This is a genomic window from Prosthecobacter sp., from assembly GCF_034366625.1.
In the GTDB taxonomy this organism is placed as follows: Bacteria; Verrucomicrobiota; Verrucomicrobiia; order Verrucomicrobiales; family Verrucomicrobiaceae; genus Prosthecobacter.
Map to the genome: position 1 here is coordinate 57,672 of NZ_JAXMIH010000012.1, position 57,671 is coordinate 115,342.

Annotated in this window: 46 protein-coding genes and 1 tRNA gene (2 of these 47 cut by a window edge); 24 read left to right on the forward strand and 23 right to left on the reverse strand. The window is 60.2% G+C overall.

Annotated elements, in window-relative coordinates:
• The 5 genes from sucC to U1A53_RS15365 form a co-directional block, all read left to right on the forward strand.
• Positions 1 to 1,172 carry the 3' portion of an ADP-forming succinate--CoA ligase subunit beta gene (sucC, locus tag U1A53_RS15345; protein WP_322282269.1) on the forward strand. 13 nt of this gene lie to the left of the window's left edge, so 1,172 of the gene's 1,185 nt are visible here — the last part of the coding sequence; the start codon falls outside the window, past its left edge; it ends in the stop codon at positions 1,170 to 1,172.
• A gap of 94 nt (positions 1,173 to 1,266) precedes the next feature.
• Positions 1,267 to 1,737 carry a pentapeptide repeat-containing protein gene (locus U1A53_RS15350; protein ID WP_322282270.1) on the forward strand — a complete coding sequence of 157 codons (471 nt, stop codon included), beginning with the start codon at positions 1,267 to 1,269 and terminating at the stop codon, positions 1,735 to 1,737.
• Positions 1,738 to 1,792: 55 nt separating this feature from the next.
• A complete protein-coding gene (locus tag U1A53_RS15355; RefSeq protein ID WP_322282272.1) occupies positions 1,793 to 2,722 on the forward strand; it encodes an amidohydrolase family protein in 930 nt (309 codons plus the stop codon).
• Positions 2,723 to 2,907: 185 nt separating this feature from the next.
• Complete coding sequence (locus tag U1A53_RS15360) at positions 2,908 to 5,970, forward strand: DUF1553 domain-containing protein (RefSeq protein WP_322282273.1); 3,063 nt, start codon at positions 2,908 to 2,910, stop codon at positions 5,968 to 5,970.
• Positions 5,967 to 7,373 (forward strand): DUF1501 domain-containing protein, encoded by a 1,407-nt coding sequence (locus U1A53_RS15365; RefSeq protein WP_322282275.1) that lies wholly within the window; start codon positions 5,967 to 5,969, stop codon positions 7,371 to 7,373. The genes U1A53_RS15360 and U1A53_RS15365 overlap by 4 nt, the downstream gene beginning before the upstream one ends.
• Positions 7,374 to 7,463: 90 nt before the next feature.
• On the opposite strand, the gene U1A53_RS15370 is transcribed toward U1A53_RS15365, so the two are convergent.
• From U1A53_RS15370 to U1A53_RS15380, 3 genes are all read right to left on the reverse strand, one after another.
• Entirely contained in the window at positions 7,464 to 12,065 is a 4,602-nt protein-coding gene (locus tag U1A53_RS15370; RefSeq protein WP_322282277.1) for a discoidin domain-containing protein, read from the reverse strand.
• A gap of 65 nt (positions 12,066 to 12,130) precedes the next feature.
• Positions 12,131 to 12,979, reverse strand: a complete 849-nt coding sequence (locus U1A53_RS15375; RefSeq protein WP_322282279.1) for a squalene/phytoene synthase family protein — start codon at positions 12,977 to 12,979, stop codon at positions 12,131 to 12,133.
• Positions 12,976 to 14,052, reverse strand: a complete 1,077-nt coding sequence (locus U1A53_RS15380) for a hypothetical protein (RefSeq protein WP_322282281.1) — start codon at positions 14,050 to 14,052, stop codon at positions 12,976 to 12,978. The genes U1A53_RS15375 and U1A53_RS15380 overlap by 4 nt, the downstream gene beginning before the upstream one ends.
• Positions 14,053 to 14,119: 67 nt before the next feature.
• On the opposite strand from U1A53_RS15380, the gene U1A53_RS15385 reads away from it, so the two are divergent.
• Together U1A53_RS15385 and U1A53_RS15390 are read left to right on the forward strand one after the other, a co-directional pair.
• Positions 14,120 to 15,469, forward strand: a complete 1,350-nt coding sequence (locus U1A53_RS15385; RefSeq protein WP_322282282.1) for a PQQ-binding-like beta-propeller repeat protein — start codon at positions 14,120 to 14,122, stop codon at positions 15,467 to 15,469.
• Positions 15,470 to 15,486: 17 nt separating this feature from the next.
• Positions 15,487 to 16,854: an alkaline phosphatase family protein gene (locus U1A53_RS15390; RefSeq protein ID WP_322282283.1), complete on the forward strand. Its 1,368-nt coding sequence runs from the start codon at positions 15,487 to 15,489 to the stop codon at positions 16,852 to 16,854.
• Positions 16,855 to 16,863: 9 nt separating this feature from the next.
• Here the strand turns inward: U1A53_RS15390 and U1A53_RS15395 are convergent, their stop codons facing one another.
• Complete coding sequence (locus U1A53_RS15395; protein WP_322282285.1) at positions 16,864 to 17,490, reverse strand: hypothetical protein; 627 nt, start codon at positions 17,488 to 17,490, stop codon at positions 16,864 to 16,866.
• Positions 17,491 to 17,705: 215 nt separating this feature from the next.
• On the opposite strand from U1A53_RS15395, the gene U1A53_RS15400 reads away from it, so the two are divergent.
• Positions 17,706 to 18,440: a L,D-transpeptidase family protein gene (locus U1A53_RS15400; protein ID WP_322282286.1), complete on the forward strand. Its 735-nt coding sequence runs from the start codon at positions 17,706 to 17,708 to the stop codon at positions 18,438 to 18,440.
• A 17-nt stretch (positions 18,441 to 18,457) separates the two neighbouring features.
• Here the strand turns inward: U1A53_RS15400 and U1A53_RS15405 are convergent, their stop codons facing one another.
• Complete coding sequence (locus U1A53_RS15405) at positions 18,458 to 20,158, reverse strand: 4-alpha-glucanotransferase (RefSeq protein WP_322282287.1); 1,701 nt, start codon at positions 20,156 to 20,158, stop codon at positions 18,458 to 18,460.
• An 89-nt stretch (positions 20,159 to 20,247) separates the two neighbouring features.
• On the opposite strand from U1A53_RS15405, the gene U1A53_RS15410 reads away from it, so the two are divergent.
• Positions 20,248 to 21,504 carry a hypothetical protein gene (locus tag U1A53_RS15410; protein WP_322282288.1) on the forward strand — a complete coding sequence of 419 codons (1,257 nt, stop codon included), beginning with the start codon at positions 20,248 to 20,250 and terminating at the stop codon, positions 21,502 to 21,504.
• A gap of 3 nt (positions 21,505 to 21,507) precedes the next feature.
• On the opposite strand, the gene nadA is transcribed toward U1A53_RS15410, so the two are convergent.
• A complete protein-coding gene (gene nadA, locus U1A53_RS15415) occupies positions 21,508 to 22,449 on the reverse strand; it encodes a quinolinate synthase NadA (RefSeq protein ID WP_322282290.1) in 942 nt (313 codons plus the stop codon).
• A 164-nt stretch (positions 22,450 to 22,613) separates the two neighbouring features.
• On the opposite strand from nadA, the gene U1A53_RS15420 reads away from it, so the two are divergent.
• Positions 22,614 to 23,333, forward strand: coding sequence for a VC0807 family protein (locus U1A53_RS15420; protein WP_322282291.1), 720 nt, complete (start codon positions 22,614 to 22,616; stop codon positions 23,331 to 23,333).
• Positions 23,334 to 23,396: 63 nt separating this feature from the next.
• A tRNA-Val gene (locus tag U1A53_RS15425) sits at positions 23,397 to 23,471 on the forward strand.
• Here U1A53_RS15425 and U1A53_RS15430 read toward each other — a convergent pair.
• From U1A53_RS15430 to U1A53_RS15470, 9 genes are all read right to left on the reverse strand, one after another.
• Positions 23,422 to 24,576 carry a Fic family protein gene (locus U1A53_RS15430; protein WP_322282373.1) on the reverse strand — a complete coding sequence of 385 codons (1,155 nt, stop codon included), beginning with the start codon at positions 24,574 to 24,576 and terminating at the stop codon, positions 23,422 to 23,424. The genes U1A53_RS15425 and U1A53_RS15430 overlap by 50 nt on opposite strands.
• 319 nt (positions 24,577 to 24,895) lie before the next feature.
• Positions 24,896 to 26,332 (reverse strand): DUF1501 domain-containing protein, encoded by a 1,437-nt coding sequence (locus U1A53_RS15435; RefSeq protein ID WP_322282292.1) that lies wholly within the window; start codon positions 26,330 to 26,332, stop codon positions 24,896 to 24,898.
• Between the two features lie 40 nt (positions 26,333 to 26,372).
• Positions 26,373 to 27,716 carry an exodeoxyribonuclease VII large subunit gene (gene xseA / locus U1A53_RS15440; protein WP_322282294.1) on the reverse strand — a complete coding sequence of 448 codons (1,344 nt, stop codon included), beginning with the start codon at positions 27,714 to 27,716 and terminating at the stop codon, positions 26,373 to 26,375.
• A gap of 43 nt (positions 27,717 to 27,759) precedes the next feature.
• Positions 27,760 to 28,572 (reverse strand): hypothetical protein, encoded by an 813-nt coding sequence (locus U1A53_RS15445; protein WP_322282296.1) that lies wholly within the window; start codon positions 28,570 to 28,572, stop codon positions 27,760 to 27,762.
• A 79-nt stretch (positions 28,573 to 28,651) separates the two neighbouring features.
• Positions 28,652 to 28,906 carry a hypothetical protein gene (locus tag U1A53_RS15450; RefSeq protein WP_322282297.1) on the reverse strand — a complete coding sequence of 85 codons (255 nt, stop codon included), beginning with the start codon at positions 28,904 to 28,906 and terminating at the stop codon, positions 28,652 to 28,654.
• Between the two features lie 21 nt (positions 28,907 to 28,927).
• Positions 28,928 to 29,272 carry a DMT family protein gene (locus tag U1A53_RS15455; RefSeq protein WP_322282298.1) on the reverse strand — a complete coding sequence of 115 codons (345 nt, stop codon included), beginning with the start codon at positions 29,270 to 29,272 and terminating at the stop codon, positions 28,928 to 28,930.
• A 19-nt stretch (positions 29,273 to 29,291) separates the two neighbouring features.
• Entirely contained in the window at positions 29,292 to 30,203 is a 912-nt protein-coding gene (locus U1A53_RS15460) for a DUF58 domain-containing protein (protein ID WP_322282300.1), read from the reverse strand.
• Positions 30,204 to 30,223: 20 nt separating this feature from the next.
• A complete protein-coding gene (locus U1A53_RS15465; protein ID WP_322282301.1) occupies positions 30,224 to 31,213 on the reverse strand; it encodes a MoxR family ATPase in 990 nt (329 codons plus the stop codon).
• Between the two features lie 40 nt (positions 31,214 to 31,253).
• Positions 31,254 to 33,833, reverse strand: coding sequence for a DNA translocase FtsK (locus U1A53_RS15470; RefSeq protein WP_322282302.1), 2,580 nt, complete (start codon positions 33,831 to 33,833; stop codon positions 31,254 to 31,256).
• Between the two features lie 159 nt (positions 33,834 to 33,992).
• Here U1A53_RS15470 and U1A53_RS15475 point away from each other — a divergent pair, with 159 nt between their 5' ends.
• The 4 genes from U1A53_RS15475 (at position 33,993) to purH (ending at position 37,708) form a co-directional block, all read left to right on the forward strand.
• Positions 33,993 to 34,427 (forward strand): c-type cytochrome domain-containing protein, encoded by a 435-nt coding sequence (locus tag U1A53_RS15475; protein ID WP_322282304.1) that lies wholly within the window; start codon positions 33,993 to 33,995, stop codon positions 34,425 to 34,427.
• A gap of 64 nt (positions 34,428 to 34,491) precedes the next feature.
• Positions 34,492 to 35,532 carry an SAM-dependent methyltransferase gene (locus U1A53_RS15480; protein ID WP_322282306.1) on the forward strand — a complete coding sequence of 347 codons (1,041 nt, stop codon included), beginning with the start codon at positions 34,492 to 34,494 and terminating at the stop codon, positions 35,530 to 35,532.
• A 112-nt stretch (positions 35,533 to 35,644) separates the two neighbouring features.
• Positions 35,645 to 36,079 carry a hypothetical protein gene (locus U1A53_RS15485; RefSeq protein WP_322282307.1) on the forward strand — a complete coding sequence of 145 codons (435 nt, stop codon included), beginning with the start codon at positions 35,645 to 35,647 and terminating at the stop codon, positions 36,077 to 36,079.
• A gap of 90 nt (positions 36,080 to 36,169) precedes the next feature.
• Positions 36,170 to 37,708: a bifunctional phosphoribosylaminoimidazolecarboxamide formyltransferase/IMP cyclohydrolase gene (gene purH, locus U1A53_RS15490; RefSeq protein WP_322282308.1), complete on the forward strand. Its 1,539-nt coding sequence runs from the start codon at positions 36,170 to 36,172 to the stop codon at positions 37,706 to 37,708.
• A 37-nt stretch (positions 37,709 to 37,745) separates the two neighbouring features.
• Here purH and U1A53_RS15495 read toward each other — a convergent pair whose 3' ends face one another.
• Positions 37,746 to 38,486, reverse strand: a complete 741-nt coding sequence (locus U1A53_RS15495) for a dienelactone hydrolase family protein (protein ID WP_322282309.1) — start codon at positions 38,484 to 38,486, stop codon at positions 37,746 to 37,748.
• A 175-nt stretch (positions 38,487 to 38,661) separates the two neighbouring features.
• On the opposite strand from U1A53_RS15495, the gene U1A53_RS15500 reads away from it, so the two are divergent.
• A complete protein-coding gene (locus U1A53_RS15500; protein ID WP_322282310.1) occupies positions 38,662 to 38,880 on the forward strand; it encodes a hypothetical protein in 219 nt (72 codons plus the stop codon).
• A gap of 42 nt (positions 38,881 to 38,922) precedes the next feature.
• On the opposite strand, the gene U1A53_RS15505 is transcribed toward U1A53_RS15500, so the two are convergent.
• A complete protein-coding gene (locus U1A53_RS15505) occupies positions 38,923 to 39,114 on the reverse strand; it encodes a hypothetical protein (protein WP_322282311.1) in 192 nt (63 codons plus the stop codon).
• 529 nt (positions 39,115 to 39,643) lie between these two features.
• Positions 39,644 to 42,427 (reverse strand): protein kinase, encoded by a 2,784-nt coding sequence (locus U1A53_RS15510; RefSeq protein WP_322282312.1) that lies wholly within the window; start codon positions 42,425 to 42,427, stop codon positions 39,644 to 39,646.
• 141 nt (positions 42,428 to 42,568) lie between these two features.
• Between U1A53_RS15510 and lgt the strand changes: the two genes are divergently transcribed.
• The 4 genes from lgt (at position 42,569) to U1A53_RS15530 (ending at position 45,754) form a co-directional block, all read left to right on the forward strand.
• Positions 42,569 to 43,513, forward strand: coding sequence for a prolipoprotein diacylglyceryl transferase (lgt, locus tag U1A53_RS15515; RefSeq protein ID WP_322282314.1), 945 nt, complete (start codon positions 42,569 to 42,571; stop codon positions 43,511 to 43,513).
• A 69-nt stretch (positions 43,514 to 43,582) separates the two neighbouring features.
• On the forward strand, positions 43,583 to 44,158 hold the full coding sequence (locus U1A53_RS15520) for an RNA polymerase sigma factor (protein WP_322282315.1): 576 nt from the start codon (positions 43,583 to 43,585) through the stop codon (positions 44,156 to 44,158).
• Entirely contained in the window at positions 44,155 to 44,619 is a 465-nt protein-coding gene (locus U1A53_RS15525; protein WP_322282317.1) for a hypothetical protein, read from the forward strand. The genes U1A53_RS15520 and U1A53_RS15525 overlap by 4 nt, the downstream gene beginning before the upstream one ends.
• A gap of 31 nt (positions 44,620 to 44,650) precedes the next feature.
• Positions 44,651 to 45,754 carry a PDZ domain-containing protein gene (locus U1A53_RS15530; protein ID WP_322282319.1) on the forward strand — a complete coding sequence of 368 codons (1,104 nt, stop codon included), beginning with the start codon at positions 44,651 to 44,653 and terminating at the stop codon, positions 45,752 to 45,754.
• Between the two features lie 79 nt (positions 45,755 to 45,833).
• On the opposite strand, the gene U1A53_RS15535 is transcribed toward U1A53_RS15530, so the two are convergent.
• From U1A53_RS15535 to U1A53_RS15555, 5 genes are all read right to left on the reverse strand, one after another.
• On the reverse strand, positions 45,834 to 46,385 hold the full coding sequence (locus U1A53_RS15535) for a glutathione peroxidase (protein WP_322282321.1): 552 nt from the start codon (positions 46,383 to 46,385) through the stop codon (positions 45,834 to 45,836).
• A 47-nt stretch (positions 46,386 to 46,432) separates the two neighbouring features.
• The gene (glgB, locus tag U1A53_RS15540; protein ID WP_322282322.1) at positions 46,433 to 48,604 is read right to left on the reverse strand and encodes a 1,4-alpha-glucan branching protein GlgB; all 2,172 of its coding nucleotides are present in this window, start codon (positions 48,602 to 48,604) and stop codon (positions 46,433 to 46,435) included.
• 9 nt (positions 48,605 to 48,613) lie between these two features.
• Entirely contained in the window at positions 48,614 to 49,594 is a 981-nt protein-coding gene (locus tag U1A53_RS15545; RefSeq protein ID WP_322282323.1) for a glycosyltransferase family 4 protein, read from the reverse strand.
• A 64-nt stretch (positions 49,595 to 49,658) separates the two neighbouring features.
• Positions 49,659 to 52,343 carry a class I tRNA ligase family protein gene (locus tag U1A53_RS15550; protein WP_322282324.1) on the reverse strand — a complete coding sequence of 895 codons (2,685 nt, stop codon included), beginning with the start codon at positions 52,341 to 52,343 and terminating at the stop codon, positions 49,659 to 49,661.
• 128 nt (positions 52,344 to 52,471) lie between these two features.
• Positions 52,472 to 53,473, reverse strand: coding sequence for a M28 family peptidase (locus U1A53_RS15555; RefSeq protein WP_322282326.1), 1,002 nt, complete (start codon positions 53,471 to 53,473; stop codon positions 52,472 to 52,474).
• Between the two features lie 40 nt (positions 53,474 to 53,513).
• On the opposite strand from U1A53_RS15555, the gene U1A53_RS15560 reads away from it, so the two are divergent.
• The 4 genes from U1A53_RS15560 to U1A53_RS15575 all read left to right on the forward strand — a co-directional run.
• Positions 53,514 to 54,488, forward strand: coding sequence for a lysophospholipid acyltransferase family protein (locus tag U1A53_RS15560; RefSeq protein WP_322282327.1), 975 nt, complete (start codon positions 53,514 to 53,516; stop codon positions 54,486 to 54,488).
• Positions 54,489 to 54,623: 135 nt separating this feature from the next.
• The gene (locus U1A53_RS15565; RefSeq protein ID WP_322282328.1) at positions 54,624 to 55,610 is read left to right on the forward strand and encodes a lysophospholipid acyltransferase family protein; all 987 of its coding nucleotides are present in this window, start codon (positions 54,624 to 54,626) and stop codon (positions 55,608 to 55,610) included.
• A 105-nt stretch (positions 55,611 to 55,715) separates the two neighbouring features.
• Positions 55,716 to 57,146, forward strand: a complete 1,431-nt coding sequence (locus U1A53_RS15570; protein WP_322282330.1) for an aldehyde dehydrogenase family protein — start codon at positions 55,716 to 55,718, stop codon at positions 57,144 to 57,146.
• Positions 57,147 to 57,167: 21 nt separating this feature from the next.
• Positions 57,168 to 57,671, forward strand: the start of a protein-coding gene (locus U1A53_RS15575; RefSeq protein WP_322282332.1) for an iron-containing alcohol dehydrogenase. 615 nt of this gene lie beyond the right edge of the window; the window shows 504 of its 1,119 coding nt (coding positions 1-504); the start codon lies at positions 57,168 to 57,170; its stop codon lies off the right edge, out of view.

The following is a 57,671-nucleotide window of genomic DNA, read 5'->3' on the forward strand; positions in this document are numbered from 1 at the left end:
AGTATCAAGCCAAGCAACTGTTTGAAAAATTCGGCGTCGCCAGCCCCAAAGGCATCGTCGCCAGCACGGCGGAGGAAGCAGGAGCCGCAGCTCGCGAGATCGGTGGCACAGGACTGGTGGTCAAAGCCCAGGTGCATGCCGGCGGTCGCGGCAAAGGCACGTTCAAGAACGGCTTCAAAGGCGGCGTGCATCTCGTGAACACGCCCGAAGAAGCGCAGGACATCGCCGGCAAGATGCTTGGCCAGACGCTCGTCACCCATCAGACCGGCCCGGAAGGCAAGCTTGTGAGCAAGGTGCTCATCGCGAAGTCGGTGGACATCACGAAGGAATACTACTTCGCCATCCTGTTTGATCGCGGCACCAGCAGCCACGCCATCATCGCCTCCACCGAAGGCGGCATGAACATTGAAGAAGTCGCTGAGAAGACTCCGGAGAAGATCAGCAAGGAGTTCGTTCACCCGACCCTCGGCTTGCAGGCCTACCAGTGCCGCAAGATCGCCGCGTCACTCGGTTTGCGCGGTGCGCTGATGAACCAGGCCGTGAAGCTCTTCACCGCGCTGTGGAATCTCTACCTGAAGGCCGACTGCTCCCTCGTGGAGATCAATCCGCTCGCCATCACGACCGACAATCAGGTCGTGGCCCTCGATGCGAAATTCAACTTCGACGACAATGCGCTTTACCGTCAGAAGGAAGTCACCGCCATGCGTGACACCACCGAAGAAGACCCGCGCGAGGTCGCCGCAAGCGAGTTTGGCCTCAACTACATCGGCCTCGACGGCAACATCGCCTGTCTCGTCAACGGTGCTGGCCTCGCGATGAGCACGATGGACATCATCAAGTTCCACGGCGGCGAACCCGCCAACTTCCTCGACGTCGGCGGCGGCGCGACGAAGGAACAGGTCACCGCGGCCTTCAAAATCATCCTCGGCGATCCCAAGGTCGAAGGCATTCTCGTCAACATCTTCGGCGGCATCATGGACTGCAACATCATCGCCACCGGCATCATTGCCGCCGCACAAGAGACGCATTTGAATATCCCGCTCGTCGTCCGCCTCGAAGGCAACAACGTCGAAGCCGGTAAAGCCACGCTCGCCTCCAGCGGCCTCAAAATCACCAGCGCCAGCGATTTGACCGACGCCGCGAAGAAGATCGTGGCTGCGGTGAACGCATGATGAGGCACGCCAGACGCCGGGTTCTGCCCTGAACCCCGCAAACAAGTTTGAAAACCCGATTTACGGCAGCGTGAATCGGGTTTTCATTTGCAGCATGGCCAGCATCACCACCGAAGAACTCCTCGCTCATACCCAATGGCTTGAAAGCGGGGGCAAGAATGGACGCAAGATCGATGAGACCGGCATGAACCTCGCCGGTGCCACTCTCAATGATCTCAATCTCGCCAAAGGGCAGTTTGTCGGCACCACTTTCACCAAGGCGAACCTCGCGGGCACCAATCTGTCCGGTGGTGATTTCAGCGGGGCCAATCTCGACAACGCCAACCTCAGCGGAGCTGACCTGAGCGGTGCTGATCTCGGCGGTGTGTCGCTGCGCCATGCCAATCTCAGCCATGCCAACGTGCGTGGCGCGGATCTCTCCGGCGCGAACCTGGAAGGCGCTGATTTGACGAACTCCGACTTCACCGATGCCGATCTCATCGCCGCAAATCTGACCGGAGCCATCCAGACGGGCATGCGCCGCTCCGGTGCCAAGCTGGCGGACACACGCGGACTGATAGGGTGAGTGTGTATTGGAGTTGCAGACCGCAACATCGCTCCAGCATCGGCGTAATTCGTTCATGACTTCACGCCGCACTTTTTTGACCACCGGTATCAGCGCTCTCGCAGCGCGCAGTTTTGCTCAAACGGAAGCCGCCGCCGTGCCGGTCATCGACATCCACCAGCACATGAACTACCACCTGCGCACGGATGAGCATCTGGTGCTGCATCAGAAGGCGATGGGCGTGACGAAAACGATCATCCTGCCCGCCGGAACCATGGTGAACCGGCCCTCGACGCATGAAGGCCGCTCCAACGGCCTCGCTGCAAAGTGTGTCGGAACCGCGTGGGCACGCGACTTCGCCCAGGCGCGTCCCGATGCTTATCTTTGGGCCTGCAACGAGGTGACAGATCTCAATTCCGCCCCGGCTGAGATCGAGATGTGGCTCAAGCAAGGTGCCTGCATGATCGCCGAGCAAAAGTTCAAGGTGGAGTGTGATTCAGCCGAGAGCCAGAAGCTCTACGAACTCGCCGCCGCCTACAAGGTGCCCATCCTCTTGCACTTCCAGCATCAGACCTACAACCTCGGCTACGAGCGCTTTCACACAATGCTGGCGAAGTTCCCCAACACGAACTTCATCGGCCATGCCCAGGCGTTTTGGGGAAATATCGACAAGAATCATGATCAGAAGGTGAACTACCCGAAGGGCAAGATCACTCCCGGCGGCCTGACGGATCGCTACCTCGCCGATTACCCGAACATGTTCGCCGACATGTCCGCTGGCAGCGGCCTGCTGGCCCTCACCCGCGATGAGGAGCACACCACCGCCTTCTTTCAGCGCCATCAGGACAAAGTCCTCTACGGCAGCGATTGCGCCGACCACTTGGGCCGCGGCCCCGGCTGCCAGGGCGCCGCCACCCTCGCCGCCATCCGCAAACTCGCCCCCAGCAAGGCCGTTGAGCGCAAAATCCTCTTCGAGAATTCCAAGAAGTTGTTCCGGCTGGCGTGATGACCTGCCCCTGAGCCGGGCGTGCTGAACCTGTTCCAAGGTGATGAAAAGGCCAAGCACATGCCACCCATTGCTGGAACCCTCCTCCCTGCGTGGTCTGTTGCCGCTTCATCTTTTCCACAACCTGAGACGTTCGCCAGCGGCAAGACTCCTCTTCTGATTCGCGTCTCCCTGCATGCCCCCTCATGCGCCGCTCTGATTCCATCTGCGTTTTCGTCCTCATGCTCTTCGGCATGAGCGTGACACAGGCGGTGGAGGCAAAGGTTCAGTTCAATCGCGACGTTCGTTCCATCCTCTCGAACAAGTGTTTTCGCTGCCACGGCTTCGATGAAAAGAGCCGCAAGGCGGACCTGCGGCTCGATCAACGTGAAGGAGCCATCGCGAATCACGATGGCAAACAGGCTGTGGCCCCCGGAAAGCCGCAGCAGAGCGAATTGATTCATCGCATCAACACCACCGAGGCCGATGATCTCATGCCTCCGCCGGAGTCAAAACAATCGCTGACCTCCGCGGAAAAGAACATCCTGCGGCGCTGGATCGCCGAAGGCGCGGAATACGAAGCCCACTGGTCCTTGATTCCTCCCAAACCGTCTTCCCCACCGCAGAACTCAATCGACGACTTCATCCTCGCTCGTTTGAAACAAGCAGGTCTCAAACCAGCACCCGCAGCCTCTCGCGAAACGCTGCTGCGCCGCGTCAGCCTCGATCTCACGGGCCTGCCACCGACTTTGGCGGAACTGGACGCCTTCATCTCCGACCAAGATCCGCAAGCCTACGAGCACGCGGTGGACCGGTTTCTAGCCTCAAAGCATTTCGGTGAGCGCATGGCCGTCGAATGGCTCGACGCGGCACGCTACGCCGACACCAACGGCTATTTCGGCGACAAGACACGCAGCCTGTGGCCGTGGCGCGACTGGGTGATCGACGCCTACAACCGCAACCTGCCCTTCGACAAGTTCACCATCGAGCAGCTTGCCGGTGATCTGCTGCCGAACGCCACCACCGCGCAGCGCATCGCCACCGGTTTCAATCGCAACCACATGGCCAACAACGAGAGCGGCATCATCGACGAGGAATACCGCGTCGAATACGTCGCTGACCGTCTCGAAACCACCGGCACCACCTGGCTCGGCCTCACCATCGGCTGCGCACGCTGCCACGATCACAAATACGATCCCATCACCCAGCGTGAGTTCTACCAGCTCTTCGCCTTCTTCAACAACCTGCCGGAGCAGGGCCTCATCAAAGCCGACAATCCACCGCCGTTGCTGAGCGTGCCTTCGACAGAACAGGAGACAAAGCTGCAACAACTCACCGAGGCCAGAAAACAAGCCGAGCATGATTTCGCCCCCATGGCAGAGGCTTTGCGCCAGCAGATCGCACAATGGGAAAAAAGCCTCATACTGACGGCGTCACCGAGCGCGAAGCTCGTGACGCATCAGGATTTCAACGAGCGCATCGATGCCAGGCAGGTCGGAACGAGCTTCGAGTATCCCAGCGGCATCCTCGGCCAGTCGGCCAAGTTCGATGCCACTCAACATGCCGAATGGGACGGTCAGTTCGATGCCGATGCCGCCTGGACCATCGGTGTGTGGCTGATGGCGGACACTTCGCTGAGCTGCGTGCTGTCCAAGATCGAACCGCAGGGCAATCGTCGCGGTTTCGAGGTGATCTGGCAGAAAGGCCGCTTCCAGATCAACCTAGTGAACCGCTGGGGATCGAAAGCCATCGAAGCCGTCACCGTGGAACCCGTCTCAGCGAAAAAATGGCATCATCTGGTGCTCAGCTATGATGGCTCACGCAAAGCCGCGGGCTTGAAAGTGTTCCTGAATGGCAAGCTGGCCGCGTTGAACCTCTTGAACGACACGCTGGATGACTCCTTCGCCAACACGGAACCGCTGCGCATCGGCCGACGCGATTCTGGACTCGGTTTCTACGGCCAGCTTGATGAGTTGCGTGTCTTGCAACGCACCACGACTGCTGAGGAGGCCGAATCGTGGTTCTGGAGCGAGCGGCTGCGTGGCATCATCGCCCAACCCACCGCGAAACGCAGCAGTGCTGACGCGACATTGCTTCAAGATTACTTTGTCGATCATCAAGCTGATGCCACGACGAAGGGGTCACATCTGCGCGTGCAGAAAGCGAAACAAGCCGAAGCCGCTCTGCGCGAAAGCATTCCCACCACGCTGGTGATGCAGGAGATGGACAAGCCGCGCACAGCTCATGTGCTGACTCGCGGCCAGTACGATCATCCGACCGATCCAGTACAGCCGGGTGTGCCAGTGGCCTTGTCAGCGTGGCCTGCAAACGCGCCGAAGAATCGTCTCGGCTTCGCCAAGTGGTTGGTCTCGCCCGACAATCCGCTCACAGCACGCGTGGCGGTGAATCGGCTCTGGCAGCAATGTTTTGGCGAAGGACTCGTGCGCACCGTGAATGACTTCGGCTCGCAAGGTGAAGCACCGACACATCCCGAACTGCTCGATTGGCTGGCCCTGCGCTTCATGCAGAGCGGCTGGGATGTGAAGGCGCTGCTCAAGCTCATCGTGATGAGCGCAACGTATCAGCGGAGTTCACAGTTCTCCGTGCGTGATCCCTCCAACCTGTTGCTCGCACGCGGCCCCTCCTTCCGCCTCAGCGCCGAAATGGTGCGCGATCAAGCGCTCGCAGTCTCGGGTCTGCTCGTGCCGCACATCGGGGGGCCAAGCGTGCGGCCCTATCAACCGCCCGGCCTGTGGGAGGCGGTGTCTTACAACGGCGAGGAAACTTATGTGCCCGATACCACTGACGGCCTGTGGCGGCGCAGCCTCTATTCTTTTTGGAAACGCCAGTCACCGCCCCCGGCCCTGCTCACCTTTGACAGCCCGACGCGTGAAAAATGCACCGTGCGCCGCGCCCGCACCAACACACCGCTGCAAGCGCTCGTGCTGCTCAATGACGAGACCTATGTTGAAGCTGCACGCGCTTTGGCGGCGTGGACACTGAGCAACCAAGGCGTGGACGAGTCACGACTGACCATTGCTTTCCGCCGTGTGACCTCCCGCATGCCTGCGGCGGATGAGATTCAAACACTCACAACAATGCTGCGCTCACAACGCACGCGCTTTGCCGCTCATCGTGAGGAAGCAAGCAAACTCATCGCCATCGGCGCTTCCAAGCATGGCCGCGACCTCGATCCCGTCGAGCTGGCCGCCTGGACGGTGACGCTGCACGCGCTGTTCAACCTCGACGAAACCATCACCCGCCGATGAACCTCGAACTGACACGCCGGCAACTGTTTGGCAGAGCCTCCGCAGGCATTGGCGGCGCGGCGCTGGCTACGCTGCTGGGAGAGGGCCGTAGTTTCGCCGCGCCGCACTTCGCACCGAAGGCGAAGCGTGTGATTTACCTCTTCATGCACGGCGGGCCGTCGCAGCTCGATCTGTTTGACCACAAGCCCGGTTTGAAAAAGCTTCACGGCCAGGAGTTCCCCGCCTCCGTGCTCGGCGATCAGCGCCTCACCGGCATGACGAGCGGGCAAAAATCCAAACCCGTCACCGCTTCGCTATTTGATTTCAAACAGCATGGTCAATCCGGCGCGTGGATGAGCGAACTGCTGCCGAACATGGGCCGCGTGGCTGACGAACTGTGCCTCATCCGCTCCATGAACACCGAGGCGATCAATCACGATCCCGGCGTGACCTTGCTGCAAACCGGCCATCAGCAGCCAGGCCGCCCGAGCTTCGGTGCCTGGGCCAGTTATGGTCTTGGCAGCGAAAACGCGAGCCTGCCAGCCTTCGTGGTGCTCATCTCACGCGGCAGCGCGGCACGTCCCGCTGATCCGCTTTATGCACGACTGTGGGGTTCCGGCTTTCTGCCATCGAATCATCAAGGCGTCAGCTTCCGTAGCAGCGGCGATCCCGTTTTATATCTCTCCAATCCGCCTGGCATCGACTCACAGTCGCGTCGTGAACAACTCGATGCCATCCAGGCGCTCAACCGCCGTCAATTCACGCAGCAGCTCGATCCCGAGATCGAAACCCGCATCGCGCAGTATGAGATGGCCTACCGCATGCAGACCAGCGTGCCCGATTTGATCAGCCTGCGCGATGAAAGCGCCGCCACCCTCGATGCCTACGGCCCGCAATCACGCGTGCCCGGCACCTTCGCGGCGAACTGCCTGCTCGCACGTCGCATGGCGGAAAGCGGCGTACGTTTCATCCAGCTTTACCATCGCGGCTGGGACCAGCACTACAACCTGCCCAGCGACCTGCGCCTGCAATGCGGCGACATCGACCAGCCCTGCGCCGCCTTGATCAGCGATCTCAAGCAACGCGGCCTGCTGGATGACACGCTCATCGTCTGGGGCGGCGAATTTGGCCGCACCACCTATTCCCAGGGCAAATTGGAAGCCGCCAATCACGGCCGCGATCATCATGGCCGCTGCTTTACGATGTGGCTGGCCGGTGGCGGCGTGAAACCCGGCCTCCAGTTCGGCGAAACCGACAACTTCTGCTTCAACATCGCCCGCGATCCCGTGCATGTGCATGATTTGAACGCCACGCTGCTGCATCTCCTCGGCATCGACCACGAGCACCTCACCTTCCGCGCCGAAGGCCGCGACTACCGCCTCACCGACGTGCATGGGCGGGTGATGAAGGCGCTCATCGCATGATCCCAGCCAAGTAGAGCCCAACAGGAGAAAACGAAGGAAACAGAGATCAGAAAACCCTCCGTTGCCTCTGTTATCTCGTGTTTAAAAACTCTACTTTTTCACCAGCGACTCCAAGTAATCGAGCAGGCTGGCGAACTCCAGCACCGTGAAGTTCATCATCAAGCCGGGCGGCATCATGCTCATGGGCAGCTTCTGCCGGTCTTTGATCTCGCTGGTCTTAAACGTGAACTCCTGCGCGGCGATGTTCCGCAGTTTGACCTCGCTGGCTCCTTCCAGGGTGATGAAGCCCATCTGCGCGGTGCCGTCCTTCATGGTGATCATCTCGCTGGCGAAGCCCTGGGCGATGGTTTTGTTCGGATCGAGGATGTTTTGGGCCAGATCGGGGCGCTTGTAGGTTTGGGCGATGTTGCCGAGGTAGGGGCCTTTTTGGGCTTCGGTCTCCTTCACGGTGTGGCAGGCCACGCAGGTGGCTTTGGTGAAGATTTGCTCGCCGAGGGAGATGTCACCTTTTTCCTTCAAGACGGCGGCGAGGGCTTCCTCGGGCTTCAAGGTCATGAGCTTGGGCGTTTTGTCTTCGATCTTGGTGATGCGCATGGCCTTTGCAGCACGTTCGGCGGCGCCTTTGACCTCGGCATCGGGATCATCGAGCGCGGCGAGCACTTTGGCGGCGCTGGGCATGTGCTTGGAGGCGCTGATGGCGTCGATGATGAGCTTGCGGTGCTTCGGATCGGCCCAGCCTTTGTCGAGCGCCTTCTGCGTGAGCTGGATGGACTCCGGGCTGCCCGTCTTGCGGTTCGCGAGGTTCAGCAAGGCGGCATTGGCATACATCGACACCGGCCACTCGGCCTTCTCGGCGATCTGCTCAATGAGCTGATGGTGGTTTTCGAGCTTCGGCGCGTTCAAGAAGGCTGCCAAAGCGGCATCGTAGTCCTTGCCGGAGTCGGGGAGCTTCTTGAGCGGCTCCAGGGCGGCCAAGGTGGCGGAGACGCCGTCGGCGCTGTCGGTTTTGGAGAGGGCGGTGATCGCTTGGGAGAGAGTAGTGGGGCCATTCTTGGCCCCTGCATCAGAGGGGGCAGGAATGCCCCCATTACGGACCAGCTGGACCAGCAGCGGCACCGCCTCCGCCGGAATCTCCTCCGCTCCAGCTAGCTGCGCCGCCAACTCCGGTAGCACCTTCGGGTCCTGCTTCGCCAGGTCGAGGATGCGCTGCTGTGCCTCGTTGAACTGGATGCGGTTGCGGTTCAGTTCCTTCACCAAAAAGGCGGCTTCCTCCGGCGTGGCCTTCGCCAGCGCGTCCTTCAGTGCCACGGCGATCTTCGGCGTCTCGCTCCAGGCCTCTGGCTGGTAATACGGCCCCCGCGTGTCCGGCCGCGTGCCCCACGAATCGCCCTTCCACTCGCCATCCTTGAAATGCAGTCGGCACAGCGCCGCGAGGATTACTTTGCGATGAACCTCTGCCAGCTTGGGATTCTCAGGGGAATAAGTGCTGACATTTCTTGTTCGAGAGAGTTCCTGCAACAGTCTGTCCACCACAGCCGGGTAGTGTAATAAAGCTAACACCTCACATCCACGTGCTGGATGGTCTGAGTTGAGCGATGGAGCACCAATCAAGTCGATTTCCGTTGGAGACAGAATCACTCCGGTTGTCCCGTCATTGCCGATCTGGTTGACGAGCTTCGTAAGGTCAGCCGTGCCTTCGATGGCGTTGGCTAATGCTCTCCGTGCTGTATGAACCACGACTGCGTCGCCGGACAACCCTTGCAATGTCCCAGCCTCGTAGAGCCACGAAATTAAGTGATCGCTCAGAGGCGTTTTGCGCTTTGTTCGAAGCTCGTTACGATGATGCTCAAAGAGCCTTGCTCCAGAAACTAAAGCCGCGATTTGCGCCCGCACATCCTTGCTCTTAATCGCATCGGCTACTGCCTTAGCTCCGCCAAGTTGAGGAGACATTCCAACGCTATTGGCTGATGAGTTTGCCGCTGCATCTTTTTCGCTCAGGCGACGAATGAGGAAAGGCAAAAGATCGGGATCAAATTTTCCGAAGGAATATTCACTGGTGGCAGCGAACACCTTTCCATCGCGTGCGTTTGATTTGGCATCAATACTCCAAAGCGCTGCGACCCGAGACGCCAATGCTCGATTGGCATCGAGAATAACCGATGAGACCGACTCTGCCTTTTCGGAAGATTTTGGCCGCCTCATGATTTCCCTCTGCGCCTCCATCCTCCGGCGATTGCTCGCGGACTCCAGCACCTTCACCAACTCCTCATCCTTCGCCTTCGGGAAATCCGGCAGCGGCTCGGCTTTGAAGCCCTTTGGCTTCACCTGCACGATGTAACCGACATCCGGGCCGGCCCAGCCGAAGGTGGCGCCTTTCCAACTGGCGCAATAGACGCGGCTCAGGCCATCGACATCGGCGTCGGTGGGGCGGGTCATTTTGATGAAGGGCTCGGGCTTGCGGGTTTCTTCAAACGTCGCGCCTTTGGGCTTCACCTGATGATGCCAGAGGGCACCGCTGCCCCAATCGCAGGTGAAGGGGGCGTTGTTCCAAGCGCCGAAGCCGGGTTCGTCGATATAGACCGCGCCGGTGCCGCTGCCGCCGCCGTAGTCGGCGAGGGGCTGGATGCACTCATCGTTGAAGTTTTTGTAGAGGCGCGGGTAACCGTGGTCGTCGAGGCCGGTGAAGTGGTGGAAGCGCACGTTCCAGCCGCCGCCGTCGTTCGTGTTGTCGCGGGCGAACATGTCCATCAGCGGGCTGATGGCGACTTCGAGGATGTTGCGCGTGCCGGTGGAGTAGATTTCGAGACCGGTGCCGTCGGGCCGCACGCGGATGACGCCGCCGCCGCGATGCTGGAGCGTTTTACCATCGGTGCCGGTGGCCTTCAGGAAACCGAAGTCGCCACCCGCGATGTAAAGCCAGCCGTCGATGCCGAGGCTGAGTCCGTTCGTGGTGTGATCCGCCGGGCGATCTTTGAAGCCGTAGGCGATGCCATTGACGAGGATGTTTTGCTTTTCGGCGACGCCGTCGTGATCGGCATCGATGAACTCGCTGAGATGCGGCGGATGCACGAGGTAGAGGCGATCATGGTCCCAAACGAGGCCGCGCGGACTGTCCACCTCGCAGAAGACCTTCGTTTCATCGGCACGACCATCGCCATCGGAATCGCGTAGGCGGATGATGCGGCCACGGTTGGGTTTGCGCTCCACGGAGCCGTTGCCATCGCTGCTGACGTAAAGCGTGCCATCCGGCTCCGCGGCGAGGAAGACGGGGTAGTTCGCGGCGGCGCTGTTCGCGAAAAGCGTGACCTCGAAGCCATCAGCGACCTTCACGTCCTTCAAAATGGCCGCTTCCTCCTCGGGCGTGAGTTTGACGATCTTCGGCGCGACGTTGCCGCCGTCTTTGTGGGGATCGGTGGCCTGGTTGTATTCCTTCTTTTGGTCAGCGCTCAGCTTCGGCGTGATGGCCTTGATGCCCGGCCCTTTGAGCCGCACCTCGCGGATGCTGGCCCAGCCACCGCCCTTTTTGCTGAGGGCATGAATCTTCACAAAGCGGATGCCGTCGGCTTTGGCGAAGTCATTCGAGTAAGGCGCGTTCTTTTCGTTCGCGCTGCCGTCTGCGAGCGTGGTCCACGTCTTGCCATCGGTGCTGCCTTCGACTTTGAATTGATACACGCCGTTGTTTTCCCAGGTGGTCTCGATGCCGGTGAGCGCCTGCGGCTTCTCCAGCTCAAGCTGCAACCACTGCGGATATTCGCCGCCATTCGCGCACCAGCGGGTGCCTTCGTCATTGTCCACGGCACACCAGGCGAAGTTGTTCTTGCCCTTCTCCTCGCTGCTCGCGGTCGCCTTGATTCCCGTGGCGTCTTTCGGCACCGGCGGCGGCTTCGGAGCCTCGACAGGCTTCGCGGGCACAAACGTCACTTTGTTCTGCCCCTTGAACGGCGTGAGGAAATCCGGCGTGAGCTTGTCACAGGCCCAAAGCAGGCCGCGTGTGATGAGATCGAGATAACGTGCATCGGCGACAGTTTCCGTATTATGCCCGATGGTGGTGCTGAAGCTGCGGGCACCGACTTTTTCGTTCGTCCAGGCTACGATGTATTCCACGTCCTTCGTCGTGCCGTCCTTGTTTTTGACGGTCTGCTTGCCCATGGCCAGCGGATGCGCGTCGAAGAGGTTCACGTTGTTGTAAAGCTCCTCTTTGATCGTGGTCCAATCCGCGAGCGTCTTGGTGATTGGGTGCTCCTTATCGACAAACGTGATCGCGATAGGCTCCTGCGGGCCGTGGGAGTTCGATTGCAGGCCGAGGCGCTTGAACCAGCGATCCTCGCCCGTGCGGAAGCTGTGCATGGCGCAGTGAAGCTGGATGCTGGGGATGGTTTTGTGAGCGTCGAGGATGCGAGTGAGCGTCTCCTTGTTGTTCATGCTCGCCGCGCACTCGTCGTGGATGATGATGTCGTAGCCCTTCGCCCAATCTGCCTTGTCATAGACCGGCAGCGGCGGGTTGGTGCCTTTGTCGTCGGTCCAGATGACATCCACCTGCACATTCGCACGGCTTTGGATGCCGTTGGCGATGACTTCGTGCTGCTTCGCGTAGTCGTGGCAGCAGCCGCCGGCGATGAGAAGGGCTTTGAGGGGCTCGGCGGCAAAGAGCGAAGAGCTGAGGGCGGAGAGAACGAGGAATTTGCGCAGCATGGGAGAAAATGGGGACGCAGAAGCCGCACAAAAAGCGGGGTTTCTATCAGAAAAGTATCGACGCATCAGCGTCCAAACCGCGCCTTGATCAGGTGGCTGCCGAGAATCCACACCTTGTGGATGTTGTTCAGGCGGCAGCGCTTGGTGAAGACCGGGAACTTCTCGCGCTTGAGCTTCTCGAGGATGCGCGAGTAGATGGCAGCCATGATCTCGGAGGCGACCATGTTTTTACGATCTTCGGGCGGCAGCGCCTTCTGCGCGGCCTGGTAGTAGTCACGCGCACGGCGATACTGAAACTCCATCATCTTGATGAAACGCGGACTGGGCCGTGCGTCGAGGATTTCGCTCTCCAGCACGCCGAACTGGCGCAGTTCGCTCTGCGGCAGGTAGATGCGGCCGGTGTCGCGAGCGTCCTGGCCGACATCGCGGATGATGTTGGTGAATTGCAGCGCGTAGCCGAGGTTGATGGCGTATTCGCGGGTGGCGGGGTTCGTGTGGCCGAAAATCTCGATGCTGACGAGGCCGACGACGCTGGCGACCTTGTAGCAGTAGCCGAGCAGCTCCTCGAAGGTCTCGTAGCGCGTCTTGGTGATGTCGCTGGCGACGCCGTCGATGATCTCGCCGAGCCAGGCACGCGGGAAGCCGTATTTGGCAGGCAGCAGCACCACTTCATCGAGCACCGGATGCCCCGGCGGCTTGCCTTCCTCCACACACTGCTTCCAGCGGGTCAGTTCGCGTTCTTTTTCCTCCTCGCCGACGTCCGGGGCATCGGCGATGTCATCGACAACGCGGCAGAAGGCGTAGAACGCGATCATGTCGCGGCGGCGTTCCTTCGGCAGGCAGGCGAGCGCAAAAGCGAGGTTCGACTTCGCCCGCCGCGTGATCTGTTCAGGAGAAAGCGTGCCGCTGGTCATGCGGAGGGGGAACGTGGGAAGCCGTGGCGCAACATGATGAGGAGAGCGGTCAGCAATAGCCAGCAATCGAGCATGGCAAGCACCAAAGCGCTCAGCGGCAACACCAGGATGCGCCAGATTGGCGAATCAACGCTCAAGGCTTGTCCCATTGTGGCGGCATAGTGGGCGAGAATGAAGATCGCCAGCGCGGTAATGCCAAACAGCAGCAGCGAAACCGCCGAACCGATCAAGATGCGCAGCGCGGCGGCTCCTTGATGCAGAAAATGCCCAGGCACCGCCGCCACGGCGAGCGGTAGGGCCGCAAACACGAGCAACAGCTCAATCCAAAACCAGCCGCCAATGCTTTGCGGCGTGCTCATCTGCCACTGACGCCAGCTCATCCACAGCAGATTGAAACCTGCAAGGCATGCGACGCCCTGCCAGCGCGCGAAGGAGTGCTCCAGCGCAGCGCTGGCATCGTTATCAGCCTCGGTGTCCTGCGGTTTCTCCCAGGCCATGACGAAACGCACCAGCCACACCTGCATGCCCGCCGCCGCGAGCGCGGTGAAAACGTAGCGCAGGCCGAGCTTCACCGATTCCGCGCCCTCGGGCAGCATGCGTCTCAGGCTCATGCCTTCGAGGACCAGCCAGCCGAAACCGACAACGGTGACGACCAGCAGCGCTATCTTTTGCTCCGGCACAGGCCGCCGCTCGCCATAGCGATACGGCCAACGCCAGATGCGAATGGTCAAAATGGCAAGCACGACAGGCATCAGGCATGCGAGGGGCCAGGGTTGGAGAAAAACATGCGGCAATTGAGCCAGATGCGCCGCCGCATCGCGGGTGAGCGGCAGGATCAGCTCGCGCCAGTCTCCTAGCTGGACCAGCGAATAGGCCGCTGACCGCTCATCACCCAAAATGGAGGCCAGCAGCGCGGCTCCCGCCGCCCACACGATCAAAGCGGGCCGCAGGCGGACGAAATCCCACGCGTCCGACAAATGCCGCCGCAGCGGATGCCAGCGCAGATGCAGCGCCAGCCCGGCGATGAAGCCGAGAAGCGCGAGCGCGGTGGATTGCCAATGCGGGAGATTCAAAGGAGACGATCAATTCGCGAAAACATCTCGACATGCCAGCGCGTATTCGCTTCTCTCGTTTTCCGTCATGAAACTCACCGCCGCCCTCCTTCTCACCTCACTTTCGTTTCAATCTGCTGCTCTCGCCGAAAACTGGCCGAACTGGCGCGGCCCCAATCAAGATGGTTCCAGCAGCGAAACCGGCCTGCCGGTGAAATTCAGCCCCACCGAGGGTGTGAAGTGGGCCGTGGCCGTGCCCGGCATCGCCGCGTCCGTTCCTGTCATCTGGGGAGACAACGTCTTCATCACCGCGCCCATCGCCGCCGAGAAAAAGCTCGTGGCCCTTTGCTACGACAAACAAACGGGGAAAGAAAAATGGCGTGTCACCATCTCCGAGGGCGACGAGGTGCAGTGGGACGACAAGAGCAATCTCGCCAGCCCATCGGCTGCCACCGATGGCGACCGCGTTTACTTCCTTTTTGCGAACGCCATCGCCGCAGCGTGTGATTTCAGCGGCAAGATCGTCTGGAAGCGTGATTTCAAGGAAACACATGGTGCCTTCGCCACGCAGTGGACCTATGGCAGCAGCCCGACCATCGACAGCGGCAAGCTCTACGTCCAAGTGCTGCAGCGCAACGAGACCTTCAAGTTCCAGGACAAATTCGAAAAAGGCACGGCGGGCAAGGATCTGAGCAGCTACATCCTCGCCATCGACCCGGCCAACGGGAAGGACCTCTGGAAGCAAATCCGTCCCAGCACCGCGAAGATCGAGTCTTTGGAGGCTTTCAGCAGCCCGGTGTTCACCACTTACAAGGATCAGCGCCTCATGCTCATCTCCGGCGGTGACACGCTCACCATCCACGATGCCGCCACGGGCAAGGAATTCTCCCGTGTCGCCACCTGGAACCCGCCGGGCGAAGGCTACAACAGCTTCTTCCGTCTCGTCCCCTCACCCGTCGTCGGCGATGGCATGGCGATTGTCTGCGCACCGAAGAATTCGCCCATTTTTGCCATTCCTCTCGATGCCAAAGGCGAAACGCAGCCCGCCTGGCAGACGGAACCGAAAGGCGTGACGAGCGACGTGCCCACACCCGCCTTCTACAAAGGCAAATTTTACGTCCTCGACGGCGGCAAGAAGCTGCTGAGCTGCCTGGAGCCGAAAACCGGCAAGGTGCTGTGGACGGGCGAACTCGGTGGCAAGACCAAGTTTGAGAGCAGCCCCACCGTGGCCGACGACAAAGTGTATTGCATCAACTTCTGGGGCGAAGTCTATGTCGCCAAGGCAAACACCGACAAGTTTGAGCTTCTCGGCATGAATGAGATGGGCGACGGCTCCAAGCCGAACGGCAACGCCGCCAGCGTCCGCGCCAGCATCTCCGTCAGCGACAGCAGCCTTTTCATCCGCACGCAGGACAAGCTGTATCGCGTTGGTAAGTGATTCACTCCGTTGTCACCATGTTCCGCTCCTTCCTTCTCTCACTTCTCGCAGCATCGGCTGCTTTCGCGGCCCCCGCCGAGCACGTCATCCTCGTCAGCATCGACGGCTGGGCGCATCATTACTTTGATGATCCCAAGTGTCACATGCCGACGGTGAAGGCGCTCGCGGCGAACGGCGTGCGGGCGAAGCGCATGGAGTGCTCGTTTCCGACCGTGACGTGGACAAACCACACCACGCTCGTCACCGGCGTGCATCCTGGCAAGCATGGGGTGCTGGCGAACGCCTATTTTGACCGTGCGACACGGAAGAAGGTGCCGCTCATCCCCGACCCGATCTTCAACAAGGACGAGATTGTCAAAACGCCGACGATTTACGACGCAGCCAAAGCCGCCGGCTTGACCACGGCGGGCGTCATCTGGCCCGCGTCACGCGGAGCTAAGACGCTCGACTGGACCGTGCCGGATGTGTTCGAGCAGGAGCTGTTCGAGAAATACAGCACGCCTTCGCTGCTTGAAGAAGCTCGCGCGGCAGGCATCCCCATCGAAAAGCAGATGGAATGGTGCAAACTGGGCAACGGGGGCAAGGCGCAGCGTGATTACATGTACTCGCAACTCGCGCAGCACATCATCAAGAAACACAAGCCGAACTTCCTGGCGATCCACCTCGTCAGCCTCGATTCCTTTGAGCACGCGCACGGCCGACAGGTGCCGGAGGCCTACTGGGCGGCGAATGACTCGGACAATCGCGTGGCGGACCTGATTCGCGCCACGGAAGAAGCGGGTATTCGTGACAAAACGACTTTTGTCATCACCACTGACCACGGTTTCGTCACTTACACAAAGTCCATCAACCCCAACGCGCTGTTGCGGAAGGATGGTCTCGTGAAATCCGTGCTCGGCAAGAGCCTCGCGCCCGACTCCCAGGTCTTCGCCATGGCCGAAGGCGGTGCCTCCTTTGTTTATGTGCTCGATGAAGCCAATCGCGACAGCATTCTCAAGCAGATCACTCCCAAGCTCGCGAAGATGGAAGGCGTGAGCGGTATCGTGGAAGCCAAGGACTTCGACCGCAAGCTCCACCACCTCACCGCCGACAAAGATGGCCGCGAGCCTGATCTCGTGCTGCTCGCAGGCGATGGCTACACCTTCACCGATTCCCTGGCCGACTCGGCCGAAATCATCCCCAACGACCCGCCGAAGGGCGCACACGGCCATTTTCACGGCGATGCGAATCTCTACGGTGCCTTTGTCATCAGCGGAGCCGGTGTGAAACAAGGCGCGGTGATCGAAGACATCAAGAATATCGACGTCACACCGACGATGGCCAAGCTGCTCGGCGTCCCCTTCCCGAATGCGGACGGACGAGTGCTGGGCGAGGCGCTCAAGTAGCCCTTTGTTTTACAGCATGCCCGGTGTGTAGCGCGGACGTGCATCCGAACCTGTGCCGATGCTCTGGCGCATGTTGGAGTCATCCAAGGCGCGATCCACGGCGTCTTGAAGCGCCCGGGAGGTCAGATCACGCAGCACGGGCACCGGGGAGCCACTGCCGGGGCGGTAGGCGTTGCTTTGGCGCTCCCCCTCATAGATTTTCGTGAAGATCACCCGGTTTGAACCGGCTTCGAGGATGTTCACCCGGATACGGGCGTAGCCGTAGGGATGCACCAGAAGCTGCGAGCGCAGGTCATGAATCTCACCCGAGAGGATGAAGCGGCCCTTTGAGTCGGGAGCCAGCATGCCGCGGGCTTCCAGGCCGTAGCCAAAGGAGTTGCGCACGATGTCGCTGATGGGCAGGCGGGTTTGCAGCGTCTCGATCTTCGGACCGATGGGCATGCGGACATGGCCAAGCGTCTGGGCCTGCACACCACGCTTGTCCTTGAACTGACCGAGGGAAAAATCGGGCGTCCCACGCAACGACTGGCCGGGCTGCGGCACATAGTCGAGGCTGACGACGGAGGAGCTGGAGCAGGCGGACAGACTGAAGACGGTCACAGCTCCGAGAATGACAGACAGGCATCGAAAATTCATGATGGCCATCCTTAGAACGCCTTGGCCACGAATCAATGAGCGAGTGCAAAGGGAACGAATCGCGGGTAAAAAACAACCCTGCCGGAACTCGGAACTCAGGAAAAAAACCCCCAAAACCTGAATCCAATTAACCCGGCAGGGTTGATTTAATGAATATATTCGGAAACAGCTTCCCCATGCAATACCAAAAACTTTGTCATCAAAAAAAAGCGCTCATGCTCCCTCTGGCTGGACTCGTCATTTTCGCCCTGTTCCCCTCGGAATCTCACGCACAGCTCGGTCGTGCTGTCCGCCAGGTCATTGTTGCCCAGGCGGCCACTTGGGATTCCAACACAGCCACCTTGCAGTGCTGGCAGCGTGCTTCCAGCCGTGAGCCGTGGCAGGCGGCATTCGCCAAGCCCGTTCCTGTTTTACTGGGCAGGAAGGGCCTCGCCTGGGGCCGGGGAGTGTTCAACCCGCCACAAAACGGCGTTCCCGCCAAGGTCGAAAAAGACTGGAAGGCTCCGGCAGGCATGTTCCAGCTCGGTTCCCTGTTTGGCTACGCCACCACTGCTCCCGGCGGTGCTCGCTGGCCCTACATCCAGGTCGGACCGTGGGACGCGTATGTCGATGACTCGAACTCGCCGTATTATAACAAGCACGTCCGCATCGACCCACGTCAGGGCATTCCGCCGTGGTTTGAGAAGCAAAAAATGCGCCTCGGGGACGCCGCCTACAAGTGGATGCTGGAAATCCGCCATAATCAGCAGCCCGCCACACCCGGCTACGGCAGCGCCATCTTTTTCCATGTGCGTCGCGGTCCCACCACACCCAGCGCAGGCTGCACGACGATGGCTGAGGCCGATCTCACCCGCATGCTCCGCTGGCTGGATCCCTCCGCCGCTCCACACTACGTCCTGTTGCCCAAAGCCGACTATGCGGCCTTGCGCACGGCGTGGGGGCTGCCTTGAGCAAGATCGTGAGCCGGTCAGATCGCACGCTCCGCACGCTTGATGGTTTTCTTGAGCCAGTCACTCTCTTCTTTCCACGGTGCGGCCTGACGCATCTCAGCCACAGTCATGGGCAGGCGGGCGCTCCAGTTGCTGTCGGCGGCGATGCCGGGGACGTTGAAGCGGTCTTCCAGGCCGAAGAGATCGGTGAGCATGAAGGCGGCGAAGCGGGCGTTGCTGGTGAGCAGGGCTTCGAGCAGGGCACGGCGGATGTGGCTGTCGTATTCCGGCCAGTCGGTGCCGGAGGTGAAGCGCAAGCCGGCAAAATCAGCGAGGGAACGCAGTTCTTTGTCAGCGCGCGCCCAGTCTGATTCATCGCTGCTGTGCGAATCGTGGCGGCGGTGGTCCCAGAGCGTTTTCATCGGCTCGTGGTCGTGCGTGGCATACGTGGTGAAGGCGCAGTTATCGTAATCACCGCCCATGACCACACGCCCCTGGCTGTCGTTCTCCCATTGGCACACCTTGAATCCGGGAACGTCGAGGCTAAGTAGGTGCGGTCGGACGTAATCGGGCACGGTGCCGAGGTCTTCGGCCACCACCTCGGCCTTCCCGGCAGCAGCGAGGATGACGCGCAGGTATTTGTCCCCTTGGACAAGGTTGGTAGCCTTGTGCTCGGGCGTGTCGTCGTCGTTTTCGATGAAATGAGGCAGGCGGTCGCCGGTGAGGAGCCTGGCTTCTTCATCGGTGAGGTGGCAGAACTCGGCATTGCGCTGCGGCCGCCAGGGAAAGCTGTAGATGCGGTAGAAGCCGAGGACGTGGTCGATGCGGAAGATGTCGAAGACCTCGGTGAGCTTTTGGGTGCGCTGCCGCCACCACTGGAAGCCGCCGTGCTCCATGACATCCCAGCGATAGAGCGGGATGCCCCAGTTCTGCCCCCAGCGCTGCACAAAGTAGTCGTCCTTGAAATAGGTTTCCGGCGGAGCGCCGCCAGACCATTCGAGATCAAACTGCTCGGGATGAAAGAACACATCCGCACTGCACCAGGAGATGCCGAAGGGGATGTCTCCCATGAGCTTGATCCCCTTCCCGTTCGCGTAGGCACGCACCTCGCGCCACTGGCTGAAGCAAAGCCATTGCACATAGGCATGGAAGAGAATGCGGTGATCGATCTCGTCGGCCTGGGCATCGTCGCGCCAGGCACGGGCCTTGGCGGCGGTGTTGAGGTCTTCCCGCCAGTTCGTCCAATCCTCATGACCGTGCTCTTCCATCAAGACGCGGAAGAGACAGAAATCATCGAGCCAGCCGGCTTCCTGCACGCAGAATGCCTCAAATTTCGCCAGCCGCTCCGGCTGAAGCTCGATCTGGCTGAAGGCACGGCGCAACAGCGTGTTTTTCAAACGGCGCACCTTCGGGTATTCCACCGAACCTTGCCGCAGCAGATCCGCGCGCAAAATGCCGGTGATGCTGTGGTAGAACTTGTCGTCCAGCTCCGGGATGACGGCGGGAGTGAGTTCGAGCGTGAGGTAGTCCAGCGCGACGGAACTGATGGCATTGTAGGGGCTGCTGTCGCCACCCGTGGCATTGATGGGCAGGAACTGCACAAAGCCGAGGCTGGTCTCCGCTGCCCAGTCAATGAGCTGCCGCACGCCTCCAGTGTCGCCTATGCCGAGGTCCTCGGAGGTGCGAAGGGCGAAAACGGGGATGAGAATGCCGGCGCGGCGCGGCTGAATGCTGGGCATGGAGGAAAAAAGGACGGAATCTGCCAAAGACGAAATGTTTGATGGTTGTCTGGTGCGATTTAGGTAACTTCGCAAGCGTATAGAGCACGATGCGTTCCCGATTCCTGACGATGCTGTTGTTTTTAACGATCTCCGCCGCCCATGCTGCGGAGACGAAGGAGCCACGGGTGATCGATTTCCGCTCGGCACCGCACTCCTACCTGGAATGGAAGCCGAAGGACCGCTTTGCCGAACTCCAGGAGAAGGCGCTGAAAGGCGAGGTAAAACTCGACACCAGCAACGACAAAGCCTTCCTGACCAGCCTGCTGGAGGCGCTGAACATCCCGATCAGCTCGCAAATCATGGTCTTCTCGGCCAGTTCCCTGCAAAGCGAGATTATCAATCCGCGCAATCCGCGCTCCCTGTACTTCAATGAGGACACCTACATCGGCTGGGTGCCGGGCGGGCTGGTGGAAATCATCGCCGCTGATCCTGAGATGGGACCGATGTTTTATGTGTATGACCGCCTGCGCCCCGGCGGCCCGGTGCCCAACGTGACACGCTCGACGAAGTGCATGAACTGCCACGCCGGCAATGCGACACGGCGGCTGCCGGGCTTGATCGCGGAATCACTGCTCGTCTCGCGTGCGGGATCAAGCTTAGAGACATTCCGCCGCGATGAGCAGGGCCATCAGATCCCGCTGGAGAACCGTTTTGGCGGCTGGCATCTGACCGGCGACCACAACATCTCCAACCACAAGGCGAACGTGATGGGCATCCCGCAAGGCGGGAAAAACGAGATCACCTCGGTGAATCCAGGGCAGTTCTCGGATCTGAGCCTGCACCTGCTGCCGACGAGTGACATCCTGCCAAACCTGATCAACGAGCATCAGATGGGCTTCGAAAACCGGCTGGTCTATGCGATCTACACCGTGCGGCAGCTCAAGCACGAGAACAAAGGCATGATGGGAGCCGCTGCGAAGGCGGAGATTGAAGAACGGGCCCAGGAACTGGCGCGCTACATTGTGTTCGCGGATGAAGCAAAGTTTCCGAGCAAGGGCATTGTGGGTGATCCCGCCTACATGAAGGATTTCCTGCGCGACCGGAAGATGACGAAGACAGGCTTGTCCTTGAAGGACTTGGACATGAAGACCCGCATGTTCAAGCACCGCTGCAGCTTCATGCTCTACACCGACACCTGGAAAGCTGCCCCGAAGGAGCTGAAGGAACGCGTCTATTACCACATGGCCCTCTACCTGCGCGATCAGCCCGATGCGCAGCATGCGCACCTTGCTTCGGCCGAACGGCTGGCGATTCGCACCATCCTCAAGGAGACGATGAGCGATCTGCCGGCGTGGTGGCGGTGACGATCACCGGCTAAGCTCCAGCATCCGCAGGATCGGCTTCTCAGCACGCTGACGCAGGTCTTCAGGCATCTCGACACGCGGAGTGAGATCACGCAGGCAGTCGTGGAGCTTTTGCAGCGTGTTGAGCTTCATGTAGCGGCAGTCGGCGCAGGCGCAGTGGCCGGTGGGACCAGGAATGAAAGTCTTGCCCGGCACTTCGCGTTCCAGGCGATGCAGCATGCCGCTTTCTGTGACGATGATGAAGGCGCTGGCCGGGCTGTTGCGGCAATAACCGACCATTTTTTCCGTGCTGCACACCTCATCGGCCAGCATGCGCACCGCATACGTGCATTCGGGATGCGCGACGACCTTGGCGTCCGGGTATTCGTCTTTGATCTTTTGAATGCTGTCGCGAGTGAACTCGACGTGAACATAGCACGCGCCCTTCCAGAGATCCATTTTGCGACCCGTGCGTTCCATGACCCACGAGCCGAGGTTTTGATCCGGCACGAAGAGGATTGGGCGATCCTTCGGCGCGGCGGCGACGATCTTGTCGGCATTGCCGCTGGTGCAGATGCAGTCGCTCAGCGCCTTCACATGGCCGCTGCAGTTGATGTAGGCGATGACGTAGTAGTTTTTGGCCGCGTTCGCCTTCAAGAAAGCCTCAAGCTGCGGTCCGGGGCAGCTTTGCTCCAGTGAGCAGCCGGCATTCGCATCCGGCAGCACCACGATCTTGCCCGGATTCACGATCTTGGCCGTCTCCGCCATGAAATGCACGCCACAGAAGACGATCACATCCGCTTCGGTCTCCTTGGCCTTGTAGGCCAGGCCGAGTGAGTCGCCCACATAGTCGGCGATCTCCTGAATGGCGCGATCTTGGTAATTATGCGCCAGGATCACGGCGTTGCGTTCCTTTTTCAAGCGGCGGATTTCTTCGACGAGGCTGGGGGCGGCGGTGGCGACCATGGTAAAGGAGTAAAACAGACGGGAGCGGAAGCAAGAGGAGCGGTCAAGGAGTCAAGAATTGGTCAAAAGGTCAAGCAGTGGTGTACCATTCGTCATTCATCCTTCGCAGTCTTGCTACGGAGAACGGATTCGACATTCTTCATTCGGCATTCCAAAGTCATAGCGTGACCCAAAAACAGCCCCACCCACTCCTTGATCTCGCTCTGACCGTCATTCTGCCCTCTATCGCGCTGGAGAAGCTCAGCGCACCGGATCGTCTCGGCCCGGCTTGGGCGCTGGTTGTCGCGCTGTTGCTGCCACTGGGATATGGCATCTGGTGCTTCATCAACAAGCGAGGATTGAACTTCTTCTCCGTGCTCGGCTTGATCGCCGTCATCGTCACCGGCGGTCTGGGGCTGCTCCAGCTCAATGCGACTTGGTTCGCAGCCAAGGAGGCCATGTTCCCCATCTTCCTCGGCATCGCTTTCCCGCTCAGCCATCGCTGGGGCAAACCTCTCGTCAGCGAGATGCTGCTCAATCCGCAGGTCATCAATCAACCCGTGCTGCATCAGGCGCTCGACACGCCGGAGAAACATCACGACTTTGCCGTGCTGCTCAAACGCGCCTCCTGGGGCATGGCTGGCACGATGCTCTTCTCCGCCGTGGCGAATTTCATCCTAGCGCTCTATCTGCTCGGCGACAAAGCACCCGGCAGCCAGGAATACGCCAAGGCCATTGGCCGCCTGAACTGGAGCGGTTTCTTGGTCATCGGCATTCCCCTCATGGGCGTGACGCTGGCGCTACTGCTCTGGCTGCTGCGTGCCATCACCCGCCTCACCGGCTTGGAACGCGATGATTTGATGAATCAAGGCACCACCGTGCGAAAGCAGGTGAACAACGGCTAAATCAGCGGGCAAAAACCGTTTGCCGAACCGGCACAGGTCATTTATACACTGCGCCCCGGAATCGCGCGATTAGCTCAGTGGTAGAGCATTACCTTGACATGGTAGGGGTCACAGGTTCGAACCCTGTATCGCGCACCATCTCCCCTTCAAACAAGCTGTAGCTTGTACTCCTGCCACCGGCTCCATTTTTCGCCAGCACGCCACGCTCCACGAGCATCTTGATGTCCCGTAGTGACGTGTCTTCCGAGCACTTGGCGAGCTTGGCGTATTTGGAGGTCGTGAGCTTGCCTTCGAATCCATCCAACAGGCGGTTGATCACCTGGCGCTGTCTTTCGTTCAGCGGCTCCGCGTTGATCTTCTCCCATGCCCGCGCTTTGTGCATGACACCGGAGAGCGCCTCGTCGGCGCGCTCAATCGCACGACCCAGGCAGCCGAGAAACCATTCCAGCCAGCCCGTGACATCGAGCGTGCCGCGTTGAGTGCGTTCGAGCTGGAGATAGTATTCCTTTCGCTCGGCTTCGATCTGCGTGGACATGCTGTAAAAGCGTTCCGCTGCTCCGTCGGCTCGTGCGAGCGCGAGATCGGCGATGGCTCGACCGATGCGGCCATTGCCGTCTTCAAACGGATGAATGGTGACAAACCAAAGATGTGCCACGCCAGACTTGAGCACGGGATCGATACTGATCCGCGCTTCAAACCAATCGAGGAAGGATTGCATTTCGCCTTCCAGCTTTCCGGCAGATGGTGCAACGAAGTGAACGTTTTCCCGTCCGATGGGACCGGATACAACCTGCATGGCCCCAGCCTCAACCGGACGCCAGGCACCCACGGTGATGCGGTGCATGCCGCTCCGCCCCGTGGGAAACAAGGCCGCGTGCCAGCCAAACAGTCGCTCACTCGTGAGCGGTTGCGCATAGTTTTGCGTGGCGTCGAGCATCATCTCGACGATGCCCTCCACGTCACGGCTGGGAATGGCCGTGCCCGCGTATTCCAGTCCGAGGCGGCGGGCGATGGAGGATCGCACTTCCTCAGCATTGAGCTTTTCGCCTTCAATCGCGCTCGATTTCACCACATCCGATGTCAGCGTGGTAAGCTGCGCTTCTGTGCGCAGGCGAAAGCCGAGTCCTTCCATCCGGCCCAGTAGCCGCCCTTGGCGATGCCGTACGTCAGCCAGCAAGGGAGAAAGTTTGGCTTCGTTCCAGTGCAGTTTTGGCCAGTCAGGCTGTTCGTGGATGTATTCCATATTCTCCGCTCGTTTTGCGGTGATTATGCCGCAGATTCCCCGCAGGCGCAATCATTCCCCGCGCTTTGTGCGGTGATTAAAGCGGATTTTCCCCGCAAGTGCCGTCTGTTTAGCGTTTTCCTATCCATTTAAATCCTCCGGCTTTGGTGGGAAAAGTCTTCCCTTCGCGACTACTTCGTGGGCCGCTACCCCTTCCAACGGGAGGTATCCCGTAACGCCCTCGGCTCCGCTCACCCCCGCGAGCCATCTCACCTGAAGGCCGGAGCTTTGGACGGTGATTTCGTCCCTTCAACGCCTGCATCACTCACCACACTAACCGTCACGCCAGAATCTCGCTCACCACACGCGCCTGCGGATTCTCCACGAGCACCTGTTCGGTGCCGTTGCGCTTGTAGCTGAGCTTTTTGGCATCAAGGCCGAAGAGGTGGAGCAGCGTGGCGTGGTAGTCGTAGTGGTTGACCACGTCTTTGACGGCATGGTGGCCGAACTCGTCAGTCTCACCGTGCATGTGGCCGGCTTTGAAGCCGCCGCCGGCCACCCACATGCTGAAGCCGTAGGTGTTGTGATCGCGGCCGACGGACTTGCGATCCTTGGCACCAGCGCGGTTTTGAATGACCGGCAAACGACCCATTTCACCACCCCAGTGAACGATGGTGGTGTCGAGCAGGCCGCGCTGCTTGAGATCGGTGACGAGCGCGGCTGCGCCTTGATCGACATACAAGCAAGCGGCGGGCAACGAGGTGGAGATGTTGTTGTGGTGATCCCAGGTTTGATTGCCGGTGAACAGCGAGACGCAGCGCACGCCGCGCTCGACGAGCCGACGCGCAATCAAACAGCGCGTGCCGAACTCGGCGGCAGCGGGATTGTCGAGACCGTAGAGCTTCTTGGTGGCGGCGCTTTCCTGATCAATGTTCAGCGCCTCTTTGGCGGCGGTCTGCATGCGGGCGGCAAGTTCAAAACTCTGAATGCGAGCTTCGAGATCGGCCTCGCCAGGACGTGCTTCAAGGTGCTCGCGGTTGAGGCGTTGGACGAAGTTGAGGTAGCGCGCCTGGGCATCGCCTTTGAGACTCAGCGGGGCGTCGAGATTCGGAATGCGCGGCTCTTTGGGCCGAATGACAGTGCCTTGATACAGCGAGGGCAACCAACCGTTGCTCCAGTTGTCCACGCCGAGCACGGGCAGGCCGCGAGGATCGGTGAGGGCGACGTAGGCGGGAAGATCCTGATTTTCAGAGCCAAGGCCGTACGTGAACCAACTGCCGAGCGTGGGTCTGCCGCCGGTGACCTGGCCGTTGAGCAAGGCGTAGATGGACTGGCCGTGATTGTTTACGCCAGTGTGCATCGAGCGGATGAGCGTGACGTCATCGGTGATGCGTGAGAAGTGCGGCAGCAGTTCGCTGACATCCATGCCGCACTGGCCGTGTTTCTTGAACTGCCACGGACTGCCCATGCACTCGCGACTGGCTCCGGCGGCATCGTCGTATTTGACTTCGCCGGGGAAATCCTTGCCATCGAGACGGGTGAGTTCGGGCTTGGGATCAAACAGATCCATGTGGCTCGGCCCGCCCTGCATGAACATCGAGATCATCGCCTTCGCCTGCCCAAATCCATGCGGAGCTTTCGGTTTGAGATCGAAATGACGGGTCGCCGCCTGCTCGCTGGTGGCGAGGAGGTTTTGCTCCTTCAGCAGCGTGGCCAAAGCGATGCCACCGATGCCGTAGCAGGAACGGTTGAGGATGGAGCGGCGGGTGTGCAGCATGATGCTCTAACCTACGGGCAAAAGGCACACATTCTTCCCACTAGGCCTTCGCCACGCTGCGCACGGTGCCGTTGGCGAGACGCGTGAGCAGTTCATCGCCTGCATGAACGTCGGCAGCGTCTTTGAGCACGCATCCATCCGCATTCGTGGTGTAGGAGAAGCCGCGGGCGAGGACGGCATCAGGGCCGATGTGCTGCATGAGTTCGTGACGCGATTGCACGCGGTCGGAAAGGCGGTCGAGACGATGCAGCAGGCTTTGACGCAGCCGCTGGGCACAGGTTTCAGCGCGATGCACGGCCTCGCTGAGTTGCACGCGAGGATGATGCGCGGTGAGAACGTGCTGCTTCTGCGTGAGATCATCGGTCCACACCTGCAACTGCTCGCGCACAGCGTCGCGCAGACGGGATTCGTGATCGTCGATGCTTTGCTCGGCCTGCTGGAGCAAACGCTCCGGCGCATGGAGCAGCGGGCCTTTGGCGGTGAGGTCGATGATATGCTGATGATGATCAAGCAGCGTGCCGACTCGGGCTTTCAGCGTGCGGGCGATGCTTTCAAAGTGCCGCTGCAACTCGGCGCTGTCGGGAGCGAGCAATTCAGCGGCGGCGCTGGGCGTCGGAGCACGCAGATCGGCGACGAAATCGGCGATGGTAAAGTCGATCTCATGTCCGACAGCAGAGATGATCGGAATGGGACATGCCGCGATGGCGCGGGCGAGCACTTCTTCGTTGAAGCACCATAGGTCTTCCAAACTGCCACCACCACGGCCCACGACGATCGTGTCCGGCACAGGCAGGCCGAAATTTTCGGCATCACCGAGCACTTTGAGAGCGCGGACGATCTCCAATTCGGCCCCCTGCCCTTGCACACGCACAGGAAACACGAGCACACGCACCCATGGCGCCCGGCGCGTGAGGATGTTCAACATGTCCTGGATCGCCGCTCCGGTGGGCGAGGTGACGAGCGCCACGACACGCGGGAAGCGCGGGATGGGACGTTTGTTTTCTTCATCAAAGAGTCCCTCGGCATGCAGTTGGCGCTTCAGAGCTTCGAAGCGCTCCTGGAGCGAGCCTTTGCCCTTCGCCTGCACCTGCTTGACGACCATCTGATACTGGCCGCGTGTCTCATAAACGCTGATCTCGCCATGCACCTGCACGAGGGCGCCGTCTTGCAGGCGTGTGGTGCTGCGGGCGGCGGCCCCACGAAAAAAAACGCACGAGAGCTGCGCGCCGGCGTCCTTCAGCGTGAAGTATTGATGGCCGGAAGATTGCAGGCGGTGGTTGCTGATCTCACCCTCGACCCAGACACTGCCGATGTGGCCCTCCAGCACCTCGCGAATCTCGCGCGTGAGCTGGGTGACGGAGAGGACTTCGCTGTCTTCGGGCATGATGCGCGTCATTTGGCGCAGATGCTGGCAAAGTCCAGCCGCGTCACACGACCAAGTGCCACAACCAGCCCACCACACCCGAGGCCACCGACCACCAGCAGCGTGCCACCTCCGCGATGCCAAGTCCTGGCGATGGCGATGCGGCGAGAAACAGAGCGATGAGCAGGAAGGCGTTGATGAGGAAAATGAGCATCATCGAGAAGAACTCGCCGTTGCGTTTGAGGTCCCCCTGCTCGGCGAGCACCGTTTTGACCGTGTAGGTAGCGTGAAAAAACCACGTCAGGCCGACCAAGGCGTAAAGAAAACGTGTCGGCTTCAGATGCACCGTCCATTTCCAGAGCGAGACCGCGTGCGCTTCCTGCATGTCCAGCGCCAGCCCGGCGATGCCGAAGACAATCATGATGATGAGCGTGTAGAATGGGATCAAATAAGGGGCCAGCGTGATCCAGGTGTTCGACTTGTCCGTCTCGACGTAACCACCCGCCGCGCTGACTTTCCAGTCGAAGATGCGTCCGCCAAACATACGAGCGGTGACGAGATGGCTGAACTCATGGCCAAAAACGTAGGCCGTCACCGGTCGCAGGCCGGCCAGATAGGCCAGACCCCACAAAACCCCGCCGAAGGTGAAAAAGACAAATTCCTCGGACTTCAGGAAACCCATGCGCGTCACCGCACGCCAGAGCATCAGGATCAGGGTGATCGCCGTCACCAGACAGGCCGGAGCCAGCAATGCGCCACCGATCCAACGCTTCGTGAGAAGGAGGAAACGGTCCCGATGCACGTCACGCCGGTTGTTGATGCCGGCAGGGCGATTGCGGGTCTCATGGAGGTGTCGGCGCAGGTTTGCGGTGGACATGGGAATACTGAGTTATTTAACCTTTGTTAAACATCTTCACAATCCAAAATGTGAATATGTGAACAAGTCGCCCCCGATCTCAGCCTTTGAAGGCCCACCAGACCATCAGCGTCACAGTCAAAATCACGACCACAAACCCTATCGCAATGCAGAACCAAGATTCAGGATCAGGCTTGCTTCGACCCAAGGTAACGATGCGCTCTGTCCAGGCTCCAATCCAGCCAAGAAAATCCACAAAGGCGCTCTCCAGCAATCCCTCGGCCAAACCTCCAATAAGCTCCACAAGGAACTTCAACAAGACAGCCAGACATCCAACGCCTTCATTCAGCGGCATAAAAGTCCTCCCAGCGTGTGTTCATTTGCGAAACATGAAGTACACCGCCCCGCACATGCAGAGAGCGGCCCAGAGATAGTCCCACTTCAGCGGCTGCTTCATATAGAACAGCACGAACGGCACGAAAACCATCAGCGTGATGACCTCCTGAATGATCTTGAGCTGAGGCAGGCTTAGCGCCGTGCTGCCGATGCGGTTGGCAGGCACTTGCAGCATGTATTCAAAGAAGGCGATGCCCCAACTGATGAAAGCGGCGATAAACCACGGCTTCGCCTTCATGTCCTTCAGATGCGCATACCACGCGAAGGTCATGAAAACGTTCGACGCCACCAGCAGTCCGACAGCTTTGATCACAGGCCAGTTCATGGGTGAATGAGAGAGGTTTTCACACGCCACCCGCCAGGGCCGAGCCACGAACTAGCAGGTCGAGGAAGCGCTCCTCGAAGGCTTCATCGCTGGTCACCTGGAGGAAATCAATGCGATGGCTGGCACACTCGCGGGAGAGGTTTTCGGCGAAGGCGTCGAAGGTTTCGACATAGCGCTGCACATCTTTGCGGGTGAGCCAGAACCGGCGGCGTTCACCGGTTTCGACCTCGGTGAGTTCGAGTTCGCCCTCCAACTCAGGCTGGCGCTCCTCAGGATGGACGATCTGGAGGAAATGATTCTCCCCGGGCCAGGCAGAAACGCGGGCAACCGCCTCGGTGGCACTGCCGATTTCGTGACCGAAAAAGTCGCTGATGACGAAGATGATGCCGTAGCGCTGCTTGCTGGGCCTGAACTCTTCAAAGCAGCGCTTCATGTTCGTCAGACCGTCGAACTTCAGTTTCGTCACCGCCTGGATGACCTTCTCGATGTTCCCCTGCCCGCGCAGCGGCGGCAGTTCTTGATGCACCGTGTCACTCATCGAGTAAACGCTCACCCGCTGCTGGGCGCTGAGGGCCAGATAAGCCAGCGCCACAGCGAAGCGGAGCGCCTGCCGCCGCTTCTCAGGAAAGGGCTGCGACATCGAGGTGCTGGTATCGAGCAGGATGTGCAGGTTCAGCTCCTGTGTTTCCTCGTAAAGACGCACGAAGAGCTTGTTGAGCCGCGCATAGAGGCGCCAGTCGATGGCGCGATAGTCTTCACGCGGCGTGTAGTGGCGGTAGTCCTTGAACTCACGCGTGAAGCCCGTCGCCGGAGTCGATTGTGACCCACGCCTCATCAACTGCCGTCGTTTGCGCAAGCGCAACGCCAGAACGCGCAGCCGGTCCAGAAAGGCGGCGTCGAAAAGGTCTTCGCGTTCGAGGGTTTCGGGCATTCGAGCGGATGGCACCAAGGTTACGCGGCCTGCTGCGCTGGCGTTTTGACCTGATCGAGCAGCTTGGTGATGATGTCGTCCACTTTGATCTGCCCGGCCTCGCCTTCGAAGTTCAGGATGATGCGATGGCGCAGCGAAACGTGGGCGATGGCGCGGATGTCGTCGGTGGAGACGGCGGTGGCTCCTTGGATGGCGGCCCAGACACGGGCACCGCGAATGAGGGCCTGCAAACCACGCGGGCTGGCTCCGTAACTGACGTAACGTTTCACGTCAGGCAAGGCATCGGGCTGTTCGGGATGACTGCTGAGGATAAGGCGTGAGGCGTAGTGCGCGACGGGATCAGCGACGGGCATCTGTGAGAGCTTCTGCTGCAGTTCCATCAACTGCGGGCCGTTGGTCATGTTCGCGAGCTTCGGCTCGGTGAAACCGGTGGTGCGGCGGGAGATTTCGACGAGCGAGTCGAGATCGGGAAACGGCACCTTGATCTTGAACATGAAACGGTCGAGTTGCGCCTCTGGCAGCGGATAGGTGCCCTCCATTTCCATCGGGTTCTGTGTGGCGAGCACTAAAAAAGGTTCCGGCACGAGGTGCCGCTCGCCACCAGTCGTCACGCAGCGTTCCTGCATGACTTCGAGCAGCGCGGCCTGCGTTTTCGGTGTGGCGCGGTTGATTTCATCGACCAGCAGCAGGTTCTTGAACACAGGGCCTTTTTCATAGCGCAGCGTGCGGTGGCCTTTTTCGTCTTCACCGACGATGTGCGTGCCAAGAATGTCCGCAGGCATCAAATCCGGTGTGCATTGCACCCGGCCCGGCTCCAAACCCACAACCTGCGACAGCGTGCGCACGAGGTAGGTTTTGCCGAGACCTGGAACGCCTTCGAGCAGCACATGCCCGCCAGAGAAAATGGCCACCAGCACGTCGCTGAGCAGTTCATCGTAACCGACGATGGCTTTTTGCATCTCGGCCTTGAGGTCAGTGAACAGGGTGCGGAATACGGCGTGGTCGGGCATGGCGCGATTCTCGCCAGCGGCTCGCTTTGCGCAAGGCTCGTTAGTCCATCTGGACCAGAATCTCACGTGGCTTCGCACCTTCACCAGGGCCGATGATGCCGCGGTCTTCGAGGAGGTCGATCATGCGGGCGGCGCGACCGTAGCCGAGGCGCAGACGGCGCTGCAGCAGGCTGGTGCTGGCTTTTTTCTCCTGACGGATGACTTCGAGGCATTTCTCCAAACATTCCTGTTCTTCGGCGCTGACACCATCTTCATCACCTTCCTCATCGCCAAACGCACCGCTTTCGTCATCGACTTTGACATCGAAAACCGGTTTGCCCTGCGCGACGCAGTGGCTCACGAGCGCGTGAATTTCATCGTCGGTGACGAGTGCACCCTGGCTGCGCACCGGCTGCGCACCGCCGGGCGGGACGTAAAGCATGTCCCCTTTGCCAACGAGGTTCTCCGCGCCTTTGCGGTCGAGGATGACGCGGCTGTCGAGCGCGGAAGAGACCTGGAAGGCGATGCGGGTGGGAATGTTGGCCTTGATGACACCGGTGATGACATCCGCGCGCGGCGTCTGTGTGGCGACGATGAGATGAATGCCTGCCGCACGCGCCATCTGCGTGATGCGCGCAATGGCGACTTCGATGTCCGCTGGCGCGGTCTGCATCAAATCAGCCAGCTCATCGACGATGACGACGATGTAGGGCATCGTGTCGGGAATAATGACCTCCTGCTTGCGTGGCGGTGGCGGCTGGGAATCGCCAAGCCAGGTGCCGCTTGCATCGCGCATCTCAGTATCGCCGTCCACGGTGCCGACTTGGGCCGTTTTCGGAGCGGCGGCTTCTTCAGCAAAGGCAGCGGAGACGCGGGCATCATCGACACCGGCTTTGATCGGTGGTGTTCCAGCAGCGTTGCGCGCGGCACGGGCAGCATCTGCCTCAGCCTTGCGCTTGCGATTGCGGTTGTTGAAGGCTTCAAAGTTGCGGCAGCCTTCCTGCGCGAAGATTTGATAGCGGTTCTCCATCTCCTTCACCACCCAGCGCAGCGCGAGAAGGGCTTTCTTCGGATCAGTCACGACAGGCAGGGCAAGGTGTGGCAGCTCCTCGTAGTTCTGCATTTCCACGACCTTTGGATCGATCATAATGAAGCGCAGCTCATCGGGAGCAAAACGGCACAACAAACTGGTGATGATGCTGTTGATGCAGACCGATTTACCGGAGCCAGTTGCACCCGCGACGAGCAGGTGCGGCATCGCCGCGAGGTCGCCGATAATCGTCTTGCCATACACGTCCTTGCCGAGAGCGACGGGAAGCTTGGACTTGCCGTTGACGAAGACATCGTCCTCCAGCAACTCGCGCAACGGCACGATGATCTTCTCCTTGTTAGCGAGTTCGATGCCCACCGTGTCTTTGCCGGGAATCGGAGCGAGGATGTTGATGCGCTCGGCTCGTGTCGCGCGGGCGATGTCGGCGTCAAGATTCGCGATGCGGCTCACGCGCAGGCCATCGACGGGGCGCACCTCGTAGCGTGTGATCGCAGGGCCGCGGGTGATGTCGCCGGGTTCGACACTGATGCCGAAACTGGCCAACGCTTTGACGATGGTCGCCTGGATGCCGAGCAGTTCGGATTTGTCCGTCGGCGCACGGTTGCTTTCATCCGCCCACTGAAGGAGGTCCATCGGCGGCAGTTTGTAGTCCTTGAAGCGCACGGTGAGATTGCCCAGCGAGCCATGCGGAGCCTGTTCCATCTTCTGCGCGCGCTTTTTCTCCCACACTTCGGCCAGCTTCGGCTTGTCCGCGTTGTCTTCGTGCGAGCGCGGAATCGAGGAGTCGATGATCTTCGGTGCTGGCGGGTCAAATTTGAGCGGCAGTTCCATGGTGGTTGCCACCGGCGTGTCGCCACGCAGCTCAGCGCCTTTTTTCTTCCGGCGGAGTTCGGTCGGCACAGGCGTCAGCGTGCCGGGAATCGTGTTCGCCGCTTCTTCCGCGAGTTTTTCCTCGATCAGTCGCTGGGCTTCACGTTCGGTCTTCCAGCGGGTCAGCTCAGTACGAATGCCACGGATCGCATTCAACGGATGCTGACCGGTGACCAAAAACAGTCCAATCATGTAAACGACTCCGAGCAACAGCGTCGCTCCCACTTTGCCGAGCAGATTCTTCAAAAGGCTGCCGCCAATCACAAAACCGAGGCCGCCCGAACCTCCCAGCGGCGTGAAATGGTCCCGTTCGCTCAGCAAGTTCTGCACCTCCAGCAACGCCGCACCACTGATGATCATGACGGCCACACCGAGCCACGCCGACCGCGTGATTTTCATCTTCGAGTGCAGTTTGCACACGCCAAACCACGTCATGCTGAACGGCAGCAGGTAAGCCGCGAAACCCATCAACCACAGCATGTGCCCCGCCACCAGCGCCCCCATGCGGCCCACGAAATTGTGCGTCACTTCACCTGAAGCCTCCGACAACGCCAGGAACGACCACGACGGCATGTCCCGCGGGTCATATGACACCAGCGCCAGCAGCAGCATGGCCGCCACCATCAAGAGCAGGATGCCGAAGGCATCATTCCACGGACTTTCCTTCTCGTCCGTAGATCGGGCGCGAGGAGGGCGGGCGGCAGCAGCGACACGGCTCATGGCAAGAATCATGGGATTCTGGCAGACGAAATTATTTAAGGCTACCAAAATATTTACCTTGCCTCACTTTTGTGAATCGGCTTCGATCCGGTCGGGGATGCAACTTGACCGCGAAATTCCCGCGAACATCTTCATCAGCCCCCAAGTCACACCACACCCATGAAAAACACACTCGCCCTCACCCTCGCCGCCGTGCTTGCTCTCGGCGCATCCATCACCTCCAGTACCAGCGCCCAGGACGCCGGCAAAGTGGACTTTGAAAAACAGATCCTTCCCATCCTGAAGGAAAGCTGCTTCAAGTGCCACGAGAAGGAGCACGAAGACAACGGCAAGATCAAGAAACCCAAGGGCGGCCTGCGTCTCGATGGCGCCACAGCTATCACGAAGGGCGGCAAAGAATATCCAAATGAAACTGTCGTCACCGGCAAGCCCGATGCGAGCTGGCTCGTGAAGAGCATCATCCTGCCAGACACCGACGACCTCGCCATGCCTCCTGAAGGCAAAGGAGATCGCATCAGCGCCGCGAATGTGGACCTGATCAAGAAGTGGATCACCGAAGGCGCCAGCTTCGGAGCCTGGAAAGGCGTCGAGTAATTTTCAGCACCACATCTCACCACGGAGGGCGGAGCCACGGCTCCGCCTTTCTTTTTTCACCTTCATGAACACTCCCTTTCGCTTCACCACCTGCCGCGCCGGATCTGAATCCACGCTCAAGCGTGACATCGCCACGCACTTTGCCGGTGAACTCACGCCTGCGTTCATGAAACCGCAGTTCATCACCTGGAAGGTGCGCAGTCCAGGCTTCAGCCCGCCACGGACACTCAGCACCTTCGCCCGCGTCAGCGGCATCTCGCTCGGACTTTGCAAAACGATCGCCGAACTTGTCGATCACGCCCGCAAACTCACCACCAAGCCGATTCGTCTTCACGTCTTTCCACGAGTCACTCCTGAAGACGGCATCGAAGCTGCTCAATGGCAGCGCATCGACGCCCTCGAAGCCGAAATCACCCGCGCCCTCCTTCAGTCCGGCGTCCAACTCGAAACCCGGCTGCCTTATGTTGCTGGCGATTTGGTTCTCGATGTCATCGTCGGTGAGACTGATGCCGAACCGCTCTTCCTCGGCCATCATGAGCATCAAGCCAGTTCTCACACCCAACCCGGCGGCCTGCCACGCATCGCCTTGCCCGGCGACGTGCCCTCGCGTGCCTGGCTCAAGCTCGAACAAGCCCTCGCCTGGCGTGGCTGGGATCAACTCGATCTGCGCGGCCAAACCGCCCTCGACCTCGGCTGCGCCCCAGGGGGAGCCACCTATGCGCTCCTGCAACGCGGGATGAACGTCCTCGGCGTCGATACAGGCGAGATGGACCCAAGCGTTCTCCAACTGGCCAAAACTCAAGGTGTCAGATTCGATCATTGGCGCACCGCAGCGGGCCGAATCAACCTCACCGCCCTGCCCCAGGAAGTCGCTTTGCTGCTCAGCGACATCAACCTCGCTCCGCCTCTGGTGCTGCCGCAGATCGCACGCATTCAAGAGGGAATTCAGGCACGCCGGCTCATCCTCACGATCAAACTCAACACGCCCGCCCTCGAAGATCGTGCGCACGAGTTCATCGACGCCATTCGCGATTGGGCTCCCGCCCCCGTCTTTGCCACGCAACTCGCGGCGAACCGCCGGGAAATCTGTGTGTGTGCCGGTTAAAACCGGTCGCCGCTCCATTCCCGCATGCAAGCAATGGATGGTCTTTTGCACCTTTGCAGGAGAGGGCAGAAAGCTGCGCTTGCCCGTTGTCTCCGGCTCGATTTCATCCCGCATGGCCGCCAATGAATTCCGCGACACCCCCGGTCGGCTGCTGTTCGGCTGGGCGCTGTTGCTGACCTCGCTGGTCATCCTAGCCTGGCGCGTACACCTGCACCCGGCGGATTATGAGTGGACCGAGTATCCCACTGCTCTCGGCGACACCAACTACTACACCGCCCTCGGCAAAGATGATCGCTACGAGCCGAATCTGCGCTTTACCGGCCAGGAAAAAGGTTTGTACCGCCGCATCGCTGACCCGGTCGAATTCGACGACGCCACGATGCTCAAGCTCACACTCGATGCGACCGGCAGGCACCTCGTTTATCAACGAGCGCAGGATTTCGAAAACACGAAGTCCTCCGTTTATCTCAAAAGTGGAGAGAACCGCTACATTGAGTTCGGGGCGCGGAAATTTTATCCGCCTTACGCGCCGAAAATTGCGCCTTGAAAGGCCCCCTTTGTGCGCACTGAGAATGCGCTTGGCACCCCCGCAAATCTCCCTTTACTCCGCGCCCCGAACTTCCCTTCCTTGCCTCTCATGCCCATCGCCCGTGCTCTGCTCTCTGTTTCCGATAAAACCGGTCTTCTCGACTTCGCCAAAGGCCTCGCGGCGCTCGGCGTGGAGCTGCTTTCCACCGGCGGTACGTCCAAGCACCTCAAGGACGGCGGCTTGAAGGTCACCGACGTCTCTGATCACACCGGCTTCCCCGAAATGTTCGACGGTCGCGTCAAAACCCTGCACCCGAAGGTCCACGGCGGCCTGCTGCAGCGCCGTGACAACGACGAAGACAAGCGCAACGCCAAGAAGCACGACATTCCCGTTATCGACCTCGTCGTCGTCAATCTTTACCCCTTTGAGCAGACCGTTGCCAAAAAGGACGTCACACTCGAAGAAGCCATCGAGAACATCGACATCGGCGGCCCGTCCATGCTGCGTTCGGCGGCCAAGAATCACCGCTGGGTCACCGTGATCACCGATCCGGCGGATTATTCGGTCGTGCTCGCCGAGATGAAGGAAAACGCCGGCGACACCACCCTCGGCACCCGCGAACGCCTCGCCTGCAAGGTTTTCCAGCGCACCGGCAGCTACGACTCCGCCATCGCCGCCTTCCTCAACAAGGAGCAGACCACCCAGAAGACCTTCAATCTCTCCCTGCCCCTCTATTCCGAGCTGCGCTACGGCGACAACCCGCACCAGAAGACCTCGCTCTACGGCAACTTCGGCGACTACTTCGTCAAGCTGCACGGCAAAGACCTCAGTTACACCAACGTCCTCGATATCCATGCCGCCGCCGAGATCGCCCTCGAGTTCCGCCGCCCCACCGTCGCCATCTTGAAGCACACCAATCCCTGCGGCGTCGGCTGTGCGGATGAAGACCTGCGCGAAGCCTGGCAGAAAGCCTTCGAGACCGACAAGCAGGCTCCCTTTGGCGGCGTCATCGTTGTGAACCGCAGCATGACGCTCGGCCTCGCCCGCATCATCTCCGAGATCTTCACCGATGTCATCATCGCCCCCGACTTCGATGCCGACGCCCGTGCTCTCTTGCAGAAGAAAAAGAACCTGCGCCTCATCCAGATGCTCCCCGGAGTCGCCGAAGCGCTCGCCGAGCCGATCATCCGCTCTGCTCCCGGCGGAGTCATGGTCATGGACAGCGATTTCCGCGCCCTCGGTCTCGACGACCTCGAAACGAAAGTGAAAACCGTTCGTCCACCGACCCGCGACGAGCTCGAAGCCATGCGCTTCGGCTGGCGTGTCGTGAAGCATGTCAAATCCAACGCCATCGTCTTCGCCACGCATGATCGCACCCTCGCCATCGGTGCCGGTCAGATGAGCCGCGTCGATTCCTGCCGCATCGCCATTTGGAAAGCCAAGGAAGCCGGTCTGTCACTCAAAGGCAGCATCGTCGCCTCCGACGCCATGTTCCCCTTCCCCGACGGCCTCATCGCCGCCGCCGAAGCCGGTGCCACCGCTGCCATCCAGCCCGGCGGCTCTGTGAAGGACGCCGAAGTCATCGCCGCCGCCGATGAACGCAAGCTCGCCATGGTCTTCACCGGCGTGCGTCACTTCCTGCACTAGGATCTCAGACTCGGAGATCATCTCTAAGTCTTCTTTTTCAACCCAGACAGCGTCGGAAGAAATCCACCGTCAGTCCGAGCGCCTGCCGCGCCAGTTCCGCATCATACCGCAGGCCCTCATCGCGCAGAAAGGCATGGGCGGCATTGAACTCATGCCAGGTGAAGCTCACTCCGGCGGCGGTGAGCGTCTGGTAGATCAACGCACGGCCCTCGGCTGGCACATGCGGATCCTGACGGCCGAAGACAAGCATCAACTCGCCAGTGATCTCCTCGGCACGGGCCAGCGAATCGTCGTTCATGCCCGCCCCCAGACTGCGCTTGTGCAGATCGGTGGGATAAAAGCAGGCCGCTGCCGCCACGTCGGGTTGCAGCGCGGCGCGATAGGTCAGATGCCCGCCAATGCAGGGGCCAAAGGAACCGAGACGTCCCGTGCAGGCCTCATGGTTCTTCAAATAGTCCAGCACCGCACGATTGTCCGCGTCATAGGCCGCCACCGGCTTTTCCGTCTTCAGCCGATTGCCCGTGTCCGAGCCCGCTTGGTCATAACCCAGCACCGTCCCGGCCGGCAGATACTCATGGTAGATCTCCGGCAGCGCCACGATGAAACCATGTCCCGCCAGAGCAGCGGCCGTGCGGCAGATCGGCGCGGTGAGTTGGAAGATCTCCGAGTGAAACAACAGCCCCGGAAACCGGCCTTCGGCCACAGGTCGCAGCACCATCGTGCGCATCGGGCCGGATGGTGTGGGGAGTTCGACGATTTCAGGTTCGCGCAGCGTCATGGACAGAAAGGGTTCAGCAAAAAAGGAAGGGAAACAAAAAGTCCCTCACGCTATAGCACGCCCCGCTTCAGTGGCCAGCACGTCCGTGGACCGTTGACAATCAAACCGTCCACCGCCTCCATCCCTCTGAGCTCTTTGCCTTCCCTTCTCCCAGTCTCCCCATCTTTCTCCAAGCATGAGTCGCTACGCCAGCAATCAGGAAGTCGTGCGCTTCTTCGCCTCCCACGGCATCGAGGTCACCCAGGTGCGCCGGGAGGGAGAGCTGCGCCATCTCCGCGTCCACGGCCAGCCCCTCACCCTGCCCATGCCTGCCAGCGCGGACGAATGCCTGCGCCTCGTCCGCAAGTGCCTCGCCCGCAGTGCCTCCAAGGATACTCCCCCATCGAGGCGCTAGTCTTCATCCAAGACGAGGAGAATCCGCTGTCATTTCCGAGCTTCAAGCCGCCGGTTTCAAGATGAACATCGCCTCCATCCGTTCCTTCTCCGGGCCCAGATACACGATTTTGCCTTCGATGTCGGTGTTGATGATCGTGCGCACGTTCACGGCACGCCAGTCGTTCAAATGTGGATGGGGATCACCCACATGCGGGTTGCGATTCAGGACAAGAGGTTCGGTGGAAGCTTTCATACGCCCATTCCATCGCATCGGATCATCCCATCGCCACCCCCAGCGAGGCATCAGGGTTTCCCTGTTGCCTCGCTCCTCCTTCACTGCCTCACACTCGTGTCGGGCTGCCTGCGGCAGGCTATCTCCACTTCGTTCCGGTTGTCTCACTGCTCGCCACGCAGTTCGGCCCCACTTCTCCCCCTCGTCAGCCTTCGAGGATCCTCAGCGCTTCGCGGTAGGTTTCCAGTTCACGTGGGTCGTTCCTGGCCGTCAGGGAGGATTCCGCCATCGCGCGCATCTGCGCTTTCCAAGCGGTGAAGCCTTCCCACACCTCCACGCGCTACGTGCTTCCCGCCGGGGCCTGGGCCAGGTCCGCCAGCGCCACGTCCACTGCCATGTCCTAGGCTGCCCGGTTCCCGCGTCGATCATTGCTTCACGCTTCTTTTCTTCGACGACCTGCTGGGGGCTCAAGCCCGCGCTCCCTTCCTAACACAGACGCCGAACATCAGCCTTCTGTTCCTGCCGCACGACCTCAGCCTTGAGGCGCGAATCAGTATCGCGGCGCGAGGCGGTAGAAGACTTCCAGTTGCAGCGTGCAGAGACACTGGCGGTAAATTTCATCCGCAGCATCGCCCGCCGGCCAGTTGGCACGACCTCGTTTAAAAGAGCCATCGGACTGCTGTGCGCTGAGGATCTGCGAAAGCATCTGGTTTTTGTAAAAAATCCAATCTTCACCGCCGATCAGGAAGAAGGCATCCGTGTAATGGCGCCAACTGTAGAGATTGCAGTTCACGTTCCAGTCCAGCGGCTCCGCAGCGATGAAACTTCGCAGGAATTCAATGCCTTTGCGAATCTCGGTGTTTTTGTCACCCGCAGCCAAGGTTTGCAGGCCGACAATCGCACCGCCGGAGAGCGACCACTGGTTGTAATGGGCCTCCCGATTGCTGCCTCCGAAGCCACCGTCCTGGGTCTGCTTGGTCGCGATGTAATCCACTGCCTGGCTGATGCACAAATCGAGATCGGCCAGTTTCAAACCACTGTCGCGCGCGCTGCGCAACGCCTGGAAATGCCAGTTGGAAATGGACAAATCTTCGCCGCTGGAATCATTGTTATAGACGATCTCTTTGCCGCCATAGGTCCAGGAGCCGCGCTTATTTTGATTGTCGAGGATGACCTGCACCGCCCGTGTGAAGGCCTCGACCAGTCCAGGCGTGCTGGTTCCTCCTGCCTTCTCCAAGATGCAGGCTTCACCCAACGCGGTGGTGGCAATCGCATGCTCGTAGACTCCAAAGCCGTTTTTGCCCCCCTCCCAAAGGTCTGACAGAATGCCATGGGGATTCTTACTGCCGACTTCGATCAGATAGAGAATTCCCTTCATCACGGTGGTTCCGTTGCCAATCGAATCGACTCCCTCGCAGCGAGCGAGGTAACATTGAAGCGCAAATCCGGTGTAGGCAGCCTTGTTGTTTCTGCCCCAGGAACCATTGGTGTTCTGCTTCGTCTTCAACCATGCGAGTGATTTCGTCACCGCCTGCTCGACCTCCTCGGAGCCACCGTTTTGCAGAATGCGCTCCAGCCGTGCCTGTGGCGAACAACGGCTGGCGTAGCTTGGTGGCAGATTTCCAGGAGCCTCAAACGCGGTGCCATCCTCAAGTTTGCGCGCCAGCGCCTGGCTCTCTGAGGACAGCTTGCTCATGGCCACCAGAAAACTCCGCTCGCCGACCTTGAACAGCACATTGCCGTCAACGACACCGCCGAATGCTGCCGACATGACTCTGCCGCTGGCATCGGTCCATACATGAGTCGCGCTGGAGGTGCTAACCGCCGTCGTGGGTGCTGCCATATTCTTATTATCCATCTCCGTTGATTTCAAAGCGTTGGAGGACTTGGTTTCATTCTCAAGCCTTTGCGCCAGCGCCTGGCTCTCCGCAGACAGTTTGCTCATTGAGTGCTGCAGAAAACCCCGACCATCGGCTTTGAGCAGCACATCGGTGTCAACAACACCGCCGAACGCTGCTTCGACCACCCTGCCATTTATGTCCGTCCATCTATAAATCGCGCTGGGAGCGCTCCTCGAGGCCATGGTTGCTGGTGCATTCGCGTCTTTCCTCGTCGTTGTCGGCAAAACTGTGACAGGCTTAGGACTGTCAAAGGGTGAAACGGCGACAGAAGTCTCGCTGGTCGGAGAGGTCGCGGTACCGAGACTTGCGGTCGGCGGTGGCTTTTCGGATTCAGTTGTATCCTGGCCTGTAGACCCGCTGACTGTGCTGATCGTCGTGGTGGAATCCACTCCTGAATCTGACGAAGAGTTCAGCCACAGATAACAGGCCGCCAAGACCACACCGGCGGCTAAAAACACAGCCACGCCTCCCACCCAGGATCGTTTAGACACTCGCGGTTCCATCTCCACCACGGCTGAGTCAACAACATTCTCCGGAGCCCTTGAAAAAGGCATCTGACTCGAACCCGCTCCCTGTCTCACCATTGGATGCGTATGAATGCCGTCCAGTTCGGAACGCAGCTCGGCGGCGCTTTGGTGACGAGTGTCGCGATCCTCGCGCATGGCTCTGGCGATGATCTCGTCAAAACGTGCGTCGAGTCCTGGCACGAGCCGCGAGGGCAGCTTGAACATTCCCTGGGGCAGCTTGCCGGTGAGCATCTGGTAGAGCATGACACCCACCGCATAGATGTCGGCACGATGATCCACCGCCGAACCGAGCATGAGAGCTTCAGGCGCCATGTAATGCAACGTGCCCATGGCCATGCCGCTCTGTGTCAGCCCCAGCGTCTCGCCATTGCTGCCGCGAACTTTGGCCAGGCCAAAATCCGCCACCTTCACCGCTCCATCCGCGCTGACCATGATGTTGGCCGGTTTGATGTCGCGATGAACGATGCCGCGTGCATGCGCGTAAGCAAGCGCATCACAAACCCAGGTGGTGATCGCCAGCGCGTGCTCCACCGTCAGCCGTTCATTGCGCGCGATCATGCGGGCGACATCGGTGCCCTCCACGTATTCCATCACGATGTACAGAAGACCGTCCGCCGTCTCACCGAACTCATAGACGGCAATGATCCCCGGATGATTGAGCTTCGCCATCGCCCGCGCCTCGTTCTTGAAACGTTCGGCGAATCCCTGCTCCCGCTCATCCAGCTCTTTGGAGAGGATCTTGATCGCCACGGGGCGTTCCAGGGAAATCTGCCGTCCTTTGTACACCGCCCCCATCCCGCCGCGTCCGAGAAATTCCGTCACCTCATATTGAGGCATCGCCGCCTGCAAAGCCTCGGGAGATGGAGGCTCCCAGAACGTGCGGGACGAAGCGGATGGAGTGCTCATGCAATCGTTCAACTGGCAGCCTGACGATAGAGCGTCGATGCCTGGCGGGGCAATCCAAAAATGATTCCCGCTGTCACGTCACAAATTTCCCGTCGCGCCACGCGGCAGGCTCGCCATCTTCAGCGACTCTTTTCCACGGCCATGCTCGCCTACTATCTGCATGATCTCAGCCCGCATCTGTTCCGCATCACGGACAAGATCGCCGTGCATTGGTATGGCCTGGCGTATGTGCTGGGGTTTTACCTGACCTATCGCGTGATGCTCTTCTTGGCCAAACGCGGGCTGTCGGAGATCAAGCCGGAGGCGGTGGCGGATTTCATCACGCTGGTGGCGCTGTTCGGCGTCGTGCTGGGCGGCCGGTTGGGCTACATGCTGCTGTACAACTTCGACGAGTTCATCCACGCGCCGTGGATTTTCTTCCTGCTGAATCAAGGCGGCATGGCCAGCCACGGCGGCATCGTCGGAGTGGCCTTGTTCTGCCTGTGGTATTCCCGCAAGCATAAGATTTCCTGGGCCGGCATCGGTGACACGCTTGTGTGCGGCGCGCCGCTGGGGTTGTTCCTCGGGCGCATCGCGAACTTCATCAATGGCGAGCTGTTTGGCCGGGTGACAAATGTGCCGTGGGCGATGAAATTCCCCACGGAGATGCTGCATGAGGATTTTTACCGCCAAGGCGGCCAGCCGGGGCTGATTCCCGAAGGAGTGCAGCACAGCCCGGACATCATAGCGTTTTTTGAGCAGTATCGCGGTGGCCGGGCCGAGCTGGAGACGGTTTTGCACCCACGGCATCCCTCGCAGCTTTATGAAGCGCTCGGCGAGGGCCTGTTCCTCACACTGATCCTGCTGGCAATCCGCCTCAAATGCCCCCGCCTGCCGCATGGCATCATCACCGGCCTGTTCTTCATCCTGTATGCCATCGCCCGCATCTCGCTGGAGTTCGTGCGGCAGCCGGACAGCGGCTCGGAGATGATCCTGGGGCTCACGAAGGGCCAGTTCTTCTCCACCTTCATGATCGTGGTGGGGGCGGCCTTCATCGCCCATGGCTGGTTCTTCGGGAAGCGTCCGGTAGAGCCTGCCCAGGCCTGATTTTTTCCTCGTTTTGCCACACAAAAGACGAACCCGGAGGCGTTAGGCTGGTCGAACACCTGCCCCCGCATGGAAGCCGCCTTTGACTGGAAACGAACCTTTGAGCAGATCGCCCCGCAGCTCGTGCTGTATGCGCGACAACTCGTCGATTCGAAGTCCGATGCCGAAGATGTCGTGCAAATGGCCTTCGTGCGCTGGTGGCGGCGCTTCCCGGAAGGCGACAACAACCACATCCCCCTGCTCTACGCCGCCGTCCGCACCATCGCCCTCGACCAACGTCGTTCCGATAACCGTCGCGTGAATCGGGAGGCGAAGTCCGACATCGCCGTCGCTGGTGAAAACGCGCCCAGCTTTGATCCCCAGCCCGGCCAGAAAGAAATCGCCGCCATCGTCCAACAAGCGCTCCAAGACCTGCCGCAGGAGCAGCGCGAAGTCGTGACGCTCAAGCTCTGGGGCGACCTCACCTTCAACGAAATCGCCGCGATGACCGGCGAATCCATCAACACCATCGCCGGCCGTTACCGCTACGCCTTGCAGGCCATGCAACGGAAGCTTGCCCCGCTCAAAGAAGACCTGCTCGGCGAATCCAGCACACCCGCCCTCAACATTTTGCCCTTCTCCACCCCCAAGGAGGCCCTGCCATGAACCACGACCTGAATGACCCCCAACTCGAAAGCCTGCTGCGTGGCCTTGCTCCAGCCGCAGCTTCCCCTGCCCTCACGCATCGAGTCGATGAAGAATTGAAGCTGGACATGAGCTGGCTCGGCACGAGCCGCAAGCCGCGCCCGCTGCCGCGCTGGCTCACCCCGGCCACTTGGGCATCCCTCGGTGCCGCCGCAGCCGTGGCGGTGATGAGCTATCTGCCACAACCCACGCCGAACTCCGCGCTGGCCACCACGCCCGCCGTGCTGCCGGTTTCCACCATTCGCGAATGGGAAGACGTGCAAAACGACGGCATTCATTACAGCGCCGAACGTCTCCCAGAACAGCACATGACCGTCATTTCACGCGAACGCCAGACCTGGATCGATCCCCGCGACGGTGCGCAGATGACCGTGGAATACCCGCGCCAGCAGAAGCTCGTGCTGCCGGTCTCCTTCCAATAGCATCCCCCAAAACCTGAACCCCAACCTGATCATGAAACTCAAACACAGCTTCCTCATCGCCTGCCTCAGCGCCGCACCGCTGCAAGCGCAGCAGGAGGAGAAAAACGAAGTGAAGAAGGCCGAGGCGGCCCCCGCCGAGGTGAAACCGCGCCCGCCACAGTCGACGCGCAACCCCAACGCACCAGCCGAGGAGTTGAAGCCCGTGGCCTACATCGGCGTGCTCACGCGTGAAGTGCCCGCCGAACTGCGCTCCCAATTCTCCCTGCCGGAGGGCTTCGGCCTCATGGTGGATGAAGTGATGCCGGAATCACCAGCCCAGGCGGCTGGATTGAAGACGCATGACATCCTGGTGAAGTTCGAAGATCAGCGGCTCGTGAACATGGAGCAGCTCATGGCCCTGGTGCGCTCCAAGAAGAAGGGCGAGGCCGCCAATCTCACCGTCATCACCGGCGGCAAGGAAACGCAGGTGCCGGTGACACTCGGCGAGCGCATGGTCGCTGTGAATGAGCGGCGGCCGATGTATGGATTCGGCGGCTGGCCGCAGATGGGCATGCCGTTTGGCGGCCGCGAGGTGGAGCAGATGCAGCGCGGCATGCGTGACATGGGCGGCGAACAGCTCGAGCAGATGGAACGCTTCCAAAACGAGATGCGCGAGTTCCAGGAGCGCCTGCAAAACTGGATGAAGGGAGACAAAAGCACGCCCATGCCCCAGGCACCGATGTTCAACATGCCGGATCACAATCCGCGCCGGGAAAACACACAGCGCCAGCCCGGCTCAAGCCCGCGTGATGGCAGCGTGAATCGCTTCAACTTCAGCGAATCCCACGAGGCGATGAACGTGACTCGTCGTGATGATGCTGGCGAATACTCCATGAAACGTGAGGATGGCAAAACCACCTTCACCGTCCGGCCCAACGGCGGCAAAGAGCAAAGCTGGCCCGTGAACACCGACGAAGAGCGCAAAGCCGTGCCAGAAGAGTTCCGCGACAAGCTGCGCATGATGGATGGCGCAGGCAGTGGCACCCGCATCGAAGCCCGCCCCGGTGGTGAAGGCCCGCCTCGCAATCCTGCACCACGTGAAGGCGGCAACAATTCGACCCAGCCTCGGCCCCAAGCTCGCGGCACCTCAGCATAGGCCTTTCGCGTCAGACTCACAAAAAACGGCGATGGCTCACAGAGCCGTCGCCGTTTTCGTTTTTTGAAACGGGATCTGATTACTTCGCCGCGAGCGCTGATTTGATCGCTTCCACGACTTCAGGAGCATCTGGCTTCACGCCGGGCTCGAAGCGCTTCAGGATCTTGCCATCCTTGCCCACGAGGAACTTGCCGAAGTTCCACTTCACATCGCCCGGGAACGGCGATTTCGGGCCGCTGAGCACCTGATAGAGCGGATGCTGCTCCGGGCCTTTGACGACGACTTTGTCGAACATCGGGAAGGTCACCTTGTACTTGGTGGAGCAGAATTCCTTGATCTCCGCATTCGTCCCCGGCTCCTGCTTGCCGAAGTCATTGCTGGGGAAACCGAGGACGGCGAGGCCGTCTTTTTTGAACTCTTGATTGAGCTGTTCGAGCTGCGTGTACTGCGGCGTCTTGCCGCATTTGGAGGCGACGTTGACGATGAGCATCACCTTGCCCTGATATTCCTTCAGAGAGGTGTCTTTGCCGTCGATGTCCTTCAACGGCACGTCGTAAACAGATTTGGGGGCGTCCGCGGCACTGAGCGCGACCGCGGCAAGGAGGGTGGTGGCGAGGGTAAGAAGTTTCATGGGATAGCTTCAACGGCCCGGAACCGCCCTCTCTTTGCAACAAATGCTCAGCGTCCCAGCACCAGCGTGCCTAGCGGCGGCAGATCGACAACCACGCTCCACGGCTGCCCCTGCCAGGAGGTGTGCTGCGCCTGGAAACCCGCGCCCGCGCTCACGCCGGAACCGGCATAAGCCGCCGAGTCGCTGTTGAACAGCTCGCGGTAGCCGCCGGCATCGGAGACGCCGAGGCGGTAGCTCTTGCGCGTGACCGGAGTCGCATTGACGACGACATACACCTTGTCACCATCCGGCGAGGAGCGCGCGAAGACGAAGATGCTGTTGTCCGCGTCGTTCGCATCGAGCCAATAGAAGCCGCCGGCCTCGTGGTCCTTCGTGTGCAGCGCCGGACGGGTGGTGTAGAGATGATTGATGTCACGGACGAGCTTTTGCAGGCCGCTGTGCTCTTCACCGAGGAAGAGATGCCAGTCGAGGCTCGCGTCATGCTTCCATTCGTTCCACTGGCCGAACTCGCAGCCCATGAACAACAGTTTTTTGCCGGGATGCATCCACATCCATGAGAGGAACATGCGCAGGTTCGCAAACTTCTGCCAGCGATCGCCTGGCATCTTGTTGATGAGACTGCCCTTGCCATGCACCACCTCGTCGTGACTGAGCACGAGGATGAAGCTCTCATCGTAGGCGTAGATCATCGAGAACGTGGCCTCGCCATGATGATACTTCCGGTGTACCGGCTCGTACTGCATGTAGCGCAGGCTGTCGTTCATCCAGCCCATGTTCCATTTGAAGCCGAACCCCAGTCCGCCGGTGCTCACCGGCTTCGACACGCCCGGCCAGGCGGTGCTTTCCTCCGCGATGATCGTGGTGCCGGGATGCTTCTTGTAGCACACGACGTTGAGCTCCCTCATGAAGGCGATTGCTTCGAGGTTCTCACGTCCGCCGAGATGGTTGGGCACCCACTCGCCTGCATTGCGCGAGTAGTCGAGGTAGAGCATGGACGCCACCGCGTCCACGCGCAGGCCGTCGATGTGGAACTGCTCCAGCCAGTAGAGCGCGTTCGAGATGAGAAAATTCTTCACCTCATGCCGGCCGTAATTGAAAATCAGCGTGCCCCAGTCCTGATGCTCGCCGAGACGCGGATCCTCGTGCTCATACAAGGCGGTGCCGTCGAACTTCGCGAGGCCGTGCGCATCCTTTGGGAAATGGCCCGGCACCCAGTCAAGGATCACTCCGAGTCCCGCCTGATGACAGCGGTCCACAAACTCACGGAACTCATCGGGATTTCCAAAGCGGCTCGTCGGCGCGAAGTAACCCGTCACCTGATAACCCCATGAGCCATCAAACGGATGCTCGGCGATGCCCATGATCTCGATGTGTGTGAAACCGAGTCCCTTCACATACGGAATCATGTCGTCCGCCAGCTCGCGATACGACATCCAGCGGTTCCCCTCCTCCGCTTTGCGTTTCCATGAGCCGAGATGCACCTCATACGCGCTCATCGGTGAATGATAGAGATCGCATTTCGCACGCGCCTGCATCCACTCGCCATCCGACCAGCGGTAGCGCTCCAGATTGAAGGTCATGCTGGCGGTTTGCGTGCTGTGCTGGCCGAACACCGCATATGGGTCGCTTTTCACACGCAGTTGCCCGTGCTTGTCCACGAGTTCAAATTTGTAGTGCGTCAGCTCGCCGAGTCCGGGGATGAAAATCTCCCAGATGCCTCCTTCCAGGCGGCAGCGCATCACATGCACACGACCGTCCCAGCGGTTCCAGTCACCCACGACGGACACACGCTGCGCGTTCGGCGCCCAGACCGCAAACTGGCAGCCCGCCACGCCATGCACCGTCTTCAAACGTGCGCCGAGCACCTCCCACAGGCGCTGATGCGTGCCTTCGCGGAAAAAGTACATGTCCTGGTCCCCCAGTAGGAGGCCGAACGAGTAGGGATCGCTGTTGCGCGTCGTGTCCCCTTCGTGCGAGGTCACTTCCAGTTCGTAGAGTCCCTTCGGTGTCACTGCTTCGAAGAAGCCGTCGGCATGCTGCTTCTCAGCCACCACGCGTTCGCCGCCCACAATGACCGCCACTTCGCGCGCGTAGGGTTGCACGGTGCGAACCACCTGTTTCCCACCACCCACATCATGCGCCCCCAGAAAGGCGAACACGTTTTGGTGGCGCGCTCCCAGCACGGCCTGAATCTCGGTTTTGTTCGAATGTTGGCTCATCGTGGGCATTCATGGAGCTTTTCTCCCGGAAAGCAACGGTTCCAGCATCTCCCGCACGATTCCCTCACAGGACAGCCGTCGCATCAGTTCCCGCCGCTGCTGCCGTTGCCTGACCCCGGCATGCTCACGAATCCTGGCCGCGATCAACCGCGGCTCTTCGTCCAGCGCAAAAAACTCCGCCCCCACCGCCACCTCGCGATGCGCCGGGATGTCCGAGCAAAACACCGGCACTCCGTGCAGGGCCGCCTCGATCAACGGCAGCCCGTAGCCCTCCGCCGTGCTCGGGAAAAACAGCGCGTCCGCCATCTGATACAGGCTCCGCACATCGTCATCGCTCAACGGGGCCGTTTCGCCGAGAAACCACACGCGGTCCCGCACGCCAAGCGTTTCGGCCAGTTCACCCAGTTCTTTAAAATAGACGCTCCCATCGTCCTGATGCGGATCGGGAGCCGCGGTGACGTTGTAAATCGCCTCGGGCAGTTCCGCGAGCACCCGCAGCCCCAATTCGATGTTCTTCCGCCGTACGAACCGTGTCGGTTGCAGCAGGATGAGCGCCTCATTCTCGAGTTTCAGGCCGCAAACCCGCTCCATGATTCCCAACACGTTCCCTGCGTCCACGCCATTTGGAATCACCGTGATGGGGTCTGTCGTCACTCGCGCATACTCCTGCCTGCGCACCTCCGAAACCGCCACATGCACGGCCTGCGGCACCTTCTCGCACCAGCGCACGTCATGGACCCAGTTGATCCAGCGGATGTGCGGTGTCGCGGCGGCTTGCTGAATGAGTTCCCCTGTCCAATCGAGGTCAAAGGGCATCGTGAAGACATTGTGGACGATCACCGCATCGTAAGCTCCGCCACGCCACTCGCTCCGCGTCAAAACCTCCACCTCATGCCCGAGCGCAGACAGCACCTTCGCCTGATCACCAATCACCCGCTCCACGCCGCCGATGACGGGCAGCTTGGAGTAGTGGAGGATCGCGATGCGCATAGCGAGAAAGTAGTCCAGTTGCTGTGCAACTGGAAGCCCCTTGTTGCACAGCAACAAGGCTACGTTAAACCACGATGTTCACCAGTTTCCCCGGCACGACGATGATCTTCTTCGGCGGCTTGCCTTCCATGAACTCCTGCACGCGGGCGCTGGCGAGGGCGATCTTCTCGATCTCCTCCTTCGTGGCCTGAATCGGCACACGGGCCTTGTCGCGGAGCTTGCCGTTGACCTGGAAGACGATTTCGACTTCATCTTCGATGAGAGCGGCGGGATCATAGACGGGCCAGGTGGCGTCGCTGAGCAGGCCGTTCACGGCGAGATTGGAGAACTTGCTGGCGATGCGGGCGTTCAACTCGTCCGCGAGATGCGGGGCAAAGGGGCTGAGCACTTTGAGGAAGGTGACGATGGCAGCGGCGGGCTTCACTTCCGCGCCGGTGAAGGCGTTGGTGCAGACCATCATCTGGCTGATGGCGGTGTTGAAGCTGAGCTTCTCGATGTCTTCGCCAGCCTTTTTGATCGTTTCGTGCAGCGCTTTGGTGAGTTGCTTGTTCGCGGGCACGTCTTGCAGTGCGGATGACACACTCCAGGTGCCTTCGTCATCGACTTCCATGACGAGACGCCACACGCGCGCGAGGAAGCGATACACGCCTTCGACGCCCTTCATGCTCCAGGGCTTCACCTGCTCCAGCGGGCCCATGAACATCTCATACAGGCGCAGCGCATCGGCGCCATACTCGGCCACGACATCGTCGGGATTCACCACGTTGCCGCGTGACTTCGACATCTTCTGGCCGTCCTCGCCCATGATCAGGCCTTGGTTCACCAGGCGCTGGAACGGCTCCGGCGTGCTGACGTAACCGAGATCGAAGAGCACCTTGTGCCAGAAACGAGCATAAAGCAGATGCAGCACCGCGTGCTCGGTGCCGCCGACATACAAATCGACGCCACCGGGTTTTGGAGTTTCAAAATCCGTATCGAAGTCCGCTAAAGGAGCTAAAGAGGCAGGGAGGCCATTAGATGTGGAAACCTTCCCATCCAAGCGCCCCGTCATCCAGTAACGCTCCGCTTCTTCTCCAACGAATCGTTGGTCGTTCGAGGCATCGCAGTAACGCAGGTAATACCAGCACGAACCAGCCCACTGCGGCATGGTGTTGAGTTCACGCGTCGCTGTGGCCGAGTAGCGCACCCAATCCGTGGCCTTCGACAGCGGCGGCTCCGGCGTGCCAGTCGGTTTGAAGTCTTCCAGCGTCGGCGGCAGCAGCGGCAGCTCGCTTTCAGGAATGCTGCGATGCTTGCCATCTTCCCACACCAGTGGGAACGGCTCGCCCCAATAGCGCTGACGACTGAAGAGCCAGTCACGCAGCTTGAAATTCACCGTGCCTTTGCCGAGGCCTTTTTCTTCGAGCCAGGCGGTGATGAGGTGCTTCGCGTCAATCGTTGCCAGGCCATTAAGAAAGCCGGAGTTCACCGCAAATCCTTCGCAGCTAAGACATGCGGCTGGCTCCATCTCACAGACAGCGCTGCCTTCTCCGCCCAAACGCGGTGCATCAGCTACCACCTCACGAATCGGCAGATGAAACTTGGTGGCGAACTCCCAATCACGTTCGTCATGCGCCGGCACAGCCATGATGGCTCCGGTGCCGTAGCCTTGGAGCACGTAGTCGGCGATCCAGATAGGAATTTTCTCCTCGTTGACCGGATTGATGGTGTAAGCGCCGGTAAAGACGCCGGATTTTTCTTTGGCTAGTTCCGTGCGCTCCAGATCGCTCTTGCGGGTGGTCTTCTCACGATACTCCTCGACAGCGGCGAGCTGTTCCTCGGTCACGATTTCATCGACGAGGCGATGTTCGGGCGCGAGCACCATGTAGGTGGCTCCAAACAGCGTGTCGGGCCGTGTGGTGAAGACGGTGATCGTTTCGTCGATGCCAGCGACCTTAAACTTCACCTCAGCACCCTCGCTGCGGCCAATCCAGTTGCGCTGGAGCATGCGGATGCCTTCCGGCCAGTCGAGACCGTCGAGTTCGTCGATCAAGCGCTGCGCGAAGGCGGTGATGCGCAGCATCCACTGGCGCATCGGGCGGCGCTCGACGGGGAAACCGCCGACTTCGCTCTTGCCGTCCACGACTTCCTCATTCGCGAGCACGGTGCCGAGTTCCGGGCACCAGTTTACCGGCGCGGACGAGACGTAGGCCAGACGGCGATGGTCGATCTCTTCACGGCTCAGTCCCTGTGCTTCGAGTTCGGCGATGGGACGGGCTTTGCCCTCGTCGTTCACATACGAGTTGTAGAGCTTCAGGAAGATCCACTGCGTCCATTTGAAGTAGCCGGGATCGGTCGTGTTCACCTCGCGATCCCAGTCGTAGGCGAAGCCGAGGCGCTTCAACTGGCCGCGAAAGCCTTCGATGTTCTTTTCCGTCGTCGCACGCGGGTGCTGACCGGTTTTGATGGCGTACTGCTCCGCAGGCAGGCCAAAGGCGTCCCAGCCCATCGGGTGCAGCACGTTGAAGCCGGACATCTTCTTGAAGCGGCCGATGATGTCCGTGGCGGTGTAGCCTTCAGGATGACCGACGTGCAAACCCGCGCCGCTGGGATACGGAAACATGTCGAGCACGAAGTACTTCGGCTTCGAGGCATCGAAGTCGGCATCACCGGGGTTGGGCGTGCGGAAGGCCTTCTTCGCCTCCCACACGTCCTGCCACTTCGGTTCAAACTCGGAGAATGGGAAGGCTTTGCGCTGCTCGCTGGACATAGGGGCGCGGAAGAAGGCGAGGGAGAGCCGCAGGTCAAGATGTGCTGCGCACGTCAAGCTGGCTGCGCCGTCAAGGAGTCAAGACGGCACCTGCTTGACCTCTTGACCATTCCTTGACCTTCTTACGCCTACTTGAACAGCTTCGATCCCGCCTTGAGATGCGCCTCGTGCTCCATCATGCGGAGTTCCACGCGTTCGCGGATGGTGCGTTCGCCGATGCCGTCGTGCTTGGTGGCGACGAGAGCCTTCAGCAAGTCGATGAGAGATTTCAAATCGTCCATCATCACGAACTCAGGCGCGATTTGGCGGGCGTCGTTGAGATTGTGGTAGTTGCCGAGCGGGAGGGAAATGCCGGCACTGCGGATGCCTGCGGCCTGAGTGGCGGTGGCTTCGCAGGCTCCGGCATCGAGCAGGCAGCGCTGCACGCGGATGCCCTGCTCTTTGGCGGTGGTCATCAACACGGCCACGGCTTCACTGTCGAAGATGGACACACGATCCCCAACACGCAGGATTGGTCCGCCGCCCATGATGGCTCCGTTGACGGGACGGCTTGTTTCGAGAGAAAGGAAGACGCTGTCTTTGCCAAACGGCCACTTCTGCGCGAGCTGCCAGGCTCCGAGCCAGCCGACCTCCTCCGCACGCGTGAAGGCCGCATGCACGGTGGTATGAATGTTCAGGCGGGCGAGTTCGAGGAACGTCATCACGATGGCGGAGCAGCCGATGATGTCGTCACAGGCCGTGGCCTCGATGCGGGCGTTGGTGATGTTGACCGGGAAGTTCCAGGTGGCGATCTGGCCTTTGACCTTGCGCAAACCGCGCTTCACACCAGCCTCCACCTCTGCTTTGCCCACACCGCCGAGGAAATCCCACTCATCGCGCTTCGTGCTGCCGGGCGGTCTGACAAACGCAGGATGGTCCATGTGCGCTCCGAGCACCCAGGTGGGCTTGCTCTTGGACTTGCCGTTCTTGTAGGTGGCCAGCAGGTTGCCGAACTTGTCACGGCGCAACTTCACATGCGGGCAGCCTTTGAGCAGCGCCTCGATCTCCGCACGCACATGGTATTCGTGAAACGGCGCGGTCGGCTGCTTGAGGAGTCGTTTGAGAATGTTGTTGAGGTTGGGCGATGCCATGCGCCATCGTAACGCTGTTTTCGCAAACACCAAATGCCTCGTGAAGAAGCTCCGATATTTCTTTGAGACCCTGTTGATCGAATCTGCCGCCTGGATCATGCCCCGGCTGCCACGCTGGCTGATCCTTGCCCTGTCACGCGGGATCGGCTCCATCGCCTATCTGGCGGACAAGCGCGGGCGCACGACCGCGCTCGAAAACCTGCGCTGCGCATTCGGAGATCGTTACACGTTGAAAGAGCGCCAGCACATCGCACGCGGCTCGTATCAGGTCTTCGCCCGCACGTTTTTCGATCTGTTCTGGTCGTCGAAGCTCACGGCGGAGACCTGGCAAAAACACTTCGACATCCGGCTGCATGATGAGCAGGCCGAGCAGCAGGCGCGTGAAAAAGGCGGGGTGTGGGTGACACCGCATTTCGGGAATTTTGAATTCTTGAGCCTGACCTGGGGGTATCGCGGCCTGCCCTACACGGTGGTGGCTCAGAACTTCAAGAACCCCGGCCTCACCCCTATCTTCAACCGCCTGCGCAGCCATTCAGGCCAGACGGTGATCGCGCAGGAGTCTGCCATCCTTAAACTAATGAAGCTGCTGAAACGCGGCGGTTTTGTCGGAATGCTGGTGGACTTGAACATTGAGCCGGGCAGAACCTCCGCAGCCATCCAATGCTTTGGCCTTTGGACCTCCGTGCCGACATTGCACGTGCAACTCACCCAGCGCCTGGGGCTTGCGATCATCCCAAGCATCTGTCTGCCGCTACCGGATGGCCGGTATGAGGTGTCCACACTGGCGGACATTCATCCAAAACCTGGTGACGACATCCAGGGGCTGACCCAGAGGGCTTGGGATCACTTTGAAACGGTGATCCGTGAACATCCTGAATGCTGGATGTGGATGTACAAGCATTGGCGCTACCGTCCGGTGGGCGTGCCGGGCGTCCCCCATCCCGATTATCCACTCTATTCCAACTATTCCCAAGCGCTCAAGGACATGATTCCTGAAGCCCTGTCCCCCAAGTGAACAGCAGATTGCTGAACTTGCCGCTCTCCAGATTCACATGGCACTTCATCAACGGAACGCCCGGCCGCTTGAGGACTCGTTGGAAAAAATCGTGAGGTGGGGCAAGTCATGCGTCATCGCAACGCAACCATGCAAATGAAGAAGCTCCGATATTTCCTTGAGACCCTGTTGACCGAATCTGCCGCCTGGCTGCTGCCCCGGCTGCCACGCAGCAGCATCCTGGGCCTGTCGCGCGGGATCGGTTCCATCGCCTATCTGGCGGACAAACGCGGGCGCACGACCGCGCTCGAAAACCTGCGCTGCGCATTCGGAGATCGCTACACGTTGAAAGAGCACCAGCGCATCGCACGCGGCTCGTATCAGGTTTTCGCACGCACGTTCCTTGATTTGTTCTGGTCGTCAAAGCTCACGGCGGAGACCTGGCAGAAATACTTCACGATCCATCTCGCCCAGCCTGAGTATGAAGCACAGGCCCGCGAGACCGGCGCGGTGTGGGTGACGCCGCATTTCGGCAACTTCGAGCTCGTGAGCATGGTCTGGGGCTTTCGCGGCTTCAAATTCACCATCGTGGCCCAGGATTTCAAGAACCCGACCATCACACGCGTCTTCAAGCGCCTGCGCGAGCATTCCGGCCATGATGTGATCCCGCAGGAGAATGCCATGCTCAAACTCATGAAGGCGCTCAAACGCCAAGGCCATGCGGGTTTGCTGACCGATCTGAACATTCCTCCGGGCAAGGCAGCAGCGGCCATTCAATGTTTCGGACTCTGGACCTGTGTGCCAACCCTGCATGTGGAGCTGGCGAAGCGACTTGGCCTTTCCATCATGACCGGTGTCTGCCGTCCGCTCGATGATGGCGGCTATGAGGTGAACATTTACGAAGCAATTCAGCCCAAACCAGAAGACGACACGCGTGAACTCACGCAGAATGTTTGGAATCACTTTGAAACGGTGATCCGTGAACATCCCGAATGCTGGATGTGGATGTACAAGCACTGGCGCTACCGTCCGGTGGGCGCGCCGGGCGTCCCCCACCCCGATTACCCGCGCTACTCCAATCTCTCCCCAGCGCTTGTGGAGATGATTCCGGCAGAGCTGCGGCCAGAGAAGACGACCGTGTGAAATTGATCCCGAACCTGCTGAAAGACTTGGCTGCACGCGCCAGTTTTTCCATTGCCCCACGAGTCCGGCACTCGTAAACCTTCCGTTCCAAAAATACTCCAGCCAATGTCCATCCCCCATCTTCCCGCTCTCCGCAAAGGCCGCCCTTATGAGTCGCTCGACAAAGCCCAGGTCAAAGATCACAAATCAGGTGAAGTCTGCGCTGAGATCAGCCAGGTGAATGCCGGCATCGTGCGCAAGGATCTCGCGAAGATCGGCGAGTCACGGGCGGCGCTGAAGAAGTTCACGGTGGAGCAGTTGATCGAGATCACGGCCAAAGCGGGCGAGCTGTTCCTCAATGGCACCCTGCCACTCGGCGACAAAGGTCACACGCAGTCGCCACAGGAGTACATCGCCACGCTTTCCCGCACCAGCGGCCTACCGCATGTGATGGTGAAGCGCAACATGGCCAAGCTGCACTTCGCGCTGACGAATATGAAGATGATCCTCAACGGCCTGACTCGCGGCCTGGATCTCAGCGTCATTGATCGTGGCTTCGGCACGCAGTCCGGCTGCCCGGTGTCCTATTTCCCCACCACGAAGTCCCTGGGCCTCGTGATGCCGAGCAATTCGCCTGCCGTGAACTCACTCTGGCTGCCCGCCATCGCCTTGAAGATCCCGGTGGTCATCAAGCCGGGCCGTGAGGAACCGTGGACGCCGTATCGCCTCATTCAGGCCTTCATCGCCGCCGGAGCACCACCAGAAGCCTTTGGCTTTTACCCCACCGACCACGAGGGCAGTGGTGAGGTCGTCAAACTCAGCGGTCGCAACCTCGTCTTTGGCGATGTGGCGATGGCGAAGATGTATGAAGGCAATCCTGCCGTGCAGGTGCATGGCCCGGGCTGGAGCAAGATCATCATCGGCGAGGATAAGATCGAAAACTGGAAGGATTACCTCGATGTCATGGTCGCCTCCATCAGCGACAACGGCGGCCGCTCCTGCATCAACGCTTCTGCGGTCATCGTGCCGAAATACGGCAAGGAAATCGCCACCGCTCTCGCCGAGCGCCTTGGTCCGGTGATGCCGACAACTTCCGAAGACGAAAACGCCCGCCTTGCCGGCTTTGCGAACGTGAAGATGGCCGACTACATCGACAGCGCCATCGACAACGACCTCAAAACGCCCGGTGCCGAGGACGTGACCGCGCAGTTCCGCAACGGTCCGCGCAAAACCGAGTTCCAAGGCGGCACCTTCCTGCGCCCGACGATCATCTGGTGCTCCGACAACAAGCATCCTCTCGCCAATCGCGAGTTCCTCTGCCCCTACGCCAGCGTGCTCGAAGTGCCGCAGGGCGAGGTCCTGGGCCGCATCGGCTACTCACTCATCGTCACCGCCATCACGCAGGACGAGAAATTCATCAATGACCTGCTCGAATGCGGCGACATCGACCGCCTCAACATCGGGCCGATCAGCACGATGAAGATCAGTTGGGACCAGCCGCACGAAGGCAACATGTTCGAGTTCCTCTACAAGCGTCGCTCGATTGACTGCGCGTGATGTAAATCGAAGCCGACGCGCATGTCCCTCGCACCCTTTGATCATCAGCCGCGCACGCGGCTCATCTACGGCACCGGAACGCTGGCGCGTGTCGGTGAACTGGCGCGTGAAGTCGGCGGAACCCGGGCGCTCGTCGTGAGTGATCCGGGAATCGTCAAGGCAGGCTATGTGGTGCGTGCGGTCAGCTTTCTGGTGGCCGCCGGACTTCAGACACGCGTGTTTGGGGAGGTGCGTGAGAATCCCAGCACCGAGGATGTGGATGCCTGCGTGGCCGTGGCGCGTGAGTTCAAAGCTGACATCATCATCGGCCTCGGCGGCGGCAGCAGCATGGACACGGCCAAGGGCTGCAACTTCATCCTCACCAACGGCGGTCGCATGCACGACTACTGGGGCACGGGCAAGGCGACGAAGCCCATGCTGCCGCTCATCGCCATCCCGACGACTGCCGGCACGGGCAGCGAATGCCAGAGCTACGCGCTTATCTCCGATGCCGAAACGCACGTCAAGATGGCCTGTGGCGACACC

Coding starts and splice junctions, on each gene's coding strand:
- U1A53_RS15350 (WP_322282270.1), top strand. CDS start 1,267: ATGGCCAGCATCACCACCGAAGAACTCCTCGCTCATACCCAATGGCTT.
- U1A53_RS15355 (WP_322282272.1), top strand. CDS start 1,793: ATGACTTCACGCCGCACTTTTTTGACCACCGGTATCAGCGCTCTCGCA.
- U1A53_RS15360 (WP_322282273.1), top strand. CDS start 2,908: ATGCGCCGCTCTGATTCCATCTGCGTTTTCGTCCTCATGCTCTTCGGC.
- U1A53_RS15365 (WP_322282275.1), top strand. CDS start 5,967: ATGAACCTCGAACTGACACGCCGGCAACTGTTTGGCAGAGCCTCCGCA.
- U1A53_RS15370 (WP_322282277.1), bottom strand. CDS start 12,065: ATGCTGCGCAAATTCCTCGTTCTCTCCGCCCTCAGCTCTTCGCTCTTT.
- U1A53_RS15375 (WP_322282279.1), bottom strand. CDS start 12,979: ATGACCAGCGGCACGCTTTCTCCTGAACAGATCACGCGGCGGGCGAAG.
- U1A53_RS15385 (WP_322282282.1), top strand. CDS start 14,120: ATGAAACTCACCGCCGCCCTCCTTCTCACCTCACTTTCGTTTCAATCT.
- U1A53_RS15390 (WP_322282283.1), top strand. CDS start 15,487: ATGTTCCGCTCCTTCCTTCTCTCACTTCTCGCAGCATCGGCTGCTTTC.
- U1A53_RS15395 (WP_322282285.1), bottom strand. CDS start 17,490: ATGAATTTTCGATGCCTGTCTGTCATTCTCGGAGCTGTGACCGTCTTC.
- U1A53_RS15400 (WP_322282286.1), top strand. CDS start 17,706: ATGCTCCCTCTGGCTGGACTCGTCATTTTCGCCCTGTTCCCCTCGGAA.
- U1A53_RS15405 (WP_322282287.1), bottom strand. CDS start 20,158: ATGCCCAGCATTCAGCCGCGCCGCGCCGGCATTCTCATCCCCGTTTTC.
- U1A53_RS15410 (WP_322282288.1), top strand. CDS start 20,248: ATGCGTTCCCGATTCCTGACGATGCTGTTGTTTTTAACGATCTCCGCC.
- nadA (WP_322282290.1), bottom strand. CDS start 22,449: ATGGTCGCCACCGCCGCCCCCAGCCTCGTCGAAGAAATCCGCCGCTTG.
- U1A53_RS15430 (WP_322282373.1), bottom strand. CDS start 24,576: ATGGAATACATCCACGAACAGCCTGACTGGCCAAAACTGCACTGGAAC.
- U1A53_RS15435 (WP_322282292.1), bottom strand. CDS start 26,332: ATGCTGCACACCCGCCGCTCCATCCTCAACCGTTCCTGCTACGGCATC.
- xseA (WP_322282294.1), bottom strand. CDS start 27,716: ATGCCCGAAGACAGCGAAGTCCTCTCCGTCACCCAGCTCACGCGCGAG.
- U1A53_RS15445 (WP_322282296.1), bottom strand. CDS start 28,572: ATGTCCACCGCAAACCTGCGCCGACACCTCCATGAGACCCGCAATCGC.
- U1A53_RS15450 (WP_322282297.1), bottom strand. CDS start 28,906: ATGCCGCTGAATGAAGGCGTTGGATGTCTGGCTGTCTTGTTGAAGTTC.
- U1A53_RS15455 (WP_322282298.1), bottom strand. CDS start 29,272: ATGAACTGGCCTGTGATCAAAGCTGTCGGACTGCTGGTGGCGTCGAAC.
- U1A53_RS15460 (WP_322282300.1), bottom strand. CDS start 30,203: ATGCCCGAAACCCTCGAACGCGAAGACCTTTTCGACGCCGCCTTTCTG.
- U1A53_RS15465 (WP_322282301.1), bottom strand. CDS start 31,213: ATGCCCGACCACGCCGTATTCCGCACCCTGTTCACTGACCTCAAGGCC.
- U1A53_RS15470 (WP_322282302.1), bottom strand. CDS start 33,833: ATGAGCCGTGTCGCTGCTGCCGCCCGCCCTCCTCGCGCCCGATCTACG.
- U1A53_RS15475 (WP_322282304.1), top strand. CDS start 33,993: ATGAAAAACACACTCGCCCTCACCCTCGCCGCCGTGCTTGCTCTCGGC.
- U1A53_RS15480 (WP_322282306.1), top strand. CDS start 34,492: ATGAACACTCCCTTTCGCTTCACCACCTGCCGCGCCGGATCTGAATCC.
- U1A53_RS15485 (WP_322282307.1), top strand. CDS start 35,645: ATGGCCGCCAATGAATTCCGCGACACCCCCGGTCGGCTGCTGTTCGGC.
- purH (WP_322282308.1), top strand. CDS start 36,170: ATGCCCATCGCCCGTGCTCTGCTCTCTGTTTCCGATAAAACCGGTCTT.
- U1A53_RS15495 (WP_322282309.1), bottom strand. CDS start 38,486: ATGACGCTGCGCGAACCTGAAATCGTCGAACTCCCCACACCATCCGGC.
- U1A53_RS15500 (WP_322282310.1), top strand. CDS start 38,662: ATGAGTCGCTACGCCAGCAATCAGGAAGTCGTGCGCTTCTTCGCCTCC.
- U1A53_RS15505 (WP_322282311.1), bottom strand. CDS start 39,114: ATGAAAGCTTCCACCGAACCTCTTGTCCTGAATCGCAACCCGCATGTG.
- U1A53_RS15510 (WP_322282312.1), bottom strand. CDS start 42,427: ATGAGCACTCCATCCGCTTCGTCCCGCACGTTCTGGGAGCCTCCATCT.
- lgt (WP_322282314.1), top strand. CDS start 42,569: ATGCTCGCCTACTATCTGCATGATCTCAGCCCGCATCTGTTCCGCATC.
- U1A53_RS15520 (WP_322282315.1), top strand. CDS start 43,583: ATGGAAGCCGCCTTTGACTGGAAACGAACCTTTGAGCAGATCGCCCCG.
- U1A53_RS15525 (WP_322282317.1), top strand. CDS start 44,155: ATGAACCACGACCTGAATGACCCCCAACTCGAAAGCCTGCTGCGTGGC.
- U1A53_RS15530 (WP_322282319.1), top strand. CDS start 44,651: ATGAAACTCAAACACAGCTTCCTCATCGCCTGCCTCAGCGCCGCACCG.
- U1A53_RS15535 (WP_322282321.1), bottom strand. CDS start 46,385: ATGAAACTTCTTACCCTCGCCACCACCCTCCTTGCCGCGGTCGCGCTC.
- glgB (WP_322282322.1), bottom strand. CDS start 48,604: ATGAGCCAACATTCGAACAAAACCGAGATTCAGGCCGTGCTGGGAGCG.
- U1A53_RS15545 (WP_322282323.1), bottom strand. CDS start 49,594: ATGCGCATCGCGATCCTCCACTACTCCAAGCTGCCCGTCATCGGCGGC.
- U1A53_RS15550 (WP_322282324.1), bottom strand. CDS start 52,343: ATGTCCAGCGAGCAGCGCAAAGCCTTCCCATTCTCCGAGTTTGAACCG.
- U1A53_RS15555 (WP_322282326.1), bottom strand. CDS start 53,473: ATGGCATCGCCCAACCTCAACAACATTCTCAAACGACTCCTCAAGCAG.
- U1A53_RS15565 (WP_322282328.1), top strand. CDS start 54,624: ATGAAGAAGCTCCGATATTTCCTTGAGACCCTGTTGACCGAATCTGCC.
- U1A53_RS15570 (WP_322282330.1), top strand. CDS start 55,716: ATGTCCATCCCCCATCTTCCCGCTCTCCGCAAAGGCCGCCCTTATGAG.